Raw genomic sequence first — 56,885 nt, forward strand, 5'->3', positions numbered from 1 at the left:
GCGCCCCCTGCGGGGTCGATCGCAGCCTCGCGGGCTCGGCAGCGGCTACAGGGAGGTGGGTGTTCGCTGGCTGTGGCGAAACTCTCCCGGGGTCATGCCGGTGCGGCTTTTGAAGGTCCGGTGAAAGGAGCGCTGTTCGGTAAAGCCCAGGTACTGGGAAATATCGTGAATCGCCAGATCGCTGTGCAGCAAGTAATGCTCGGCGAGCTCCTGGCGCAGGTCATCGAGAATCTGCTGGTAGCCGGTGCCGGCCTGTTGCAGCTGGCGCTGCAGGGTGCGCACGGAGGTGGCCAGTTGTTTCGCCACCTGCTCCTTGCGCGGCAGGCCTTCCTTGAGCAGCTGGCGCAGGACGTTTTTCACCTGCTGCGGCAGCGGCGCATCGCTTAGCGAGGCCATCAGGCCCAGGGCATGTTCCTCCAGGGTACGCAGCAACTGGGCGTCGGCCTGGCGCAGGGGCAACTGCATGTATTGCGCAGGCGCGATCAGCGCCGAATAGGCTTGGTCGAACAGCACCGGGCTGCCGAAAAATGCCTCGTACTGGGCCAGCTCGGCCCCCGCCGGCAGCGAATGCTCGAACCACACGGCGATGGGGCTCAACCGGGTATCGGCGATCCACTGTGCGTACAGCAGCCACGACGCCAGCACGTTCTCCACCATGTGCCGGCGCGAGGTGGGGCGCTGGTGGCGGCAGCTCCAGGTCAAGTGTATTTGCCCGTCGACCTGCTCGGCGCGGCTGATGCCCATGTCGCCCACCAGCTTCTCGAACGGCATGATCCGGTTCATCGCGTCGCCCAGGGTCGCGCAGTTCATGGTGATGTAGCCCAGCACGTTCCACGAGTTGGGCAGTACGAACCGCGCCGAGTTGAGCCCGAACAACGGGTCTGCCGAATGCTCGCAGAAATAGTCCAGCAAACGCTCATGGGCCTCGCCGGGCAGGCGCAGGCTGTTGTCGCTCAATTGCCCGGCCTGCAAGCCCGCGGCCGCCAGCGCAGGTTCGATGGCGATACCCAGCTGCTCGGCATAGCGCAGGTACTTGAGCAGCGGTGGGACCGAGGTGTAGCCGAGGCTGTGCATGGTGGGTTTCCTGGCGCCGGAACGTGGATGGACGCGCGCGGGAACCGAGTGGGAGGCTGTTCCAGCAGGCGTCGGCGCCCTGAAAGGTAATTTGAAAGCGGGACTAAAGTAAATGCTTCGGGCCCCTTGTCCCCGGCTGACCCAATTGGCTACTCGAACTGGCCTGATACGACCGTGACACCCATGCGCCGCGAACTAGTATGGAGGCCTTGCAAACCAACACTTACAAGCACGACACAAGGGGCACAGGCATGCGACGCTGGAACGGCTGGGGCGAACAAAGCACGGTGGTCGAATTGCCCGCCCAGGGCGCAGGGTTTCTTGCGCAGCGTATCGGCACCGGGCGCCGGCTGGCGGATGCTTCGCTGGAAGCCGCGTTGGCCCGGGTGCCGCCGTCGCGGCTCAGGCCCCATGCGCTGTACAGCATCGAGGCCCCTGACCGGCTGCTGCATGCCCGCGGCCAGAGCCTGCCGGACTGGCTGGCCCTGCGCGAAGGCACGCTGGAGCGCTACCCGGACGGCGTGGCCTTTCCCGACAGCGCCGAGCAGGTTCGCCAGCTGCTGGCCCTGGCCGAACAGCAGGACCTGTGCCTGATCCCCTACGGCGGCGGCACTTCAGTGGCCGGCCACATCAACCCGCCCGTTTCGACGCGGCCGGTACTGACCGTGTCCATGGCGCGGATGAATCGCCTGCTGGAGCTGGACGAAAGCAGCCTGATCGCCACCTTCGGCCCCGGCGCCAGCGGCCCGCAGGTGGAAAGCCAGCTGCGCGCCCGCGGCTATACCCTGGGGCACTTCCCGCAGTCCTGGGAGCTGTCGACCCTGGGCGGCTGGGTCGCCAGCCGCTCCAGCGGCCAGCAGTCCCTGCGCTACGGGCGCATCGAGCAGTTGTTCGCCGGCGGCACCCTGGAAACCTTCGCCGGCCCCTTGCAGATTCCCGCCTTCCCGGCGTCGGCCGCGGGGCCGGATCTGCGCGAGGTGGTGCTGGGCTGCGAGGGCCGCTTCGGGATCATTTCCACGGTCAAGGTGCGGGTCAGCGCGCTGGTCGACGACGAGCGCTTCTATGGCGTGTTCCTGCCGGACTGGCCCAAGGCGCTGCAGGCCATCCGCCAACTGGCCCAGGCCCGGGTGCCGCTGTCCATGCTGCGGCTGTCGAACGCGGTGGAAACCGAGACCCAGCTGGCCCTGGCCGGCCATCCGCGGCAGATCGCCTGGCTGGAAAAATACCTGAAGCTGCGCGGAGCGGGGCAGGGCAAGTGCCTGCTGACCTTCGGCGTGACCGGCAACCGCCAGCAGAACGCCCTGTCCCTGCGCCAGGCCAGGCAGCACCTGAAGGCCTTCGGCGGGGTGTTCACCGGCACCTTGCTGGGCAACAAGTGGGCGCATAACCGCTTTCGTTTTCCCTACCTGCGCGAGAGCCTCTGGCATGCCGGCTATGTGGTCGACACCCTGGAGACCGCCACCGACTGGAGCAATGTCGACAACCTGTTGCAGCGCATCGAGGCCAGCCTGCGCGATTGCCTGGCGGCCGAAGGCGAACAGGTCCATGTCTTCACCCACCTGTCGCATGTCTACGGCGAAGGCTCGAGCATCTATACCAGCTACGTGTTCCGCCCGGCCGTGGATTACCCGGCCACCCTGGCCCGCTGGAAGGCGCTCAAGCATGCAGCCAGCCAGACCATCGTCGAGCACGGCGGCACCATCAGCCACCAGCACGGCGTGGGCAAGGACCACGCGCCCTATCTGGTGCACGAAAAAGGCGAACTGGCGATCGCCGCCCTGCGCAGCCTCAGCCGGCACTTCGACCCTGCCGGGCGTCTCAACCCCGGCACCCTGCTGGAGGAGTAAGGCCCATGAGCACGGATTGGAATGCGCAATGGCGCCAGGCACAGCTGCCGACCCTGGCGGGCCAGAGCTGGGACCTGATCGTGATCGGCGGCGGCATCAGCGGGGCCGGGATCCTGCGTGAGGCGGCGCGGCGCGGCTGGCGCTGCCTGCTGCTGGAACAGCGCGACTTTGCCTGGGGCACTTCCAGCCGCTCCTCGAAAATGGTCCATGGCGGCCTGCGCTACATCGCCAAGGGCCAATGGCGCCTGACCCGCGATTCGGTGCGCGAACGCCAGCGCCTGCTCGACGAAGCGCCCGGGCTGGTGGAGCCCATGAGCTTTCTGATGCCGCACTATCGCGGCGTGTTTCCCGGGCCGCGGGTGTTCGGCGGCCTGCTGGCGGTGTACGACGCCCTGGCCGGGCGGCGCAACCATCGTTTCCATGATGTCGAGCAGATGCGTTACCTGGCGCCCGGCATCAAGGCCGAAGGCTTGCTGGGCGGCTCGTGTTTTCTCGATGCCCTGACCGACGATGCCCGGCTGGTGATGCGGGTGCTGGCCGAGGCGCGGGCCGATGGCGCCCAGGCGTTCAATGGCCTGCGCGTGCAGCAGGTGCTGCGCGAGCACGGGCGAGTGTGCGGGGTGTCGGTCGAGGACGTGGAAAGCGGCCAGTCGCTGACCCTGCGTTGTGCGGTGCTGGCGGTGGCGAGCGGGGCCTGGGCCGGGCGTTTTGCGCCGCCTGGCGAGAACCGCCACTTGCGGCCCCTGCGCGGCAGCCATCTGTTGCTGCCCGGCTGGCGCTTGCCGGTGGCCCAGGCATTCAGCTTCCTGCATGACAGCGACCGGCGCCCGGTGTTCGTGTTTCCCTGGGAAGGCGCCACCGTGGTCGGCACCACCGACCTCGATCACCGCGAAGACCTCGACCAGAGCGCGCGCATCAGTGCCGAGGAGCTGGCCTATCTGCTGGCGGCCTGCGAGCAGCAGTTTCCCGAGGCGCGCATCGGCGCCGCCGATGTGCTGTCGACCTGGTCCGGGGTGCGCCCGGTGGTGGGCAGCGCCGCCGCGGCGGGCAAGCCTTCCAGTGAAACCCGCGAGCATGCGCTGTGGTGCGAGCCGGGCTGCGTGACCCTGGCCGGCGGCAAGCTGACCACCTTTCGTACCCAGGCCCTCGAGGTGTTGCAGGCCTGTGCGGCGATGCTCGGGTGGACCCTGGACGCTGCCGACGCGGCGGTGTTCGCGGCCGTGCCGGCGGTGGAGGTCGCGGGCCTGAGCAGTGGCCAGCTGCGCCGCCTGGCCGGGCGCCATGGGCGCGACCTGCCGCGACTGGCGCAATGGCTGGCGCAGCTGGGATGCGCTTGCGTCGGCAGCAGCGACACCTTGTGGGCCGAGCTGGCGTTTGCCGCCCAAAGCGAGATGGTCCTGCACCTGGACGACCTGCTGCTGCGCCGCACCCGCCTGGGCCTGTTGCTGGCCAACGGCGCGGCGGCCGAACTGCCGGCGATCCGCGCCTTGTGCCAGCCCCTGCTCGGTTGGGACGACGCGCGCTGGGAACAGGAACAACAGCGTTATCACGACCTGTGGCTGCGTTATCACAGCCTGCCCGAGGTCGCCTATTGAAGCCTAGCCAAGAGCCACCCATGAACAACGACAAGCCCTATCTGCTGGCGATCGACAATGGCACCCAGAGCGTGCGGGCCCTGTTGTTCGACCTGCAAGGCAACCTGCTGGGCAAGGGCAAGGTCGAGTTGCAGGCCTACTATTCCAGCCAGCCCGGCTGGGCCGAACAGGACCCCGATTACTACTGGCGCAAACTCGGCGAGGCCTGCCAGCAGTTGTGGCAGCAGACCGGCATCGATCGCCGGCAGATCCGCGGTGTGTCGCTGACGACCCAGCGCGGCACCCTGATCAACGTCGATGCCGACGGCAAACCCTTGCGTCCGGCGATCCTCTGGCTCGACCAGCGCCAGAGCGAAGTCGAGGGCGATATCAAGGGGCTCTGGAGCTGGCTGTTCAAGCTGATCGGGGCCCAGGCCACGGTGGATTACTTTCGCGCCCAGGCCGAGGTCAACTGGATCGCCCGGCACCAGCCCGAGGTCTGGGCGGCCACCGACAAGCTGTTGCTGCTGTCGGGCTTTCTCACCCATCGGCTGACCGGGCGTTTTGTCGACTCGGTCGGCTGTTGCGTGGCCTTTTTGCCCTTCGACTACAAGCGCCTGCGCTGGGCCGCGCCCCGTGACTGGAAATGGCAGGCCCTGGCGGTGCGCCCCGAGCAGCTGCCGAGCCTGCGCAAGCCGGGCGAGGTCTTGGGGCATATCAGCGCCGCGGCCAGCCAGCTGACCGGGATTCCCGAAGGCTTGCCGCTGATTGCCGCGGGGGCCGACAAGGCCTGTGAAGTGCTGGGTTCCGGGGTGCAGGACAGCAGCACTGCCTGCCTGTCCTACGGCACCACGGCGACCATCACCACCACCCGGTCCCGCTACCGGGAAATCATCCCGCTGATCCCGCCTTACCCCTCGGCGATGCCCGACCATTACAACTGCGAAGTGATGATCTATCGCGGCTACTGGATGGTCAGCTGGTTCAAGCAGGAGTTCGGCCTGCGGGAAATGCAGCAGGCCCGCGAGCAGGGGCTGGAGCCGGAGGTGCTGTTCGATGCGTTGGTCAACGCGGTGCCGCCCGGCTCCATGGGGCTGATGCTGCAACCTTACTGGTCGCCCGGAATCCGCGAGCCGGGCGTCGAGGCCAAGGGCGCGATGATCGGCTTTGGCGACGTGCACACCCGGGCGCATATCTACCGGGCGATTCTCGAGGGCCTGGCCTACGCCCTGCGCCAGGGCAAGGAGCGCATCGAGCAGCGCACCCGCACCCCGATTACCTGCTTGCGGGTGGCCGGCGGCGGTTCCCAGAGCGATGCGGCGATGCAACTGACGGCGGACATTTTCGGCCTGCCCGCCGAGCGTCCGCATGTGTACGAAGCCTCCGGGCTCGGCGCGGCGATTGCCTGTGCGGTCGGGCTGGGCCTGTACCCGGATTTCCCCACGGCCATCGTCGGCATGACCCGCGTCGCCGAGGTCTTCCAGCCGCAACCCCAGGCGCAGCAGCTCTATCAACGGCTGTACCGCGAGGTGTATGTGCGCATGTACCGCCAGCTCAGCCCGCTGTACCGCAGCATCCGCGAGATCACCGGTTACCCGGCCTGAACCCGGTCGCACGCCAGCGGTTGTCGCGCCCGGGTTTTGCCGGCGCGCGCCGAACCTGGCGTACGACACACCGATTGCGGCGTCCGACGGTTTGCGCACGGCCGACGACATGCCGTCGGCGTTGCGCTTGCGCGGGACCCGGTAAGGGGCGGCTTCGTCTTGCCTCGGGCTGGCTGGCGCGGCGGTGCAGGGTTCAAGACGCTGCACCGGGTGCCGATACTCAAGAGGCAGGCACGCTTGGGGGAGCGCGAAAGCTCCCCCTGACCCTTTCAGGAACGGAGTCCAAAAAAATGAACACAGCCATTGCATGGCCGGAGGTTTTTCTCGGGGCGTTTGATGCGATCAGCGAGCGCATGGCGCAGGTGCTGGAGCTGAGCGATTGCCGGGAGCACTGGATTCAGGCCGAGCTCAGCCTGTATGCCTGGCAGCACGATTATCCGGATATCTGGACCAGCGGTAAGGCCGGAGGACGTACGAAAGTCGACCTGTACACGGAAGATCTCGACATGGCGGCCGAGGTGAAATGCCTGGGGGATGTGTCTTTTGCCAGGTGCCTGATGGGCAAGGGGATGGCCGAGACCCGATCCGTGTTGCGAGAGGATGGCGATGGCCGGCTCTGGTTTCCTCAAGTCGATCCGGGTGAGTCTCTGGTCTGGTCGGTGTTTGCGGATCTGCGCCGTTTGCAACGGATGGTGGGGGTTCGGAATAAGTTTCTGGTTCTGGTGATTGCCAAGGATTATGTGGCTGAGACGCAGATGGGGGAGACGCTGCGGCGGCTTCGTTTGTCGCAAGAGGAGTGGTCGTTGGAGTTGAAGAATGCCACGGTGCGGATTTGGCGGATCGAGTAGTTCGGGCTCCTGTAGGAGCGACTGGCCGATGCTCGATTGCCTGCGATGGCGGTGGTGGCCTCGCTGCTGATGTTGGACGGGGTACATATCCATTCCTGCGGTAACGGCGGCTTAGGGTTCCGCCCTTACGGCGGGTCACTTTTGGCAAACGCCCGGAATGCCGGCCCAGCCAAAAGTAACCAAAAGGTCTCGCCCCTGGCGTACGGCCTTCGCTTCGCTCAGGTTCCCTCGCTCCGGCGTCCATCAGGGGGCATCGACTCCGGTCGGCTTCGCTTCGACCTCCATACGATGTCCTCGACTGCGTCGAGGGGCGCTGCGCGCCTGTCCCCTGATGAACACCTCCACTCGGCCTCCCGATGGGGCGGGTAGATCAAGATCAAAAGCCAAAGCCAAAGCTGCGCCATGCGCGACCTACCGGTCGGCGCTAAATTTTGTAGCCGCTGCCGAGCCTGCGAGGCTGCGATCGGCCGCGCAGCGGACGCAGGGTCTTGAGACCGCTGGAGGACCTTCGGTCCTATCGCAGCCTGCGGCAGCGGCTACAGGGGTTGTGAGCGTTAGTTCGTGTATGGAGCTGTCTGAGAGTGAGGTTCTTCCCGATAGGGCGGCTGGATCAAGATCAAAAGCTGCGCCATGCGCGACCTGCCGGTCGGCGCTAAACCCTGTAGCCGCTGCCGAGCCCGCGAGGCTGCGATCGGCCGCGCAGCGGACGCAGGGTCTTGAGACCGCTGGAGGACCTTCGGTCCTATCGCAGCCTCGCAGGCTCGGCAGCGGCTACAGACCGGTTATATCGGCGCTTTTTGTAGGAGCGAGCTTGCTCGCGATCAGGTCCCGCAGCTGACAGGTTTGTCGTGTAAGACGCTGTCTGAAAGTGAGGCTCTTCGCTTTCTTTTGTAAGGCTTTTCCGAGAAACTCCGGGCCGCTTGCGTCTGGGAAGGGCGCTGTCTAGCCTCGGGTTCGTCACCGGTTTTTCGGTGATCGGGTTTAGCAGCTCGCTTCCAAGTCACGCAGGTATCGCTGTCAGCTCAACCAACGGTATTCGGTTGCTGTTTGCTGTCATGGCGGCTGTGCGTGGGGCACCTTCGGGTGCGCCGGAATCTTGGACCGGTCTGCTAACCCGCGTACAGCTGCCACCCTCATTCGTTTAGCAGCGGTAGGTGGTGGCTCCATTCCAAGAGGATCCGCCATGAAAAAGCTCGTCCCCGATCCACCCGTTTCCCTTCCGTGCTCGCGTAGAAATCCTGAGCATGATCGTGCCAATGAAAGCATTCTTCAGGCGCTGTGCCGGCCTCGTGGTGATGGTTCGCCGATGGATGCGCTCAAGCCAACCGTGGGCACTGTCGTTGGCCGTGACTCGTTGTTTTGTGTTCGCGAGGGCATCAGCGCCGAGGAGGCGTTGCTTCACGTTTCGATCCTGCTCAAGGCCGCCGAGGAGGTGTCCGATGAGATCACCGAGCGGGCCAGCGGTGTGGAGCGTGGCCTGATCTGGTCGATGATTCACAACGTGGAGATGGCGCGGGGTGTGGTGGATGCGCTGCTCGACGGCAGCCGTCCGCCAACGCAGGCCTGAATCCGGACCCCGAACCTTGGAACCTGGAACCTTGGAACCTTGGAACCTTGGAATCCGGAACCCGAACCCTGTAGCCGCTGCCGAGCCCGCGAGGCTGCGATCGGCCTGGGCGGCATTCCGACGAAGCGGACGCAAGGTCTTGATACCGCTGGAGGACCTTCGGTCCTATCGCAGCCTGCGGCAGCGGCTACAGGGATTTGGGAGGGTGGGCGGCCTGTCGCGAGCGAGGTTGCTCGCGACAGGGCCTTGAGGGTCAGACGCGGAAGTGGCTGACCATCATTTGCAGCTGGTTGCCCAGGCGCGCCAGTTCGACGCTGGAGGCGGCGGTTTCATCGCTGGCGGCGGCGGTCTGTTCCGACACGTCGCGCACGTTGATGATGCTGCGGCTGATTTCCTCGGCCACGGCGCTCTGCTGTTCGGCAGCGGCGGCGATCTGCTGGTTCATCGACTGGATGTTCGACACCGTGCGGGTGATGTTCTCCAGGGAGACACCGGCCTTGCGGGTCAGGTCGACGCTGCTGTCGGTCAGGCTGCGGCTGTTGTTCATCACGTTGGCCACTTGCTGGGTGCCGTTCTGCAGGCCGGCCACCAGGCCTTCGATTTCCTCGGTGGATTTCTGCGTGCGTTGCGCCAGGGCGCGGACTTCGTCGGCGACCACGGCGAAACCGCGACCGGCTTCACCGGCGCGGGCGGCTTCGATGGCGGCATTCAGCGCCAGCAGGTTGGTCTGTTCGGCCACGGCCTTGATCACGTCCATGACGCTGCCGATCTTCTGGCTTTCCTGTTGCAGCACGCTCATGGCGTCGGTGGAACGCACCACTTCGCTGGCCAGGCGTTCGATCTGGGCGATGGCTTCGGCCACCACCTTGTCGCCTTCGCGGGCTTCGCCGTCGGCGGCGGCCGCGGCTTGCGAGGCTTCTTCGGCGTTGCGCGCGACTTCCTGCACGGTGGCGGTCATCTCGTGCATGGCGGTGGCCACCTGGTCGGTCTCGACCTTCTGGCTGTTGACCCCGGCGCTGGTTTCCTCGGTCACCGCCGACAGCTCTTCGGCGGCGCTGGCGATCTGGGTCACGCCGTCGCGGATGCCCGTGATCAGTTCGCGCAGGGTCACGCCCATGCGGCCGATGCCTTGTTGCAGCACGCCGAGTTCGTCGCGGCGGGTGACGCGCACGTCTTGGGTCAGGTCGCCGGACGCGATGCGCTCGACCACGGTCATGGTTTCACGCAGTGGACGGGTGATCTGGCGGGTGATGATCACCGCGGCCAGGATGCCCACCAGCAGCGCCAGCAGGGTGCTGATCAGTTGCAGGCTGCGGGCCTGGACGCTTTCTTCGTCGCGGCGGTCGAGCTGGAACTGGTACAGCTCTTCGCTCTGGCTGACGATCAGGGCACCCTGTTCGGTCATTTCCTTGCGCGCCTGGCCGGCTTCGCTGACCGCGGCCTTGAAGGTCAGCAGGGAGGTGCGGTAGTCATCCAGCGCTGTTTTCAACTGGCGCAGGGCATCGCCCTGGGTGCTGCTGAAATGGCTGTCCAGGCCACCCAGCGCGGCAATCGCCGCGTTGATCTGGGCGGCGGCATTGCGCTCGGCTTCCGCGGTGCTGTTGTAGATGTATTCACGGACTTCGAAACGCGCCAGCAGGAACTCCTCACGGGCCTTGGTGATGGCCTGGAACTGTTCGAAGCGCTGGTCGCTCAGGGGCATTTGCTGAACGCGCGTGGTGATGCTGTTGATCAGGTTGCGCGCCGTTTCCGAGTTGCCGTTCATCACCGCGCGGGCGGCGTTGGCGTTGCGGTAGGCATTGCGCATCTTGTTCAGGGACGCCTGGTAGGCGCTGATGGTGGCGCCCTGTTCCTTGAGCAGCTTGATGTTGGCCGGGTTCTTGAAGCTGTTCTGCAGCTTCTGTTGCTGGGCCGAGAAGTCGTCCAGGGAGGCCTGCACATTCTGCGCGGCGGTTTCGTCGCCGTTGGTCAGCATGTATTGCAGGCGGGTCACGCGCAGCTTGGTCAGCCCGGCGTTCAGTTGGGTGATGTCGCTCATCCAGTTGCTGCGGTCGATCAGACCGCCCAGGCTGGTCCAGCCCGTGATGGCGAGGATGGTAGTCAGGGCCAGGACCAGGCCGAAGCCCAGGCCTAACTTGAGATTGACGCTGATGTTGCCGAACCAGCTATTCATGCAATTCCTCCAGGAACGTTGTGCTGCTTGATCGTGTATCGCTGGAAGATTGTTGTTATTGGTGGCCAGCAAGGATTTGTTCGCAGGTGTGTATCGGCGGCAAGGGCAATAGCTGAAACGATTTCGTCGCATTAGTTTCTTGCACCATTTTGGGGCTTTTCAAGGGCCGGATTTCGCTCCAGAAACCGCCTGGCCGATTGAGCTTTTTTTCACATCCGTTTCACTGGGCGGCCACGCCTCGCTGCCTAAAGTCCGACCCTCGATCGGGTGCCACGCACCCGATTTGTCATGAGCGGCGGTTAGCGTCTGCTGCGCTGCTCAACTCAATGTCTGGTGGTCATATAGGGGCGGCTCGCACGTGGCGTCAGGACTCAGTCTTCCGGTGGCAAAACCCGCGCTCGTCGCGAGCCGTTTTGCCCGTTATCGCAATACCCTGGTGATCGCCCTGGTGGCCTTGCTGGTGCTGCCGCTGGTGTTCTTTGTGCTCAAGCCCGCGGCGGTGCCGGACCTGGCCCACGGCAACCTGGCCGGCGCCAGGGCCTTGAGCGCCGGCTGGGCCAAGGGCCAGATGATTGTGCTGATTCGTCACGTCGAGCGTTGCGACCATTCCAGGGCCGCCTGCCTGAACGTGCCCGACGGCATCACCGACCGTGCCCGTGACGTGGCGGTGGGTGTCGGCGCGCAGTTCGAGCACCTGGGGCTGGACCAGGCCGACATCTACCACAGCCCGCTGACCCGCGCGGTACAGACCTCGGGTTATATGTTCAGCAAGGCCGGCAGTGGCGAAGACTGGCTGTTCGACTGCAAACGCAGCCTGTTGCGCGATGCCCTGGCGCACAAGGTGGCCGGGCGCAACCTGGTGCTGGTGACCCACAGCGAATGCATGGCCGCGCTGGAGAAGGCGCTGAAGCTGCCGTCTTCGACCCTGGGCTACGGCGCCTCGTTGTTCGTCTCCACCGATCCCCTCGACGGGCGTCCACACATGCTTGGCTTCATCGAAGCCAGCGACTGGCGTTCCGTCGCCTTCAATCGCCCCTGACCGTCCCTTGTCCGAGACTCTGCATATGCCGGCGCTTTCCCGTTCCCGCTTTACGGCCTGGAGCTTTTATAAATGGAACCTCGGCCTGCCGCTGCTGTGCGCGGCGCTGGTGTTCCTGATGTTCGACATGACCCGGATCGACATCGCCTTCAGCGACCTGTTCTTCGATCCGCTGAGCCAGACCTTCCCGCTGGATCACTCCCATCTGTTCGAGAAGATCACCCACAAATGGGCGCGGATCATCCCCAACTGGACCGGCGAGCTGGCGCTGATCGGGCTGCTGCTGTCGTTTGTCTGGCCGTTGTTCAAGGGCGCAAGGTTCGGCCGCGGCAAGGCCTTGCTGGAGAGGCTCCGCGTGGCGCCGGTATTGCGTTTTACCGCGCGCCATCGCCGGGACTTTCTGTTTGTGGTGGTGGCCTTCGCCCTGTGCACCGGGGCGATTCACTACCTCAAGGGCCACACCAGTGTGTACTGCCCGGTGGAAACCACCCAGTACGCCGGCAAGATCGAGCACAAGGAGTGGTATGAGAACTTCGAGCTGTTGAAGACCGCCGGTGACGGCCGCTGCTGGCCGGGCGGCCATGCCTCGGGCGGTTTCACCCTGCTGGCGCTGTACTTCGTGGCCCGGCGTTATCGCTGGCGCCACGCCAAGGCGCTGCTGTACGGCTCGCTGCTGCTGGGCTTCGTCTATGGCACCACCCGGGTGCTGCAGGGTTGGCACTACATGTCCCATACCTTCTGGGCGGGAATCGTGGTGTGGCTCACCTGCTTGCTGACGGCGCTGCTGTTTTATGGCCGCGCCCGTCTGGAACAACCGGTGCTGGCGCACAGCGAACCGGGGGCCGAGCAGTCCGCGGTGCCGATCGCGGCGGCGGACCGATAACGCTGCTTCAGTAGCTGACCAAATCGTCGTTGCCAGGCGCCTGGCGGGAGAGGGCCCCGGCGCAGTTTTTGGCGCTTGCCGATGTTTTTTTGCTGACCAGAACTGTTAGGGTGCGCGCCCCCGGAGAAAAGAGTTCCCGGGTTCCTGGTTTATGGAGTCATGCATGAAACACTTGAGCAAAGTTGCCGCCTCGGCGCTGGTTGTCCTGGCCCTGGCTGGCTGCACCGGCACTGCGATGAAAACTCAGCAACTGGATAGTAGCCAGTACACCGTGGTCGGTCACAGCGAAGCAACGGCTACCGGCATCATGCTGTTCGGGGTCATTCCAATCCGGCAGAACAACCGCTTCGTCCGCGCCCAGACCGCCGCCATCCAGGCCAAGGGCGGTGACGCGATGATCAACACCCAGATCCAGGAAAACTGGTTCTGGGCCTGGGTCCTGAGCGGTTACACCACCAAGGTCTCCGGCGATGTGGTCAAGCTGAAAACCGTTCAGTGAGCCATGCCGGCGCCAGCGCGAAAGCCTGGCAACGAGATAAAAAAAGGCACCCATGAGGGTGCCTTTTTTATATGCGCTCACTGTGCCGGTCAGTGGCCGACAAAGTAGTAGGCCTGGCGACTGACCGTGACCTTCTTCAGTACCTTGAGCGGTGGCTTGGGGTCTTCCTCCAGGGCCATGACCGCCACGTTGTTCGGCGAGGTGCCGAGAAACTCATTCAGCTGGGCCTCGGTCTGCACGTCCTTGAGCAGGCTCTGGGTGTAGAACACGCTGGCGCCGGCCGCGCGTTCGTTGGCCTGATACAGCGCCACCTGCTGCCCGGCGGCCTGTAGCGTCTGGATCTCGCTGATCAGCGGCACAAAGGACAGCTTGCGATCGGCGCGTGGCGCGGCCCACTGCGCGGCCACCAGGTAACTGCACACCACCAGCGTCAGCACGCCTATGGCCAGGCCGCAGCGCCGACGCCCCACGACGCTCCAGAACCCATCGCCCGCGGCGCGTTGGCGCAGGCGTTCGTACAGCACTGCCGCGTATTCGGCCGCCAGCACCGCCGCGGCCGGGGTCAGCGACATCAGGTACACGGTGCGCTTGCTCGAAGCCAGGCACAGCAGGGTGAACTGGGCTACGAGCCACAGGCTGAAAAACAGCAGGTAGCGGTTTTTCACCAGGCTTTTGCGAAAGTGCCACAGGCCCAGGTAGACCAGGATGTTCCACGGCAGGAAGGCTTGCGGCAGCTTGGCCAGGTAGTAATAGAAGGGCTCGTAGTGCCCGGCCTCGACAAAGGAGCCATCGAAGCGCCCGACGCTGTTGGTCCACAGCACTTCGCCCAGGGCTTGCAGGCCCCCGCGCTGGTACAGGAAGCACAGCCAGATCAGCAGCGGCACCAGGCCGAGCAGGGTCAGCAGGGCGGGCTTGAGCCAGTGGCCGAGGGCGAAGCGCTTTTCGATCAGGCTGTCGGCCAGCAGCCAGGCGAAGATCACCACCCCCGGCATCGCCAAGCCCAGCACGCCCTTGCTCAGGGTGGCGATGGCGATGCCGAGGGCGAACAGCAGCCAGCCCAGGGTGGCCGGCTGGCCTTCGGCCTGGCGCCGTTGGGTGTGGAAAAACGCCAGCAGCGCCAGGGTTACGCCGAGGCTGAGCAGGGCGTCTTCACCGACCCCGCGCACATTGCCCCAGTAACTGGCCATGGTCGCCAGCATGGCGCCGGCGACCCAGGCCACCGCTGGCGGCCGGCCGAAGCGGCGCAGCATGGCGTACAGCAGCATCACGCTGAACAGCCCGGCGAAGGCCGAGGCCAGGCGCACCGCCCACGGCGTGCCACCGAATACGCGGATGGCGCTGGCGTCGAGCCACAGGCTCAGCGGCGGTTTTTCCAGGAAGGGCTGGCCGAACAGGCGCGGCGTCACCCAGTCATCGTCCAGGTGCATCTGCATGGCGATCCCGGCGACCCGGGCTTCGGTGGAGCCTTGCAACTGGTGGTTGCCCAGGGCGAAGAAGAACAGCAGGGCGGCAAGCAGAAACAACAGCGGTGCGGGTCGCGACATGAGGGGACTGCCGAAGAGATTGCGCCGGGGAGGATCAGGCGGTCCGAGTATACGGAGGCGATTCTTAACAAATCGTGAACGAGGGAGGATTGGGGAGCAGCAGGCTCCTGCCTGTTTTCCCTGCTGAACGGGGTGCCCGCATGGGGGGAACGACCGCAAGCAGGTTGCGGCAATCGTCACTACGCTGGGAGGTGCGCCTGGCGGGTGATTGATCTTTGAAAACGCCCTGGGCGTCTTTCTTTCCTACGGCTGAACAGGTGCCTTGAACATGCGCAAACTGTGGCGAAAGTATCTGGACCTGCTGGATGGCGACCTGAACACGCGGGTCTTCGACAACGTCAAGAACCTGCTGGTCTGCGCCTTGCTGTTCGCCGCCGGGACCAATGCGCTGCACAGCGACCACCACCTGTTTCTGGGCCTGTTCGGCTCCGGCCTGACCGGCTGGGGGCTGATCGGGGTGTCGGCGCTGCTGATGCTGCTCAATGTCAGCGACGGCCTGCGCCGGCTGGCCAGGCTGCCTTATCACCGGCTGCTGCAGGTCGCGTTGTTCCTGGTGTACCTGGTCCTGGCCGTGCGGGTGGTGGAGATCGTTTGGAACTTCCGGGCCGAGTAGCGCCAGTCACATCAGGGCGTCGTTGACCCGCGCGGTGAGCACATGATCCTGCCAGCGCCCGGCGATCTGCAGGTAGGCCCTGGCATAACCTTCGCGCTCGAACCCCAGGCGTTCCAGCAATGCGGCACTGCGCTGGTTGTCGGGGATGTAGTTGGCCATGATCCGGTGCAGCTTCAGCTCCTCGAACATATGGCCGATGGCGGTCTGCAGCGCCTCGTGCATCAACCCCCGGCCCTGATGGGCCGCGGCAAGGGAATAACCCAGGTAACAGGCTTGGAACGCCCCGCGCATGATCCCGGTGAAATTGCACGTGCCGATCATCTGGCCGCTGGCCTTTTCCAGCAGGGCGAAATGCACGGCATTGCCAAAACCATAGGCGACCGCCTGCTGTTCCAGGCGCAGGCGTACCTGTTCGGTGCTGTAGTAGTCGGCGGGACGCAACGGCGACCAGGGCGCCAGGTGTTGCTGGTTGTCCAGGTGATAGGCGCTTTCCAGTTCGGCCTGAGCCGGGCTCAGCACCACCAGGTCGAGGCGGGCGCTGTGGAGTTCAAGGAGGGCCATGAAAGTATCTCGACATAAGGAGGACAAAGGCTTGCTGTCATCGCGACAACACACAAAAACTCTACAAAAAAACGCGTGTCGACCGCCTCGGAAATACCCTATACAGCTAGCACCCCGCAATCGTCCATGGCGTTCGCGGGCGCCCGTACCACCCACCACGCAGGAGATGGACATGTTCAGGTTCCTTACGGTCACTGAATTAGAGCAAACCCCTCGGCATCGTCATGGCGGCTCCGTCAGCGGAGCCATTGCTGCCTGGGAGCTGAAAAATCTGGCTCTCAATACCAAGGGGTTTGTCATATGTCCAAAGAATTACTCGGAGTTTCTGCTGTAGGGCTGATGGTGCTGGGCGAGTTTTGCGCGATCTACAGCGAAGTGGTCGCCGCCCGCCTGGCGCATACGGGCAACACGTCATGGCCGGACCTGGCGTTGCCTGTACTGATCATGTGTTTCGCCGGTATCTGCCTGATTGGCGCCTATTGGCTGGGCTATTTGGCGGTCGGCGATATCTGGATGATCACGGTGGTGTCGGTGACCTCGCTGTTGCTGCTCGAACCGCTGGTGATCTGGTCGGTGTTCCGTGAGTTGCCGGGGCGCGGCACTCTGATCGGTTGTTGCCTGGGCGCGCTGGGCATGCTCTCGGCGGTCTTTCTGTAAATCGTGCAATGACTCGAATACGGCCTGGCGGCGATCCCACCAGGCCGTTTTTTTGTCCGCTGTCGAGGGTTCGATGAATCCTGATAAACGTTCAGCGATCGTTCAGCACTTGTTCCCGCAACATGCTTGCCGTCACGCCCACTGAGTGGCGATCAACCTGGCGGGTAGATGATGAGTCAGCGGCAACGTTTTGGCGTGGAGTCTTCGGCAATTTTCCTGCTGGCCCTGCTGCTGTTCACGTTCGGCATCTGGGACCAGCCGGCGCAAGGCTTCGATGGGCGCTGGATGTTGTTCTTGCAGGAGATGTTCCGCCACGGTGCGAGCCTGTTTCCCACCACCTATGGCGAGCCTTATCCGGACTATCCGGGCACCGCCACCTTGTTCAGCTATGGCTTTGCCCAGCTGTTCGGCGCGCCTAACGAATTGGCCAATATCCTGCCCACGGCGCTGGCCTCGTCCGGGGTGCTGGCGCTGCTGTACCGCCTGCTGGCGCCGTTCGACCGCACCTGGGCGCTGCTGGCGGTGCTGCTTACGGCGCTGACCACCCAGTGGCTGGAGAAGTCGCGCTCGGTATGCCTGGACCAGATGGTCTCGCTGCTGTGCCTGGGCTGTTTTTACCTGCTGCACAGCGGCGAGCAGTTGGGTTCTAAATGGCGCCAGTACGCAATTTTTCCGCTGTTTGTCATCGCCTTCGCCATCCGCGGCCCCCTGGGACTGATCGAGGTCTGCGGCGTGGCCTGTACCTACTGGGCATTGAGTATTTGCCGGGCACCGGGTGACGGCTGGCGACTGTTGAGCAGGGTACTCGTCCATGGGTTGATCGGCCTGATCCTGCTGGCCGCCTGCTGGTGGGCGTTGATGCAACTGGCGCAGTTCAGTGGCGGCGAAGCCTTCGCCCGGAAGGTCTACCAGATGCAGGTGGGCGGGCGCCTCGATGAAAGCGGCGAGCCGCTGTATTTCTACTTTCAGCTCAGCCTCTACCGGTACTTCCCGGTGGTGCCGCTGGCGCTGGCGACGCTGTTCGTCCTGCGTCGGCAATGGTCCACGCGGCACTCCGACGACAAGCTGCAACTGCTGGCGCGCCTGGGTGCCTGTGGATTGATGATCCTGCTCGGCTTGTCGGTGCCGCACTTCAAGCGTGCCTATTACATCCTGCCCATGGTGCCGATGTTCGCGGCGGTCGCGGCTTACGGCCTGCTCCACCCGCGGCGCTGGCTGCTCAGGGTGCGCTGGTTTTATCTCGGCCTGGTGGCGCTGTTGCCGGGGTTGTGCGCCGTGGTGCTGCTGGTCTGCCGGCACAGCTGGCAGAAGCACGGTTATTGGCCGGCGTTGTCATTGCCGCTGATGATGGCGGTGTTTTTCGGCCTGCAGGTGCTGGCGCTGCATGTCTGGCAAACCACTCGCAATGCGCCGGGGCGGCGCCTGGTGCTGCTCAGCCTGTTGGCTCTGGTGGCGCAGTGGTGGCTGCTGGTGAAGGTGATCGAGCCGGCCAAGGACCTGCAATTCGCCACCCGGGGTTTTGTCGGGCAGGTCGAGCAACTGCGTGGGGAGGACCGCGGCACCCTGGTGTTTCTCAACCTGGGCAAAGACACCTGGGCGGTGCGCTACATGATGAACCTGGACCACGATGAGCAGCCGCGGTTTATCGGCAAGGACGACCTGTCGCCACTGGCGTCGCTGCCGCGTCCGGCCTGGGTGATCCTGGCGCGCAAGGATCGGGCATTGCTGACGGGAACTGCGCTGGAACAGGCGACCCCGGTGTTCGAGGGGCGCTTGAATGACAATCCCTGCCTGGTGTTCGAGCTGAAGTGAAGGCCAGGCAGCCCCAGGGCGGGGCTGCCTGAGGGCGGATTATTTATCCGACTTGATGCTGGTCCAGACCCGGGTCCGCACGCGCTCCAGCTTTTGCGGCAGCGGCTGCACCACATAGAGTTTTTTCAGGGCTTCGGGGGTTGGTGTCAGGTCGGTATTGCCGGTGATCTCCTTGTTGATCAGCGCAATCGAATCCTTGTTGGCGTTGGGGTAACCGAGGAAATCACTGATGGGCGCGATGACTTTCGGGTCCAGCAGGGTGTTGAGGAACTCATGGGCCTCGGCGACATTCTTCGCACTCTTGGGAATGGCGAAGGTGTCGAACCAGATCGGCGCGCCTTCCTTGGGCAGGCGCCAGTCCACCACCACGCCGTTGCCGGCCTCTTTGGCGCGATTGCCGAACTGGTAGAAGCTGCCGGAGTAACCGATGGCCACGCAGATGTCGCCGTTGGCGATATCGGTCATGTATTTGGCCGAGTTGAAGTAGGTGACGTAGGGGCGGATCTTCAGCATCAGCTCCTTGGCTTTTTCATAGTCCTGCGGGTTCTGGCTGTTGGGGTCCAGGCCCAGGTAATGCAGGGCCAGCGGCAGGATTTCCGACGGCGAGTCGAGCATGGCCACGCCGCAGGATTTGAGTTTCTCCATGTTCTCCGGCTTGAACACCAGGTCCCAGCTGTCCACCGGCGCGTTGTCGCCCAGCGCGGCCTTGACCTTGGCCGGGTTGAAGCCGATCAGCACCGTGCCGTACATGTAGGGCACGCCGTACTGGTTGCCCGGGTCGTTGCGGTCCAGCAGCTTGAGCAGCTCGGGGTCCTGATGCTTCCAGTTGGGCAGCTTGGACTTGTCGAGCTTCTGGAACACCCCGGCCTTGATCTGGGTGTCGAGGAACTGGTTCGACGGCACCACCAGGTCGTAGCCCGAGTTGCCGGTCAGCAGCTTGGCTTCGAGGGATTCGTTGGTGTCGAAGGTGTCCCAGGTGACCTTGATGCCGCTGTTCTTGGCGAAGTCCTTGGGCACCGACGGCAGGATGTAGTCGGCCCAGTTGTACACCCGCAGCTCGCGCTGCTCGGCCTGTGCCGCGCCGGCCAGCAGCGACAGCCCACAAACGGTGGCACTCAGTATGCGTTTCATAGTGGCCATGAATGGTTTCCCCAGCGTGGTGATGGTTTTTATGTTCTGTACGCGGCAGGCGGTCCTTGAAAGGCAAAGGACAAAGAGGGTCAAGGTTCACAAGGGCGGTTCTGGTGACAGCCTGGGCCATCGAGTCAGTGGTCCGGGTTCGATTCTTGCCGACGGCCCCTGGGATTCACAGCACGGGGTTGGCCAAAAGGGGATCGTAATGGCCATTGATCGTGGCCATGGCAGGCAACGCGCTGGCCCTGGGTTCAGGGAATGAAGCCCGGCAACCGCGCCACCCGCTCGGCCAGGTACTCCATGAGCAAACGCACGCGCAGGGGCCGGTAGCGGCGCTCGGGGTAGATCAGGAACGCCTCGTTGCCTGGCCCGCTCCAGTCGGGCAGGACCCGCACCAGTTGCCCGCTGTCCAGCAGGTCGCTGACCAGCCAGGCCGGGGTGACACAGAGCCCGGCGCCCTGCAACACGCCGTCACGGATGGCCAACGAGCTGTTGCTCCGGTAGCGCCCTTGGGGGGTGACGCTGGCCTTCTCGCCGCGCGGGCCGCTCAGCTCCAGGCGGTCGCCCGCCGCCAGCCAGGCGAAGCGCAGGAAGTTGTGCTCGCCCAGGTCGGCCGGGCTGTTCAAGGGCGGATGCTGGCGCAGGTACTCCGGGGCCGCCACCAGGTAGCGCGGCGACGTGGCGATGCGCCGGGCGATGGCGTTGGGCGGCAGGTCACCGCCCAGGCGCAGGGCCAGGTCGACGTTCTCCTCGGTGAGGTCGACGAAGCGATCGTTGAGGATCAGCTCCACCTCGATGTCCGGGTATTGCGCCATGAACGCCAGCAGCAAGGCATTGAGGTGCAGCACGCCCAGGCTCACCGGCACATTGACCCGCAGCACGCCCTCGGGGCGTTCGGTCAGGCCGCGCACCTCGGCCACCGCTTCGCTGTATTCCTCCAGCACGGCTTTCGCCCGTTCGTAGAAACGCTTGCCCTGTTCGGTGGGCGTCAGCCCGCTGGTACCGCGGATGAGCAGGCGGGTGCCCAACTGCTGTTCCAGGGCCGCCACCAGTTTGCTGACGGTGGGCTGCGTGCTGCCCAGCTCCCGGGCGGCCGACGACAGGCTGCCCAGCTCGACGGCGCGGACGAAGCAATGCATCGCTTTGAGACTGTCCATGGGTATTCGATATCGGAATGGGCTATATGAAGTTATGCCTTCTATCACGGTTATTTCGAATGGAGCAATCTGGCTCGCCTCAGCCTTACGGCCTCAAGGAGCTACCCGGATGAAAGCCCTGCACTCAAGATTTTCCCTGCCGCTGATAGTCACGGCCCTGCTTGCCGCAGGTCCTGCCCTGGCCCAGGACAACTGGCTCACCACCTGGATGGCCAGCCCGCAACCGACCTGGGGCAACGAGTTGCCGCTGCCCACGCGGATTCCCGAGGCCCTGGCCGACAGCACCATCCAGCAGAAGCTGCGCGTCAGCGTCGGTGGCAGTCGGGTGCGGGTGGTGGTTTCCAACGAATACGGCCAGCAGCCGCTGCGGATTGGCGCGGCGCGGGTCGCGGCCATGGAGAAGGGGGAGTCCGTTCGCGCAGGTTCCGGGCACATCCTGAAGTTTGGCGGCGAGGAGCAGGTCAGCATCGCACCAGGCGAAACCCGCACCAGCGACCCGGTGGCGTTGGCGGTGCCGGCCCTTGGTGAGCTGGTTGTCTCGCTGTACCTGCCGCAGCCCACGCCGCTGACCACCTTCCACTGGGACGGCAAGCAAACCGCGTTTATCGCTGCGGGCAACCACGTCGACACTCAGCAGTTAGCGGGTGAGCGGCAAGTGGAAGCGAGGCTGTTTCTCAGCGACATCCTGGTGGACGCCGCGCCCGACAGCCGGGCGCTGGTGGTGCTCGGCGACTCCATTACCGACGGCAACGGCTCGACCCTGGACAGCAACCGCCGCTGGCCCGACTTCCTCGCCCAGCGCCTGGCCGCCGAAAACATCGCCGTGCTCAACGGCGGCATATCCGGCGCGCGCCTGCTCGAACACGGCATGGGCGCCAGCGCGCTGGCGCGTTTCGAGCGCGACGTGTTGAACAAGCCCGGCGTGAAAAGCGTGGTGCTGATGCTGGGAATCAACGACATCAGCTGGCCCGGCACCGCCTTCGCGCCCAACGCACCCTTGCCTGCACTGGACGAGCTGATTGCCGGCTATCGACAACTGATCGACCAGGCGCACCGCCACAACCTGCGCATCATCGGCACCACACTGCTGCCCTTCGAAGGCGCCCTGGAAGGCAGCATCATCGAGCACTACCACAGCCCGCAAAAGGAACAACTGCGCCAGGCGCTCAACCAGTGGATACGCACCAGCCAGGCGTTCGATGCGGTGATCGACTTTGATCAGATGACCCGCGATCCGCGGCAGCCAACCCGGTTGTTGCCGCAGATCGATTCGGGCGATCACCTGCATCCGGGGGATGCGGGGAATAGGGCGATGGCGGAGGGGGTGGAGTTGGAGGTGCTGATTTGAGGGCGATAGATGTGTGTGGGGAGAAACTGGGTGCTGTCTTGATGAAAGCGGGCGGCTTGGAAGCCGCCCTATTTACTTACGTCGAGAGAGCCTCGGCTTGTAAACGTCGCCCGATGATATCCAGCAAATCACAACCGTCGCGTAGGGGGATCACCAACAGCTGCGCCAATTCGTTCACGGTGATGGCGTTGCCTTGCAGAGGGTGGTCTGTCGCCAATTGCTCTAGCAGTTGGGTGGCGCAACGGATGCGATAGGCTGCGTTTTCATGCAACACGTCCAGAGGCGCTTCCGTGTCGATAAGCAAGGCCGGGATCGTACAGTCCAGGCCGGTGATGGGCATGTAACGGACCATGGTGTCTTCTCCATTCAGGCTGCATGAGCAGGCGTTGAATGAGACGGGGCCACCTGTCCGAGAGCCCTGTTTATCAGCAATTCGCTCAGCATGACGAACTGTTGGATTGCCAGTGCTCTGGTGCGCTGTTGGTTTCCCAGTTCGGCGATCAGGTCGTCGGTCATTGCATTGAGCGAGGCAAGATTCTCGCGGGTATGCAGCAACAGCGTTTCCGTATCGATGTTGGGCGCCAGGATAAAGAGTGAATGCGAGATTTCGCTGGGCGTTGCAGGTTCAAACTCGGACGTTGGCTTGCTGATGACGTCCAGTTTTGAATGTTCTGAAAACACAAGACTCGCGAAAAAATCGGAGGTGCTGGGGCAGGGCGGATTTGGCGTGATTTTCTTCATGGTCAAGCTCCTACACTGTCGAAAGAAGCGGCCACTCCCTGCTGTCAAACAGGATTGGGTGGCAGCTGTACGCGGGTTGACAGACCGGAAGTGTAGGAACCCGGCGCATCCGAGAATGCCCCACGCACAGCCGCCATAGAGAACTGCGCGTGCGAAAGCATGCCGTCTTTTGGGGCGGTGCGGAAGGTTACACTTTTTTGGCCTGTCAAAGCCTATCGCTGATATTTGCGACCCTTGAAGGTTATCTCAAGGCTTTTAATTACATCAGTTCATCGAGGGCTTAAAGGCTGTAAGAAGCGTCTGCTTTGTTTGTGCGAAAGTTCTGGTGGGAGTTGCCTTTTCAAGGCTTAAAAGAACTCCATGAAAGATGAGTTGCTCTTGGTTTTTTGAATAAATCCAACGGGTTACTTCGATTAAGAGGAGTCATTTGGCTAACTTTCGGAATTGCATTTTCGGGTTGCTGCAAATCGATCTGAAGTTCATACGCAGACTCCTCACATCATCTTTCCAAGCAGATTTGCTACAGTCGCCGCCCGACGAATTCGATGACAGGGAGTCATGCATGGCAAAGCCAGCCGCACGCATCACCGATCCGACCAACTGCCCAATACCTGGGCACGGCGCCAAGGCAATCGCCTCGGGTTCCTACGATGTGTTCTTCGACGGACTTTCAGCTGCCCGAAAAGGGGATACCTGCACCTGCGGCAGCGCCTTGGCCTCTGCTGTATCGGCAACGGTCTTCATCAATGGCAAAAACGCAGCACTGGTCGACACCCTCGGCACCCACGGTGACGTTGTGATTGCCGGATCGGCTACGGTGATCATCGGCGACTCGCATTCCCCCGCGCCGTTTATCCCTCCCGTGCCCCTTTCCATTCAGAAAACCTACGGGCAGTCGTTCAGTATCACCAACAGTGAAACAGGTAATCCCCTGGCCTTTCGGGACTATGTCGCGACCATCAATGGGGTGGAGACATCAGGCACTACCGATGCCAACGGCATCGCGCACGTTAAGACAACGACACCTGACGCCAATATTTCACTTCACTTCACATCAAATTCAACGCTCCCGCTCGAACGCTTCACGAACTGTCGGAGGAACGCTGATGACCGCCAAGTTTGCGACACAAGCGACTGCACAAGAAATAAAGCCTGGCGAATTCATGTGCCCTATCCCAATTACCGTGAATGACCGGGCCGCTACACGTGAGGCGATCATTAAAAAGGTTCGATCGTTGGGTGTAACCTTTGTCGAGCGCTCATCCTGGGGAGCAGTGAAAGGCAAGCCGGACATGATCATGGATTGGGACTACAGCATGATTGCCCTGCACCACGCCGGGCGCAGCCATAGTTGTACTCCCGGCGCGGAACAGATGCAGGAAATCCAGAAGGGCCATCTGAGCCAAAAATACGATGATATTGGCTACCACTACGGGATTGACTGCACTGGGCAGATATTCGAAGGGCGAGACATCCGCCTGCAAGGCTCAAGCGTTTTGAAATTCAACACTGGCCTGATCGGCATTGTCCTGCTGGAAAACCTGACAACGCCGGAAGAGGGCGGCGACTGGGTCGCTAAAGGCCGCGTAGCCCTTGACCACCTCGGCTACAGCACAACAAACGTGATACCAGCCGTCCAAATTGATACGTTGATGCACTTGATCGAGGCTCTGAAAAGCGTCTTCGTCATCAAGAACTTTGGCGGTCACAGGGAGTACCCTGGACAAGCCTCGGAAGGAAAGATCTGCCCCGGGAATATCGGGATGGAATTGGTCAGAAACATCAGGACCAAAACAAAACTGATGCCCCCACCGGCGCCGAAAGAATGAAAAAACTATTGATCGCAGCGGCAGCGGCATTGGCGTTATGGGCCGTGCTTTATATTGGCTACTACGAAGCACTGGAGGATGGTGACATTGAGACGATTCTATTCATCAAGAAGCATCCGACCTTTCAGATGAAGTTTTACAACATCCACGCCAATGATGGAGAGATCAGGCAAGTCGAACGCCTCGCGGAGGAGGAGCGAAAGTGGATCATCGACTACTGCAGATATCGGCTCGGTATCGATACTGACCTGAAAACCCAGGGCGATGTTGAGATGTGTAGAAAGAAGTAACGTCTCTCAATAGCTAAATATTCGAGCCAAAACCACCAATTCAGGGACAAAAAAGAACTTGCGAAAATCCATTAGTTACTTTTTTCTAGCTTGTTTGGTGGGGCAGGGTGATTTGAATTCGACCAATAAAATATTGATTTATATGTTTGTTGTCAGTTCTTTTTTGGTTGGAGTACCAACTTGGATGCTGTACTTAAGGTGGCCACCCTTTGCACACAATCCAACTAGCATGATTCGTAACCATGCTTGAGTTTGAGTTGTCGCTTAGCTGCAAGTGGCGATAGGTTGGTATCTGTAAAAAACATGGTTGTAGACCCCCTCACATCGGCGTTGTGAGTCTCAGACCAAAGTGAGAGTCCCTCCAAGTGTTGAGGTGCGAAGGGACGCAATTTTGGACTACTATAGTTGACAGGGCTCATTCTTCAGAGTTTTCTTGCGCAGCCCAAACCCATGAGCGCGGACGGCTAATGACGTCCGCGTTCGTTGAGTAATTTGGTGGTTGTGTAGGATGAAGTTTATAAGGTGTAGTTAACTTCTCGAGTAAATGGTGATATTGCGTATAAGTTCCGTGTGGTCGACAGAGCCAATAACATATTCCTCGTCATCAATTTCTGTATAGTTGCCCCAAACATCATCGAGAAGTGATATTAGTGTTTCTGAATAATCTATCGGTGTTGCTCCGATGTTCCATGGAAATGTTTGATTGCTCGAGTTGATCCAGTATCGGACATGTCTTTTTGGGGGTTTTGCATACCGTGAAGGTGAAAAGTGAGGGATGCAAATTAGTTCGGGCTTTAAACTTAGGCCGCTTTCAAATGAATCACTGCTCATTTCGTCGTGGCTTTCGTGTTTTAGCTCTCCGTAATGTATAAGTATTTTGTCGATAGTAGATAAGTATCTCTTAAGTTGGTCGGTGCTGAAGAGTTTCCCTCCTTGTGTCCATACAGGTAAGTCGAGGTTCGGAACTAATGGGTGTAAAGCAAGTAGTTTGTTGAACGATAGGTCCTTCTCTGTAGCCAAAACATCTGAGGCCCATTTTTTCCAAATGCTAATGTCACTAGTGATTACGCCATCATGCCGACTTGCCTCACGATTGTTTGATGTGGTTGCAATAAAGCCCGTAACTCCACTGAGCTCTCCGCACCATAACCCCTGAAAAGTAATTGAAGCGGGTCTAACGGATATGTATCGGGTGCCTATGGCGAGTTTTCCTATTATATTACCTTCTTTATCAGTTAAGGTTGTCAGTGATGAGGAATCACAAGAGGTGCGTTGGTGGATTTCTTTATCGCTGCATTTTTTCCAATCGTTGGCTGTGATGATTTTGTATGGTGTCTCGTCGTTATATTGGCAATATATGTCTATATCGGCCATAGGGAAAATGGTTTTTACTAATCTTTCAAGCTTGAGGTTTGATTTTTTAGTCTCGGTTAGTTTGGTTTCATGGTTGAGATAGTCCATGGAGTCTTCTGTTTTGGGGTTGTTAAGAAGACTTTTTAATACTCCATTTTTTAGTGCTATTTTTATCTCGGTTCCTTGAGTTCTTAGCCTTTCTTTTATACTTGGCTGTGAAACTGTGGGGCGATCAGGGAGCCCATGTTCAAACTGCATTTTCCATTGGGACTCCTCTCCCGCTTTTGGTTCAAATCTTCTTGTTATTATGGATATATTTTCTCCTAGCATGAATACCGAGAAGAAGCCAATTCCAAATTTTCCGACTGATTTGAATTGTGTGCTGGCTAATCCTGGAAGCTCGCTTCGTAAGTGTGCAGATCTCCAAAGTGACGTACCGAAATCGGTGAGTACATTTGTAAGTACGAACTTGCTCATGCCAAGCCCGTTATCTTTAATGGTGATATGGGGAATATCTTCTTCAAAGCTTAGTGTGACGGTGATCTTTCCCTCGTTCTCATCAATGTAGCCCAAATTTCTGAGCGCTCGGATTGAGTCGGCTGAATTTTGTATTAGCTCTCGAATAGCTACATATGGATGTTCGCCATAGAGTGCTGCTCCTCCAAGATTTGCTATGACAAATGGTATGTTACTGATCTTGGGTGATGTGTCGATTGGCTCCCATCCGATTGCTCGGACATGTTTCGAGAAAAGCTCTACAGATCCAGCTCCTGTAACACGTTCCGCTGCAAATTGTGTTCTACCAAACTCTCCCAAAATGCTATGAGCATGACGCAACTCCTTATCCACCATATTAATGGTGTCATATGCAAGCCACCAAGCTCTTTTCTCTGAAGCACTGAAGCTAGAACCAGCAGTAAATTTAAGTTCATTGCTGTTTGTGAGTCGTGGTACGCCCATTTTAGCTTGAAAGCGCCAGTGCTCTTGAGATACTCCCTCTGGTTGTTGCAGTGCAAATAAAAACCATGGGGCGCGTTTCGCATCTAAGTGGGCGGCGTCTGCGGTTCTCAGAATGAAAGCAATTTTAAGCGCGTCGACATCCCAGTTGGTATTTTCTAAGCAAGATGGGGGGGATAAAACCCGCTTTTCGAAGGTTTGAAGTACTTCAGATGTGCTCCAATGATGACTGGCGGCAAGTTCGCCGATCAGATCTCCGTAATATTCCCTGAGTTCGAAGTCTTCAATTATATACATCTGGTCGTCACATCCAGGTATATTCCACCTAAGTTTAGGAAGGATTTTTGCTTGGTCCGCGTGCAAATGACGGAGTGTGAAAAATAAAGCTTGTTTTTCTTCTGGACTGTTCGGGGTGGGATCATTTTGGTCAAAGTTTTGACCGATCAAATCTTTCCACTCTATTGTTTTCTTAATTTCCTCAATGCCTCCAGCAAACGCTTCCTTTGTGTGGGCGGAATCATGAAGGAGAAAGGCCCCTCCTAAAACGTATGCCTCCGCTTCATTTAAAGGGTAGTTAGTTCCTAGTATTTCGTCTGCTAACCTCCATAATGAATCCACATGGCTTATATCATGTACTGTTAGTCCATGCAGTTGAGTGTGGATACTCGCAATTAGGTGTTTGACGTTATTGCGAGCAGCAAGAAAGCTTCCTCGTAATTTGTCGCGCTCTACTTTGTATTCGGTTGAGTTGCTGTTTAGTGTGCGATTATACAGTGCGTAGCCGAGCGGCATTTCTGACATTATCTTATTCCTTGATTCTGTTCGATGCACTTTAATAAAGTGGTGAGTTCTTAGTGTTGTTTGGGTGTTTTTGAAATTCGGTTGAGCAGCTTAAACTCTTGGCTGCAGTACTTTTATCTGAATTCACGCTATCAAAATGCCATGCTCTCGTCCACCATCCGCTTCTGGCATTTTTCGTCATCGCAGTGCTTATGCTTGAGCAATGTCATTTGCCAATATGATCCTCACGCGAAGGTAGAGCTCAGTGAATAACTAAGCTGATAGGTTGCCTACCCTTGACTGCTCTATCGATCGATCAGTAACTCCTGGTTGCTCCCTAATCGCTTTCAGACTAATAGAGTAGTGAGTCGGTAGTAATATCGGGTGGCAGCTTGCATGATCCGGGCTTGTCGTAGGTGCCATTGTTGCGTGACTTTCGAGCCCACTAGAACGCCATTCAGGAACAGCGCCATATCGAAGGGCTTGGTCACGCTCGACCTCCAATGTAGGCCAAAACCACATCGACCCGGTTAGGCGATGGGCTTGAGCAGGCATGAGAGCTACCTCTGACACCGTTTTGGTATTCCAAAAATTAGCATCAGGGATGCCTGGAATACCATTTGGAATACCAAAACGAGTGGAACTCAAAACTCTTCTACGGAAACCAATGGAGCTGAAGCCCTTGATTTCACTGAATTTCAGGCACAAAAAAAGACGTCCGTGGACGTCTTTGATTGATTATTTGGTGGAGCCGGGGGGATTTGAACCCCCGTCCGCCAGTACTCCGCTGTCGGTACTACATGCGTAGCCGTGTCTATTGAGTTAACCCTCAGCGACCCGACGGGCAGGGTGCTTTGGGCGAGTTGTGTAAGTTTTAGCCGCTTCGTCCACAACGTACTGCACGGCGATTCTGTTCTGTATGACAATCATTTCGGGTTTACAGACATCCCCTGATGATTGCTGGACCCGAAGGTACCAGAAGGAAGGCTAGCGCCGCTTACGCAGCGAGAGCGTATTCCCCGTAGGTTTCGTCATTGGCAACTATAGGAAGTTGCAACAGTGGATTTACGAGTTCTGTTACCAACTCGGCATGCACCTAAAGTTTCGCAACCGGCGTCGAATCCTAAACGGCCCCGAACCTGCTGTGCATTACCAGCAGGTTTGTACAGTCTACGCCAAAATGGCCCGCAAGGCCATCCCGAAGGCGGGGCCTGTTAGCCGCCGCCTTCACCCTTGGTGCTGTTCTGGATGGTCTGGATCGCGCGGGTGGTCAGGGCGATGCATTCCTTGGTGCCTTCCTCGGTGTTTTTCGCCTGGGCCGCCTGGGCTTGTTGCACGGTGGCGTCGATGTTGGCCTGCAGGTCCGCGGCCTGGATGGTGGTCCGTGCATCACGGATGGTTTGCAGGTTCACCTGGCACAGGTCTTCCTGGTTCCCGGCGAAGCCGGGGGAAGCCAGGATCGAGGCGGTCACGAACAGGCCTAACAGTACAGAGCGTTTCATATGCGTCTCCTTGAACTGAAGGGCCAGGCGCTGCTGGCCATCAGCACGAACTGCCGGGTTTCGGGAAGCTCCCGTTTTCCGGGGGCTTGATCGGTGGACTGCGCGGGTTCGCCAGGGTTCTATTTTTCTGCCCAGGGGCACGACCACTGAGCATGCGGGCGTAAAAAAGGGGGGAAACGCCTAATGCCGGTGTAGGAGCGAAGCTTGCTCGCGATGGTCGTCAACGGTAGCGCGTATTGACTGGGTAAATGCAGTGCTCTCACGTCCATCGCGAGCAAGCTCGCTCCTACAGTGGGTACATGCCGATCAAGCCGTTCTAGCCTGGGTCACGCGGTCCACCAGGTAGACCAGCCCGTGATAATCGATCCCGCCATGCTGGCTCAGGCCGATTTCACAGGTGCGGCTGGTGGAGATGCCTTCGCTGCAGTACTGCACCGCGTCTTTGAGGCTGCGCAGGGCGTGGGCGTTGAGCTCTGGTGTGGTGAAACCTTTGTCGCCGGCGAAGCCGCAGCAATGGATGCCTTCCGGGATTACCACGTTGTTGCTGCAACGCCGCGCCAGGTCGATCAGCGCCTGGCTTTCGCCCAGGTGTTGGGTGCTGCAGGTGACGTGCACGGCGACCGGCGCTTCCTGAGGGGTGAACTCGAGCTTGTCCATCAGGTGGGTGCGGATGAAGCGCACCGGGTCGTACAGGTCCAGGCGCACGTCACCCAGGTCTTGCACCAGACGCAGGGTGCAGGGGCTGGTGTCGCAGTAGATCGGGTCGAGGCCACCGCGGCTGGCGTGGAGCAGGGCGCCGATCAGTTCCTGGCGCTTGTGCTCGGCCTGTTCCGCATAGTCCTTGGAGGCGAACGGCTGGCCGCAGCACAGGCTTTCGACGTTGTCCGGGATCACCACCTGGTAACCGGCTTTTTCCAGCAGGCCACGGGTTTTGTCGTAGAGCGAGCTTTGCTCTTTGTCCACGGCCGCCGGGCCCATGACTCGCGACACACAGGCCGCCAGGTAGACCACCCGTGGCCGCTGGTCGCTGACGGCCGGGCTGAACCGAATGGCCCGCTCCGGCTGCGGCATGGCGCTGGTCCATTGCGGCACCTGGCCCTTGGATAGTTTGGTCAGCGCCGCCGAAACCCTGGCCAGGCGTGGCGCCCCCAGCAGCATCCGCGCACCGTTGGCCACGTGCAGAGTGAACCGCGCGCCCTGCAGGGTGGTGGCGAAGTGCGAGCCGAGCCAATCGGCCGCCTTGGCGTGCGTGGCGTGCTGGCTGCGCAGCTTTTTCACCAGCTCGCCGGTGTTGATGCCCACCGGGCAGCGCTGGGCGCACAGGCCGGTGGCCGCGCAGGTGTCGATGCCCTGGTATTGATAGGCCGCTTCCAGTTCGGTGGTGTCGATGCCGGCGCGCTTGCGGGCCTGGATATCGCGCCAGATCACAATGCGCTGGCGCGGGCTCAGGGTCAGCCCCTTGGACGGGCACACCGGTTCGCAGAAGCCGCACTCGATGCACTTATCCACAATCTCGTCGGCCGCCGGCAGCGGCTTGAGGTGCTTGAGGTGGATCTGCGGGTCTTCGCTGAGCACCACGTCCGGGTTGAGGATGCCGTTGGGGTCGAGCAGGCGCTTGAGTTGCCACATCAACTGGTAGGCATCGCTGCCCCATTCCAGTTCGACGAAGGGCGCCATGTTGCGCCCGGTGCCGTGCTCGGCCTTCAGCGAGCCGCCGAATTCCACCGCCACCAGTTGCGCCACGTCATCCATGAAAGCCTGGTAGCGCGCCACCTCCTCGGCGCTGTTGAAGCCCTGGGTGAAGACGAAATGCAGGTTGCCCTCCAGCGCATGGCCGAACAGGATCGCCTCGTCGTAGCTGTGTTTGTCGAACAGCGCGATCAGGCGATTGACGCCGATCGCCAGCTGTTCCACCGGGAAGGTCACGTCTTCGATGATCACCGTGGTGCCGGTCTTGCGCACCGCGCCGACGGCGGGAAAGGTGTCCTTGCGGATCGCCCAGAGCCGGGCGTTTTCCTTCGGGTCTTCGGTGAAATCGACCTGTTTTTCCACCGGGAAGGAGGCGAGGGACGCCATGATCTGCGCCAGTTGTTCCTGCAGCAGCGCGGAAGACGCGGCGCGGGACTCGATCAGCAGCGCGCAGGCATTGGCGGACAGTTGCTGGACGAAAGCCGGCATCCCGGGTTTGTCCTGCACCGAACGCAGGCTGCGGCGGTCCAGCAGTTCCACGGCGGACACCGATTGGTTTTTCAGCACGGTTACTGCGTTGCAGCAGGTTTCCACATCCGGGAAGACGATCAGCGCCGAAGCCTTGTGCGGGTGGTCGATCACCGTGTCGTAGGTCACCGCGCTGATAAAGCCCAGGGTGCCTTCGGAGCCCACCAGCAGGTGGCTGAGGATGTCCAGCGGCTCATCGAAATCCACCAGGGCGTTGAGGGACAGGCCGGTGGTGTTTTTCAGGCGATATTTGTGGCGGATCTTCGCCGCCAGTTCACTGTTGGCGCGGGTCTCGCGGCCCAGGCTGGCCAGGCGTTCCAGCAGATCGCCATGGCTGCTGCGGAAGGCCGCGACGCTGGCGGCGTCTTCGGTGTCCAGGCGAGTGCCGTCGGCCAACACCAGGCGCAGGCCGGCCAGGGTGTGGTAGGTGTTTTGCGCAGTACCGCAGCACATGCCGCTGGCATTGTTGGCGACGATGCCGCCGATCTTGCAGGCGTTGATCGAGGCTGGGTCGGGGCCGATCTTGCGTCCGAACGGTGCCAGCCAGGCGTTGGCCTGGGCGCCGATCACCCCCGGTTGCAGGCGGATCTGCTGGCCCTGGTCGCGGATCTCGCGGGCATTCCAGTTATCGCCGAGCACCAGCAGCACCGAATCGCTGATGGCCTGTCCCGACAGGCTGGTGCCGGCGGCGCGGAAGGTCACCGGCACGCGGTCGCGCTGGGCCAGCTTGAGCAGGGCCACCACTTCGTCTTCGGACTCGACGCGGATCACCAGTTGCGGAATCAGCCGATAAAAACTCGCATCGGTGCCGAAGGCCAGGGTGGAGAGCGGATCGTCGAAACGCCGCTCCTGGGGGATCAGTTGTTGGGCATCACGCAGAAAAGCCGCCGGTAGACTCATTGGTCCTCCAGAATCAGCACCACCAGGTCTTTCGGGCCGTGGGCGCCGTAGGCCAGGACCTGCTCGATATCGGCGGTCTTCGACGGGCCGGACACCAGCAGCGCGTTGGTCGGCATGCCCTGGGCCCAGGCGTATTCCTGCTGGACCTGATAGAAGTTGTCGCGGATCTCGCTGGCCTTGAGCAGGGCGAAATGCACCGGTGGCACCAGGCTCATCAGCCGCGGTTCTTCGCGGGTCGGCCAGAGGATCAGGCTGCCGGTGGCGGCGATGGCGCCGAGGGTAGTGGTGAGGCTGGCCGGGGTGTCGTTGAACAGCTCGGCTTTCCATTCCTCGACGGGCCGATCGTAGGCCTTCAACGTCGGCAGTCCGGGATGCTCGGCCCAGTATTGGCTGACGCGCCGGCCGTGGGGCGTGGTCGGGGCGATCAGCAGGCTCGGTAATTGGCGTTCGCCCAGCAGGCGGGCGAGCAGCGCCGGCCAGTCCTGGGCGGTGGTCTGATGAATCTCGGTGTGCACCGCTTCCATCTGCTTGCGCAGCTGCGGGATGCGTTGTTCCGGTGTGTAGGTATAAGGCTCGGTGACCAGTGCCTCATCGAAGTTATCCACAATCGGCGTGGTGCCCGTCAGGCTGCTGCGCAGCTTGCCGAGGATGTTCTGTTTGGCGCTCATCGACGTTCTCCCTGTTTGGCCAGATGCTCGCGGGCCAGGTCGTGCAAGGACCGGGCGGCGGGTTTCGGTGCGCTGTGGTTTTGCGTCCAGGGGCCGACGTTGCTCGGGGTCAGCGCGCGCAGGCGGGTGGCCGCCAGTGTAAACAGGCGATACAGCGTGGGTGAGCTGTTGAGCCTGGCCCAGGCGTTCCAGATAAAACGTTCCTTGCGCGAGTACTTGCTGCCCTGGCCGCGCATCACCTGATGGGGGCTGTCCGGGGCCTTGACGTTCTCTTCGCGCAGGCGGCGCAGCAGGCTCGGGATCGGGATCTTCACCGGACACACTTCGCCGCAGGCGCCACACAGCGAAGACGCGCTCGGATGATCCGGCACCTTGGCCAGGCCGACCATGTGCGGGGTGATGATCTTGCCGATGGGGCCGGGGTAGACCTCGCCGTAGGCGTGGCCGCCGATGCGGGTGTAGACCGGGCAATGGTTCATGCAGGCGCCGCAGCGGATGCAGTTCAGGGTCTGGCGCAATTCGCTGTCGGCGAAGGCCTGGCTGCGACCGTTGTCGAGCAGCACCAGGTGCACTTGCTGCGGGCCATCCAGCTCATGCTCCTTGCGCGGGCCGGAGATCATGTTGACGTAGGTGGTGATCGGCTGGCCCAGCGCCGAGCGGGTCAGCAGCGACAGCAGCGGCACCACGTCGCGCAGGTTCTCGACGACCTTCTCGATACCGGTGACGGCGATGTGCACGGGCGGCACCGTGGTCGACATGCGGCCGTTGCCTTCGTTTTCCACCAGCAGCAGGGTGCCGGTCTCGGCCACGGCGAAGTTGACGCCGGAGACGCCGATGTCCGCTTCGAAGAACTTCTGCCGCAGGACCCTGCGACCGATCTGAATGAGTTGGTCAACGTCCTTGGTGTACTCCACGCCAAGTTTGTCGTGGAACAAGGACGCGACCTGACCGGCGTTCTTGTGGATCGCCGGCATGATTATGTGTGAAGGCTTCTCGTGGTCGAGCTGGACGATGAACTCGCCCATGTCCGACTCAAGGCATTCAATGCCTTGTTCAGCGAGGACATGGTTCATCTCCATCTCTTCGCTGACCATCGATTTGCCCTTGATCACTTGCCGCGCCTCGTGAGCCCGGATGATCGAGAGGACGATGCCATTGGCCTCGTCCACCGTTTCCGCCCAGTGCACTGTCACACCGTTGCGGGTCAGGTTCTGTTCAAGCTGCTCGAGCAGGTCGGGCAGCTTGGATAACGCACGGGCCTTGATCGCATTGCCCAGGGCCCGCAGGTGTTCGCGCTCGTGGGCATCGCTGAACGACGCCGCACGTTTGGCCATGAGGGAATCCATGGCGCTGCGAAAGTTGTTTCGCAGTTGTCGGTCACCCAGGGCCTGGTGGGCCCGGGTGCGAAAATCGTCCGACACGTTGGTCGTCGGAATCAGCTCCGGGGCGCTCATGCGGCACCTCCGGTACGTTGCCAGAGGAAGCTGGCCAGGTGTTGGCCGCGCAGCGCTTCCCGTTGTTTCTCCAACGAGCCGTTGATGTTCATCAAGCAGCCGCAGTCGGCGCTCAGCACCTGGTGGGCGCCGGATTCCTTCAGCGCGCGGGTCTTGTCCGCGACCATCGCGCCGGAGATGTCCGGCATTCGGACGCTGAAAGTCCCGCCAAAGCCACAGCATTCGCTTTCGTGGTCGTGTTCTACCCGCTCCACGTTGCCCAGTTGTGCCAGCAGCTCACGACCGTGCAGGTGGGTATTCATCTCGCGCCGTGCCGAGCAGGAGGTGTGCAGCGCCACCTTGATCGGCTCGCCACTGTCCTTGAGCTGCACCTTGCATACGTGCAACAGGAACTCCGCCAGCTCATAGGTACGTTCGGCCAGGGCCTGCACCTGCTTCAAGGTTTGCGGCTCGTCCTTGAACAAGTCCGCGTAGTGCTCGCGCAGCATGCCCGCGCAGGAACCCGACGGCACCACCACCGGATAGTCGCCGGCGAACAGCGCCAGTTGCGAGCGGGCCACGGTGCGCGCCTGCTCGGTGTAACCCGAGGTGTAGGCCGGTTGTCCGCAGCAGCTTTGCCCTTGCGGGTACTCCACGCGAATGCCTTCGCGCTCGAGCAGGTGAATCGCATCCATCCCGGCTTCGGGATAGAGCAGGTCGACCACGCAGGTGCCGAACAGGTAGACCCGCGACGGTTTCTCGCTGGGGTACTGGCGCGGTTCGGCCAAGGGCGGTGCGACACGGGTCGCGTTAGGCACGGCGTTGTAAAAAAGCTCGCTCATCAGGCGTGTCTCCGGGTGGTCCCGGTTATCCGTCTGCGGCGGCTGCTGAATATAGAGAGACAAGCTTTCAGCAGCCTTGCAGACCGGGTTGTGAGTTGCAGGCGCCGCAAGGGTGCTCCGGCGCCGGTTCTTTCGGTGTCGCGATCAGTGCACCAGCATGCCGGTGAACCAGTAGGCCTGGGCCAGGGTGATCAGGCCGACGATGGTGGCAAAGAATAGGCTGTGCTTGAGGGTGAAGCGGAACAGGTCCGATTCCTTGCCTACCAGGCCGGTGGCGGCGCAGGCCACGGCGATCGATTGTGGCGAGATCATCTTGCCGGTCACGCCGCCGCTGGTGTTGGCCGCTACCAGCAGGGTGTCGTTGACGCCGATCTGGTGCGCGGTGGTGGCTTGCAGCGAGCTGAACAGGGCGTTGGACGAAGTGTCCGAACCGGTCAGGAACACCCCCAGCCAGCCGAGGAACGGCGAGAAGAACGGGAACGCCGCGCCGGTGCCGGCCAGCACCAGGGCCATGGTCGAGGACATGCCGGAGTAGTTGGTGACAAAGGCGAAGGCCAGCACCATACCGATGGACAGGATCGGCCAGCGCAGTTCGTAGAAGGTCTCTTTTAAAGTGGTCAGACCAGTTTTGAAATTGATCTTCAGCACCAGCATCGAGATCAGCGCGGAGAAGAAAATCGCTGTGCCGGTGGCGGAAATCGGGTCGAGCTTGAACACCGCTGGAATCGCGGTCGGAGTGGCGACGATCGGCGCGCTCTTGATCACCAGCTGATCCAGGTGCGGAATCGCGAAGTTGAATACCCAGCTGTACATCGAGCCGCCGGCGGCGAACATCGCCTTGAACGGCTTGAGCGTCCAGATAGTGACCAGCACGGTGAGAATCAGGAATGGCGACCAGGCCTTGAAGATTTCACCAAAGCTGTAGGGCGAAGGCTGGGTGGTACGCGGCTGGCCGAAACCGCCGTTGCGCACGGCCGCGGCGCCGACGCTGGCGGTGGCCGCGGCGAACGAACGCTTGGGTTGCCAGACCTTGAGGAACAGGGTCAGGGAAACCAGGCTGGCCAGGGCCGAGGTGATATCCGGCAGCTCCGGGCCGATGAAGTTCGAGGTGAAGTACTGGGTCACGGCAAAGCTCAGGCCGGCCACCAGCGCCGCGGGCCAGGTCTCTTTGACGCCACGCAGGCCGTCCATCATGAACACCAGCCAGAACGGCACGAATAGCGACAGCAGCGGCAGCTGGCGGCCGGTCATGGCGCCGATCTTGAACGCGTCGATGCCGGTCACCTGGCCAGCCACGATGATCGGAATGCCCAGGGCGCCAAAGGCCACTGGGGCGGTGTTGGCGATCAGGCACAGGCCGGCGGCGTACAGCGGATTGAATCCCAGGCCCACCAGCAGCGCGGCGGTAATGGCGACCGGCGCGCCGAACCCGGCGGCACCTTCGAGAAAGGCCCCGAAGCAGAAACCGATCAGCAGCACCTGCAGGCGCTGGTCGTCGGTGATCGACAGCACGGAGCTGCGGATGACCTCGAACTGGCCGCTCTTGACCGTCAGTTTGTAGAGGAATACGGCGGCGACGATGATCCAGGCTATGGGCCACAGACCGTAGGCAAATCCATAGCCAGCGGCGGCAAGCGCCATGTCGGCGGGCATCTGGAAGGCGAAGATCGCCACCAGAATCGATAGCGCCAGGGTGATGCTGCCGGCGACGTGTCCTTTGAGACGGAACACGGCCAGAGCCAGGAAGAAGAAGACAATCGGGATGACGGCGGCGAGGGCGGACAGGCCGAGGCTGCCGAGCGGGCTGTAAAGCTGTTGCCAGGTTTGCATATGGGGTGGCCCCTAATTGTTGTTGGTCAGGCACTGGTCAGCGTATTTGGTTAATTGGTAAGACCAATTTACAATCGCTGTTGGCTAGGGTAAAAGCCTTGTGAGCGATGTGTCAATTTGCCGCCCTAAAACTTTTGTCGAAGGTGCGGTGCAGATGGCATCTGATCCGCTCGCCAACCTGCGTTCTGATAGGTGCTGGCGGGGCCCCGATAGGCCAGAATAGAGAGCCCGGCGCGCGGTCGGGATCGTGGAGAGTGAGTTATGGGGTTTGATCAGATTCGTCAGCGCCGTTTGTCTGACGATATTGTCGAGCGGCTCGAGGGGATGATCCTTGAGGGCACGTTGAAGTCCGGTGAGCGCCTGCCGGCGGAGCGTGCGTTGGCGGAACAGTTCGGTGTCTCGCGACCGTCGTTGCGCGAGGCGATCCAGAAACTCACGGCCAAGGGCTTGCTGGTCAGTCGCCAGGGTGGCGGCAACTATGTGGTGGAGTCGCTGGGCTCGACCTTCAGCGATCCGCTGCTGCAGTTGTTGGAAAGCAACCCTGAAGCCCAGCGTGACTTGCTGGAGTTTCGCCACACCCTGGAAGCCTCATGTGCCTATTACGCAGCATTGCGTGCCACCGAGGTGGATCGTGAACGGCTCACCGCGGCCTTCGAGGAGTTGCAGGATTGCTATTCCCGGGCCGGCGATGTGAGCCGGGCGGAAGAGGGCGCGGCAGACGCGCAATTCCACCTGGCGATTGCCGAGGCCAGTCACAATGCCGTGTTGCTGCATACCATTCGCGGGCTGTTCGATCTGCTCAAGCGCAACGTGGTGACCAACATTGGCGGTATGTACAAGCAGCGCACCGAAACCCGCGACATGCTGATCAGCCAGCACCGCGAGCTGTACCAGGCGATTATCGAAGGGCGGGCCGAGCAGGCGCGCGAAGTCTCCAGCCGGCACATTCTGTATGTGCAGGAAGTGCTGGAAGAGGTGCGTCAGGAAGTGCAGCGCGTGGCCCGGGCGGAGCGGCGCAAGGGGATTTAGTTGGGAGATTCATCGCTGGCCAGCTCGCTCCTGGTAGGAACGAGCTGGCTCGCGATCATGGCATCAAGGCAGAAGAGCGTTACTCTTCCTTGCCCTTGTTGCGCACCGCGCGATGCAGCTCACGATCGGAGTCGCGCTCGCGTTCGGTATGACGCTTGTCGTATTCCTTCTTGCCCTTGCCGAGTGCAATCTCGCACTTGACCATGTGCTTGCTCCAGTAGAGCGACAGGCACACGCAGGCATAGCCTTTCTGCTGCACGGCCGCGAACAGCTTCTCCAGCTCGCGCTTGTTGAGCAGCAGTTTGCGCGAGCGCACGGGGTCGGCGATCACATGGGTGCTGGCAGTGGTCAGTGGCGTGAAGTGACTGCCCAGCAGCCAGGCTTCGCCGTCCTTGAGCAGCACGTAACTGTCGACCAGTTGTGCCTTGCCCGCACGCAGACTCTTTACTTCCCAGCCGGCCAGGACCATGCCAGCCTCGAACCGATGTTCGATGAAGTAATCGTGACGCGCCTTTTTATTTTGCGCGATGGTCCCTGTTGGGTGTTTCTTCTGTTTAGCCATAGGGGCGGCATTATAGGCAGTTGCACGCGTGTCGGCTACGGTGAAGCTGCGTGCTTGAGCAGGTTGAGTGAATCCCGGACAATGCGCCCTCTTTTTTCTCGGTTGGGCGCGTTTTTGATGTCGACGGACAAGGTTTCTGTCCACGGCGGCTGGGCCAGTCGCTGGGTTTTCATACTCGCTGCGACTGGTTCTGCCGTGGGCCTGGGAAGTATCTGGAAATTCCCATATATGGTCGGCGTCTACGGTGGCGGCGCCTTTGTCCTGGTATTTCTCGCCTGCATCGCGCTGATCGGTGTGCCGGTGATGCTGGCGGAAACCCTGATCGGCCGTCGCGCCCGGCAAAGCCCGGCCAATGCCTTGAAGGCGCTGGCCCTGGAGGCGGGGCATTCGGCCAAGTGGTCCTGGGGCGCGTTCGCCGGAATGATCACCGCCTTGTTGATTCTTTCCTTCTACAGCGTCGTTGGTGGTTGGTCGCTGGACTACATCATCGATATGGGGCGTGGTGATTTCCAGGGCGTGACGGCGGATCAGGTCGGCGCCTATTTCGGAACGGTGATTGCCGACCCCTGGCGGCTGACGCTGTGGCACACGCTGTTCATGCTGTTGTCGGCGGTGGTCATCGCCAGGGGCGTGGTGGCCGGGCTTGAGCGCAGCCTGCGGATCATGATGCCGCTGTTGTTCGTGATGCTGCTGATCCTGCTGGGTTACAGCCTGACCACCGGGCATTTCATGGAAGGCGTGCATTTCATGTTCGACTTCAGCACCGACAAGCTGCTCGACGGCCTGTTGCCGGCCATGGGGCATGCGTTCTTTTCCCTGAGCGTCGGTGTCGGTTCCATCATGATCTACGGCGCTTACATGCCGAAGCATTCGTCCATTTCCGGCACTATTGTCGGCGTGGCGCTGCTGGATACCTTCGTTTCGCTGCTGGCGGGTTTGGCGCTGTTCCCGATCGTGTTTGCCGCGGGGTTGAACCCAAGTGAAGGTCCGGGGCTGATGTTTGTCAGTTTGCCTTTTGCCTTTGGTAATGTGGCGTTCGGCCAGCTGATGGGCGTGGTGTTTTTTGTCCTGGTGGCCATTGCCGCCTGGAGCTCGGCGATCTCGCTGCTGGAGCCGATGGTGGCTTACCTGGTGGAGCGGACTCGAATCCGCCGGGGCTGGGTGACATTCTGGCTGGCGTTTATCTGCTGGTTCGTCGGATTGGGAACGGTGTTCTCCTTCAATATCTGGCAGCAGGCCAAGTTTTTCGTGAACGAAGGCGGGGTTTTCCACCTCTACCAATGGGGAGCGGCGGGTGGTCTGGATTTCTTCGGGGTGATCGATTTCTTCACCTCGCGGATCATGTTGCCCTTGGGTGGCCTCTGCTTTGTGGTGTTCGCGGGTTGGGTGATGGGGCGCGAGGCGGTTCGTGATGAGCTGTCGATTCGCAGCCCGCTGCTTTTTGCCCTGACCCTGTTTTTGATGCGCTATGTGGCGCCCATCGGCATTCTTATAGTGTTTGCCGCCCAGTTGTGGAAATGACGCTGACATGACGACACATATTCAACGCTCGGCCCTGTTGCCTTATCCGGCGCAGTTTTTGTACGACCTGGTCAATGACGTGGCGCGCTACCCGGAGTTTTTACCCTGGTGCTCGTCGGCCGAGGTGCTGGAGAGCAGCGAGGTGCAGATGCGCGCCAGCCTGGCCGTTGCCAAGGGCGGGCTCAGCCAGCATTTCGTGACGCGCAATACTCTGGTGCCGGGCCAGTCGATCGAGATGAACCTGGAAGAAGGGCCGTTCAACCAGTTGCACGGCGTGTGGATTTTCAAGCCGCTGGGTGAGAAGGCCTGCAAGATCAGCCTGGATTTGTCGTTCGACTACGCCGGTCCACTGGTTCGCGCGACCTTGGGGCCTTTGTTTAACCAGGCGGCCAACACCCTGGTCGATGCGTTTTGTCAGCGGGCCAAGCAGTTGCATGCTTGAGCCAATGATCGAAGTCGAGGTGGTGTATGCCGCGGTCGACCGGCAGGTATTGCTCAGTGTTGCGGTGCCAACGGGGACCACTGTTCGTGCGGCAGTGAAAGGCTCCGGGATAGGCGCGCAATTTCCAGAATTGGATCTGGACAGTTGTCCGCTGGGGATCTTTGGCAAAGCGGTTGCGGACCCAGGGAAGCAGCCGGTTCGGGCGGGCGATCGCATCGAAATCTACCGCCCGCTGCTGGCTGACCCTAAAGAGGTCCGACGTCTGCGCGCGGCAAAGGCGGCGCAGGCCCGGGCTCGTACTTCAGAGTCCTGAGCAAATCGACAGGCAACAAAAAGCCCGGACTCGCCGGGCTTTTTTATTCCGCCACAAATTATTGCGGCGAGGTGTCCAGAGGTTCTGGTGTTGGCACCGGAACGGTCTCGACGTTGTCGACGTCCTTCTGGATCTGATCGAGCAGAGAGCCAGGCTTGGCCGGTTTTTCCGGTTTTGGCTGTTCGGCGTTTTCAGTAGGGGCGGTCACGGTGGTGCCACTGTCCTTGCCCAGGATGGCTTCGTCGCGGCTTACGCCAGGCATGAAGTCACCGGAAAGGCTGACCAGTTGGTCGTTACCGTTGAAGATAACGCTGACGCGCTCCTGCTGGCGTTCACCGCCACCGGGTTGCAGGCTGTACAGATAATCCCAGCGATCGGCGTGGAACGTGTCGGTCAACAGAGGGTTGCCCATGATAAACCGTACTTGCCGGCGGGTCATTCCCGGGCGTAACTGGTCTATCATGTCCTGCGTGACGACATTGCCCTGCTGGATGTCGATTTTGTAAACCCCGGGGAATGAACAACCGGCGAGTGCGAGCAGTCCCACGAAGGTGAAACTGGTTAGCAAGAGCTTGGTGTTTTGCATCGGTGGGCGACTTCCACTATCTTGGCTGGGACAACGTAAACCCCGATCATACCCGCATTAAGAGGAGCTGCGAAGCAGCATCCGCGAGAAAGCTGACCATGGTTGAAAATAGCGAACTACGTAAAGCCGGCCTTAAAGTGACTCTGCCACGGGTCAAAATTCTACAAATGCTCGATTCCGCCGAGCAGCGACACATGAGTGCCGAGGATGTTTACAAGGCGCTGATGGAAGCAGGCGAGGATGTCGGTCTGGCCACGGTTTACCGTGTTCTGACCCAGTTTGAAGCAGCAGGCCTTGTGGTGCGCCACAACTTTGATGGCGGTCATGCTGTATTCGAACTGGCTGACGGCGGTCACCACGACCACATGGTCAACGTGGATTCCGGTGAGGTGATCGAATTCTTCGACGAAGAAATCGAGAAGCTTCAGAAGGCGATTGTCGAGAAGCATGGCTTCGAGTTGGTGGATCACAACTTGGTGCTGTACGTACGCACGAAGAAATAAGCATGTCGCGCGGACATAGTCCGCGAAACGATCGAAGGCGACCCAAGGGTCGCCTTCGTGCTTTCTGCTCTTTATTAAAGTGGCAGGGACTCAAGCCTTGGCGGTAACCACCATTTTTTTCGCGTGGGCCAGCGACTCCTTGGTCAGGTCGATGCCGCCCAGCATCCGCGCTACCTCTTCGATTCGCTCGGTCTTGCCCAGTTTGGAAACCGCGGTGTGAGTCGCATCGCTGCCGCGCACCTTGTGCACAAAAAGATGTTGATGGCCCTGGGCTGCCACCTGCGGCAAGTGGGTGACCGTCAATACCTGGCCGCGCTCGCCGAGGCGACGTAGCAGTTGGCCGACGATCTCCGCGGTCGGGCCGCCGATGCCGACGTCCACTTCGTCGAATACCAGGGTCGGGACACGAGAGGTCTGTGCGGTAATCACCTGGATTGCCAGGCTGATCCGCGACAGTTCGCCCCCGGATGCCACTTTGGCCAGGGCCTTGAGCGGCTGGCCGGGGTTGGCGCTGACCAACAGCTCGACCTGCTCGAGGCCGTTGGGCTGCAGTTCATCGCCGCTGTTGGCGTGCAGTTCGATGGTGAAGCGGCCGCCAGGCATGCCCAGGCGCTGGATTTCCTGTTCGACGGCGCTGGCCAGGCTGGTTGCGGCCTGCTGGCGCAGCTCGCTTAGCTCCCTGGCTTTTTCGTGATAGTGCCGGGCAAAGGATTTCAGCTCATCGCCCAGGCGCTCAATGGATTCGTCATTGGCATCCAGAGTTTCGATTTCCTCCAGCAGTTTCTGCTGCATGGCTGCCACCTCGGTGGGCTGGATCCGGTGTTTGCGGGCCAGGGTATAGATGGCGTCCAACCGCTCCTCCAGTTGTTGCAGGCGCGCCGGGTCCGCATCGAAATGGTCGACGAAGCGATTCAGTTCGCCGACGGCCTCTTCGACCTGGATTTGCGCGCTGGCCAGCAGGTTGGTGGCTTCCGCCAGGGCGCCGGAGGTGTTGCCGATGCTCGACAGGCGATTGAGGCTCGCTGTCAGCGCGCTGAGGACGTTGCCCGAATCACTTTCGCTGCAATGCTCGACGACCTGCCGGCAGATGCCCAGCAGGCTTTCGGCATTGGTCAGGTTCTTGTGTTCGAGTTCCAGTTGCTCGAGTTCGTTTTCGCCCAGGGCCAGGTTCTCCAGTTCCTCCAGCTGATAGCTGAGGAGCTGGTGGCGCGCCCGCTGCTCGTCCCCGGAGTTGGACAGGCGCTCCAGTTCCTGGCGGGTCTGGCGCCAGCGCTGGGCTGCCAGCGATACCTGGCGAGCCAGGTCGGTGGCACCGGCGTATTCGTCGAGCAGGCGGCGGTGGGTATCGGTTTTCAGCAGCGACTGGTGCTCATGCTGGCTGTGGATGTCGATCAGCAGTTCGCCGAGGGCCTTGAGGTCGCCTAGCGGGCACGGGGAGCCATTGATGTAGCCGCGGGAACGGCCTTCGGCGGTGATGACCCGGCGCAGGATGCATGGGCTGTCGTTGTCCAGGTCGCGTTCGGCGAGCCAGGTGCGGGCTTCGGGAATGTCTTCCAGGTCGAAGGTGGCGAGAATGTCGGCCTTGTCGGCACCTGGGCGTACTACGCCACTGTCGGCGCGATCACCCAGGGTCAGCCCCAGGGCGTCGAGCATGATCGATTTGCCGGCACCGGTTTCACCCGTGATGACGCTCATCCCGCGATCCAGTTCCAGATCGAGATGTTCAACGATGGCGTAGTTGTGTACGGACAGGTGCACCAGCATAAAGGCCGCTCCCAAGCTTTAGGTCTGGTTATTTATACAGTGTTTTGTTTTCGGCTGACAATGCCCGCCCTTAGCTCGATTCGCTTGCTTGGCGGATTTTTTTATCGTGTGCGGGAATAGTTAGCGACCGGCGTTTGGGGGCGTCCAATGATTTTTGCCGAGGGCACGGCCCTTGAACCTGGAAAATGCGACCCCATATATCGGGGCAGAAGCGTGAGTTGAGCTCGCGGACGATATTGAAAGGAGAATTTTATGGCTGACGAACAGACGCTGGATACGCAAAATCTCGACGCCAATCAGGCCCCCGAGACTTCGGGCGAAGATCTGGCGGCTCGTGTGCAAGTGCTCGAAGAGCAGTTGGCTGGCGCTCAGGATCAGGCACTGCGTGTTGCGGCCGATCTGCAGAACGTCCGCCGCCGTGCCGAGCAGGATGTAGAAAAAGCTCACAAATTCGCCCTCGAGCGTTTTGCTGGCGACCTGCTGCCGGTGATCGACAGTCTCGAGCGCGGTCTTGAGTTGTCCAGCCCGGACGACGAAAGCATTCGCCCGATGCGTGAAGGTATCGAACTGACCCTGAAGATGTTCCAGGACACCCTGAAGCGTTATCAGCTGGAAGCGATCGATCCGCATGGCGAACCGTTCAACGCTGAACAGCACCAGGCGATGGCCATGCAGGAAAGTGCCGACGTCGAGCCGAACAGTGTTCTCAAGGTGTTCCAGAAGGGCTATCAGCTCAACGGTCGCCTGCTGCGCCCGGCCATGGTCGTGGTCAGCAAGGCACCCGCACCGGTTTCGCCTTCGATTGACGAGAAGGCTTGAAATCGCGCGCAGGGCCCCCATTTATAGGTCAAGCGTTTAAGTGCTACCGCAGTCGGCCACCACTGCTGCGGCAACAAAATCTAAAGTTTCGGGAGAGTTAACATGGGCAAAATTATCGGTATCGACCTGGGGACTACCAACTCCTGCGTCTCCATTCTTGAAAACGGCAACGTAAAAGTTATCGAAAACGCTGAAGGCGCGCGTACCACGCCGTCCATCATCGCTTACGCCAACGATGGCGAAATCCTGGTTGGCCAATCGGCCAAGCGTCAGGCCGTGACCAACCCGCACAACACCCTGTACGCGGTGAAGCGTCTGATTGGTCGCCGTTTCGACGAAGAAGTCGTACAGAAAGACATCCAGATGGTCCCTTACAAGATCGTCAAGGCTGACAACAACGACGCCTGGGTTGAAGTGAACGGCCAGAAAATGGCTCCGCCACAGATCTCGGCTGAAATCCTCAAGAAAATGAAGAAGACCGCCGAAGACTATCTCGGCGAGGCTGTGACCGAAGCGGTGATCACCGTTCCGGCCTACTTCAACGACAGCCAGCGCCAGGCGACCAAAGACGCCGGCCGCATCGCGGGCCTGGACGTAAAACGTATCATCAACGAACCGACCGCGGCCGCTCTGGCTTACGGCATGGACAAGGCCAAGGGCGATCACACCGTGATCGTTTATGACCTGGGTGGCGGTACCTTCGACGTATCCGTGATCGAAATCGCTGAAGTCGATGGCGAGCACCAGTTCGAAGTACTGGCAACCAACGGTGACACCTTCCTCGGTGGTGAAGACTTCGACATTCGTCTGATCGACTACCTCGTGGACGAGTTCAAGAAAGAAAGCGGCATGAACCTCAAGGGTGACCCGCTGGCCATGCAGCGCCTGAAAGAAGCCGCTGAAAAAGCCAAGATCGAGCTGTCCTCGAGCCAGCAGACCGACGTCAACCTGCCGTACATCACCGCAGACGCCACCGGTCCTAAGCACCTGAACGTGAAGATCTCCCGCGCCAAGCTGGAATCGCTGGTTGAAGACCTGGTTCAGCGCACCATCGAGCCTTGCCGCATCGCCATGAAGGACGCCGGTATCGACGTCAGCAAGATCGACGACGTGATCCTGGTCGGCGGTCAGACCCGCATGCCGCTGGTGCAGAAGCTGGTGACCGATTTCTTCGGTAAAGAAGCACGCAAGGACGTGAACCCGGACGAAGCCGTTGCCATGGGCGCTGCCATTCAGGGCGCGGTACTGGCCGGTGACGTGAAAGACGTATTGCTGCTGGACGTCAGCCCGCTGACCCTGGGTATCGAAACCATGGGCGGCGTGATGACCGCGCTGATCGAGAAAAACACCACGATTCCTACCAAGAAATCGCAAGTGTTCTCGACTGCCGACGACAACCAGGGCGCAGTGACCATTCACGTGCTGCAGGGCGAGCGTAAGCAAGCCGCGCAGAACAAATCCCTGGGCAAGTTCGACCTGGCCGAGATTCCACCAGCTCCACGTGGCGTGCCGCAAATCGAAGTGACCTTCGACATCGACGCCAACGGCATCCTGCACGTAGGTGCGAAAGACAAGGCGACCGGCAAGACCCAGTCGATCGTGATCAAGGCCAACTCCGGTCTGTCCGAGGAGGAAATTCAGCAGATGGTTCGTGATGCTGAAGTCAACGCCGAAGAAGACCGCAAGTTCGAAGAGCTGGCCAGCGCGCGTAACCAAGGCGATGCCCTGGTTCACTCGACTCGCAAGATGATCGCTGATGCGGGCGACAAAGTGACTGCTGAAGAGAAGGCTGCGATTGAAGCCGCCGTGGTTGCCCTTGAAGCTGCTATCAAAGGCGACGACAAGGCTGCTATCGACGCCAAGGTCGAAGAACTGTCGAAAGTGTCGGCTCCGGTTGCTCAGAAGATGTACGCCGAGCAGGCTCAGCCGGCAGAAGGCGCAGCTTCGCAGGCCGAGTCGGCCGAGAAAGCCGACGACGTCGTCGACGCCGAGTTCGAAGAAGTAAAAGACCACAAGTAAGACTGCTTGTTGGTCGGCCGGTTGACTGCCTTTGTGCGGTGACTGGTAGGATGTCGCCGCGCGGGAGCTTGCTCCCGCGTTGGCGTGTCTGGAGCAAGCGAATTTTTTACGGTGTGCGACTCTTTTCGCGCGCTGGCGGTACGGTCGGAAATGCTCCTGCTTTCCGTTCGGGATTACCGCAGTTGTCGGCCAGTCTGTTGGTCGTCTATCCAAGACCAGGATCGTTGAATTGACGTGAGTTGGGTCCGGGCCTGTATTGGGGCTCAACGAGTTTGGCGAGGCTCAGGAGAGCATTGTCGAACGTCCTCAAGAGTGTGAAGACTTATGGCAAAGCGTGACTATTACGAAGTATTGGGTGTGGAGCGAGGCTCGAGCGAAGCCGACCTGAAAAAGGCTTACCGCCGCCTGGCGATGAAGCACCACCCGGACCGTAATCCCGGCGACAAAGCGTCGGAAGATATGTTCAAGGAGGCCAACGAGGCTTACGAAGTATTGTCTGACTCGAGCAAGCGCGCGGCTTATGACCAATATGGTCATGCCGGTGTCGATCCGAGCATGGGCGGTGGTGGTGCCGGCTTCGGTGGCCAGAACTTCTCCGACATCTTTGGCGATGTCTTCAGTGATTTCTTTGGCGGTGGTCGTGGCGGCTCCCGTGGCGGGGCTCAGCGTGGCAGCGACTTGCGCTACACCCTGGAGCTGAACCTGGAAGAGGCGGTGCGCGGCACCACCGTGAATATCCGTGTTCCGACGCTGGTCAACTGCAAGCCTTGCGACGGCTCGGGCGCCAAGAAAGGCTCCTCGCCTGTTACCTGTCCGACCTGTGGCGGTATCGGTCAGGTGCGCATGCAGCAGGGCTTCTTCTCGGTGCAGCAGACCTGCCCGCGTTGCCATGGCCAGGGCAAGATCATTTCCGACCCGTGCGACTCCTGCCACGGCGAAGGCCGCGTCGAAGAGTACAAGACGCTGTCGGTGAAAGTGCCGGCGGGTGTCGATACCGGCGACCGCATTCGTCTGTCTGGCGAAGGGGAGGCGGGGACCCAGGGCGGCCCTACGGGTGACCTGTATGTGGTGATCAATGTGCGTGAGCACGCGATCTTCCAGCGCGACGGCAAGCACCTGTTCTGTGAAGTGCCTATCAGCTTCGTTGATGCGGCGCTGGGCGGCGAGCTGGAAATCCCGACGCTGGATGGCCGGGTCAAACTGAAGATTCCTGAGGGCACCCAGACCGGCAAGCAGTTCCGTGTGCGTGGCAAGGGTGTGGCGCCGGTGCGTGGCGGCGGTGCTGGCGACTTGATGTGCCGGGTTGCGGTGGAAACGCCGGTGAACCTGAGTCGCCGTCAGCGTGAGCTGCTCGAAGAGCTGCGTGGTTCCCTGGCGGACGACAATACCCATTCGCCGAAAACCACTGGCTGGTTCGAAGGCGTGAAGCGCTTCTTCGGCGATCTATAAGGAGCGAAGCATGCGACGTGTAGCTGTGATGGGCGCCGCAGGGCGCATGGGTAAGAACCTGGTGGAGGCCGTGCAACAGCGTTCGCCGCTCTCCGGGCTTACCGCGGCGATCGTGCGGCCTGGCAGTTCCTTGGTCGGTGCCGATGCTGGCGAGCTGGCATCGCTGGGGCGCATTGGTGTGCCAATGTCCGACAGCCTGGAAAAGGTTGCCGACGAATTCGATGTGTTGATCGATTTCACGCTTCCGGAAGTGATGCTGAAGAACCTGGCATTCTGTCGCAAGGCGGGCAAGGCCATGGTGATCGGTACCACGGGGTTGGGCGCCAAGGAAAAGCAGATGCTGGCCGAGGCCGGCAAGGATATTCCGATCGTGTTCGCCGCCAACTTCAGCGTTGGCGTCAATCTGTCGCTGAAGCTGCTCGACATGGCCGCCCGTGTGCTGGGCGATGATGCGGACATCGAAATCATCGAGGCGCATCACCGGCACAAGATCGACGCGCCTTCGGGGACGGCCTTGCGCATGGGCGAGGTGATTGCCGATGCGCTGGGGCGTGATCTGCAGAAGGTCGCGGTGTATGGCCGTGAAGGCCATACGGGTGCTCGTGAGCGTGAGACCATTGGTTTCGCCACGGTCCGGGGTGGTGATGTGGTGGGTGATCACACGGTGTTGTTCGCTGCTGAGGGCGAGCGTCTGGAGATTACCCACAAGGCTTCCAGCCGCATGACTTTCGCCAAGGGTGCGGTACGTGCTGCGTTGTGGCTGGACGGTCGTCCGGCGGGTCTTTATGACATGCAGGATGTGCTGGATCTGCGTTGAGATGCATCCAAAACAGGGCTAGGCTTCGCGCTTGAGCCCTGTTTTACCCCGCTAAGCGATGCTCTGTCGCATTCCTCTGCCTTTAAGGCTCTTTAGCGGTGGACCAAAAAAGCCTTTTTCTGTAAGCTACAGCTTTAGTGTGTCCACTAAAAGCGCGCAGAATAATTCGGTGAAGAAGCGGGGTGACGTGTCCATACGTCACTCCGCTTTTTTACAACCTGCGATCGCCCTTTCAGGCTTTATTTACGGGAGGTCTTCTTGACTAAGCCAGCCATACTCGCCCTTGCTGATGGCAGCATTTTTCGCGGCGAAGCCATTGGAGCCGACGGTCAAACCGTTGGTGAGGTGGTGTTTAACACCGCAATGACCGGCTATCAGGAAATCCTTACCGATCCTTCCTACGCCCAACAGATCGTTACCCTGACTTACCCGCATATCGGCAATACCGGCACCACGCCGGAAGACGCCGAGTCCGATCGTGTCTGGTCGGCCGGTCTGGTGATTCGCGACCTGCCACTGGTTGCGAGCAACTGGCGTAATACCCTGTCCCTGTCCGACTACCTGAAAGCCAACAACGTTGTGGCGATCGCCGGTATCGACACCCGTCGCCTGACGCGCATCCTGCGCGAGAAAGGCGCGCAGAACGGCTGCATCATGGCCGGCGACAATATCTCCGACGAAGCGGCGATTGCCGCAGCGCGCGGCTTCCCTGGTCTGAAAGGCATGGATCTGGCGAAGGTCGTCAGCACCAAGAAAACCTACGAGTGGCGCTCCAGCGTCTGGAGCCTGAAGACCGACAGTCATCCGACTATCGAGGCTTCCGAGCTGCCGTACCACGTGGTCGCCTACGACTACGGCGTCAAGCTGAACATCCTGCGCATGCTGGTCGAGCGTGGTTGCCGAGTGACCGTAGTGCCTGCGCAAACTCCGGCCAGCGACGTCCTGGCACTCAAGCCTGACGGTGTGTTCCTGTCCAACGGCCCTGGCGACCCCGAGCCTTGCGATTACGCCATCCAGGCGATCAAGGATGTGCTGGAAACCGAGATCCCGGTCTTCGGTATCTGCCTGGGCCACCAACTGCTGGCATTGGCCTCCGGCGCCAAGACGGTGAAGATGGGCCACGGCCACCACGGTGCCAACCACCCGGTCCAGGACCTGGACAGCGGTGTAGTGATGATCACCAGCCAGAACCACGGTTTTGCGGTGGACGAAGCCACCCTGCCAGGCAACGTGCGGGCGATCCACAAATCGCTGTTCGACGGCACCCTGCAAGGCATCGAACGTACCGACAAGAGCGCATTCAGCTTCCAGGGCCACCCTGAAGCGAGCCCGGGCCCGAACGATGTGGCGCCGCTGTTCGATCGTTTCATCAACGAGATGGCCAAGCGACGCTGAGTGCTCGCCCCTGAAGGTGGCCCCGGCATCGGTGGCCCCTTCAGCGCTTCAGAGATTTGATCAAGACGGCTTGCCGACTGACCTGCGGATTTGAGTGACAACCCATGCCAAAACGTACAGACATTAAAAGCATCCTGATTCTCGGCGCTGGCCCGATCGTGATCGGCCAGGCTTGCGAATTCGACTACTCCGGCGCCCAGGCCTGCAAGGCCCTGCGCGAAGAGGGTTACCGGGTCATCCTGGTGAACTCCAACCCGGCGACCATCATGACCGACCCGGCCATGGCCGACGCTACCTACATCGAGCCGATCAAGTGGCAGACCGTTGCCAAGATCATCGAGAAAGAGCGTCCGGACGCTCTGCTGCCGACCATGGGTGGCCAGACTGCGTTGAACTGCGCCCTGGACCTGGAGCGTGAAGGCGTTCTGGAGAAGTTCGGCGTGGAAATGATCGGCGCCAATGCCGACACCATCGACAAGGCCGAAGACCGCTCGCGCTTCGACACCGCGATGAAGGCGATCGGCCTGGAGTGCCCGCGCTCCGGTATCGCCCACAGCATGGACGAGGCCAATGCGGTCCTCGAGAAGCTGGGCTTCCCGTGCATCATCCGCCCGTCTTTCACCATGGGCGGCACCGGTGGCGGTATCGCCTACAACCGTGAAGAGTTCGAAGAAATCTGCGCCCGTGGCCTGGACCTGTCGCCGACCAAGGAACTGCTGATCGACGAATCGCTGATCGGCTGGAAAGAATACGAGATGGAGGTGGTCCGCGATAAGAAGGACAACTGCATCATCGTTTGCTCGATCGAAAACTTCGACCCGATGGGCGTGCACACCGGTGACTCGATCACCGTGGCTCCTGCGCAAACCCTGACCGACAAGGAATACCAGATCCTGCGCAACGCCTCCCTGGCGGTACTGCGTGAGATCGGCGTGGAAACCGGTGGCTCCAACGTCCAGTTCGGCATCTGCCCGAACACTGGCCGCATGGTGGTGATCGAGATGAACCCGCGGGTATCCCGTTCTTCGGCCCTGGCTTCGAAAGCCACCGGCTTCCCGATCGCCAAGGTCGCCGCCAAGCTGGCCGTGGGTTACACCCTGGACGAGCTGTCGAACGACATTACCGGTGGCAAGACCCCGGCGTCCTTCGAGCCGTCCATCGACTACGTCGTGACCAAGCTGCCACGCTTCGCCTTCGAGAAATTCGCCAAGGCCGATGCCCGCCTGACCACTCAGATGAAGTCGGTGGGTGAAGTGATGGCCATCGGCCGGACCTTCCAGGAATCCCTGCAGAAAGCGCTGCGTGGCCTGGAAGTGGGTGTCTGCGGTCTGGATCCGAAGCTCGACTTGAGCAACCCGGAAAGCATGAACGTGCTCAAGCGCGAGCTGACCGTGCCGGGCGCCGAGCGTATCTGGTACGTGGCTGATGCCTTCCGTGCCGGCATGACCGTCGAGCAGATCTTCGGCATGAACATGATCGATCCTTGGTTCCTGGTGCAGATCGAAGACCTGATCAAGGAAGAAGAGAAGGTCAAGACGCTGGGGCTGTCGGCCATCGACCGCGACCTGATGTTCCGCCTCAAGCGCAAAGGCTTCTCCGACCAGCGTCTGGCCAAGCTGCTGGGCGTGACCGAGAAGAACCTGCGTACCCACCGTCATAAGCTGGAAGTGTTCCCGGTCTACAAGCGCGTCGACACCTGCGCGGCCGAGTTCGCCACCGATACTGCCTACCTGTACTCGACTTACGAGGAAGAGTGCGAGGCGGCACCTTCGGGTCGCGACAAGATCATGATCCTGGGTGGCGGTCCGAACCGTATCGGCCAGGGTATCGAGTTCGACTACTGCTGCGTGCACGCCGCATTGGCGCTGCGTGACGATGGTTACGAAACCATCATGGTCAACTGCAACCCGGAAACCGTTTCCACTGACTACGACACCTCGGATCGCCTGTACTTCGAGCCGGTGACCCTGGAAGACGTATTGGAAATCGTCCGCGTCGAGAAGCCAAAAGGCGTGATTGTCCAGTACGGCGGCCAGACTCCTCTGAAACTGGCGCGTGCCCTGGAAGCGGCCGGCGTGCCGATCATCGGTACCAGCCCTGATGCCATCGACCGTGCCGAAGACCGCGAACGCTTCCAACAGATGGTCGAGCGCCTGAACCTGCGTCAGCCGCCAAACGCCACCGTGCGCAGCGAAGACGAAGCGATTCGTGCCGCGGCCAAGATCGGCTACCCGCTGGTGGTGCGTCCGTCTTATGTACTGGGCGGCCGGGCGATGGAAATCGTTTACGAAGAAGAAGAACTCAAGCGCTACCTGCGTGAAGCGGTGCAAGTGTCCAACGACAGCCCGGTGCTGCTGGACCACTTCCTCAACTGCGCCATCGAGATGGATGTGGATGCGGTCTGCGACGGCAAGGATGTGGTGATCGGCGCGATCATGCAGCACATCGAACAGGCTGGCGTGCACTCCGGTGACTCCGCTTGCTCGCTGCCGCCGTACTCGCTGCCTGCGCACATCCAGGACGAGATGCGCGAACAGGTCAAGAAGATGGCCCTGGAGCTGGGCGTGGTCGGCCTGATGAACGTGCAGCTGGCCCTGCAGGGCGAGCAGATCTATGTCATCGAAGTGAACCCGCGTGCTTCCCGTACCGTGCCGTTCGTTTCCAAGTGCATCGGTGTCTCCCTGGCGATGATCGCCGCGCGCGTCATGGCGGGTAAGACCCTGAAAGAGCTGGGCTTCACCAAGGAAATCATTCCTAACTTCTACAGTGTCAAGGAAGCGGTGTTCCCGTTCGCCAAATTCCCGGGTGTCGACCCGATCCTCGGCCCAGAGATGAAGTCGACCGGCGAAGTGATGGGTGTCGGTGACACTTTCGGCGAAGCCTTCGCCAAGGCCCAGATGGGCGCTAGCGAAGTGCTGCCGACTGGTGGTACCGCATTCATCAGCGTACGTGACGACGACAAGCCGCTGGTTGCGGGCGTGGCTCGTGATCTGATCAACTTGGGCTTCGAAGTGGTCGCCACTGCCGGTACTGCCAAGCTGATCGAGGCGGCAGGCCTGAAGGTGCGCCGCGTGAACAAGGTGACTGAAGGTCGTCCGCACGTGGTCGACATGATCAAGAATGACGAAGTCACGCTGATCATCAACACCACCGAAGGTCGTCAGTCGATCGCTGACTCTTATTCCATTCGTCGTAACGCCTTGCAGCACAAGATCTACTGCACCACCACCATTGCTGCGGGCGAGGCCATCTGTGAAGCGCTCAAGTTCGGTCCGGAAAAGACCGTGCGCCGCTTGCAGGATCTACATGCAGGATTGAAGGCATGAATAAATACCCAATGACCGTCCAGGGCTCCAAGGCCCTGGAAGAAGAGTTGACGTTCCTCAGCAAGGTCGAGCGGCCACGCTTGAGCCAGGCCATCGGTGAGGCCCGAGAACTCGGTGATCTCAAGGAAAACGCGGAATACCATGCTGCCCGCGAGGAGCAGGGAATGGTTGAAGCGCGCATCCGGGATATTGAAGGCCGCCTGCAAAACTCGGTTGTCATCGATGTGACGAGCATTCCTCATACAGGCAAGGTGATTTTCGGCACTACCGTCGAAATCGCCAACGTTGAAACTGATGAGAGCGTCACTTACCAGATCGTTGGTGAGGATGAGGCTGACATCAAGCTCGGAAAGATCTCTGTAGGCTCGCCCATTGCCCGTGCCTTGATCGCCAAGGAAGAGGGTGATGTGGTTGCCGTTAAAACGCCTAGCGGCGTGATCGAGTACGAGATTGTCGAAGTCCGCCACATCTGAACGAGGGCGCCTGCTGAATGCAGGCGCCATGCTTTGGCAACTGACTCAGATGTTGTGGGTCGGTGGTGTGTGGTTGTTGCATGTCGGCTTGTTGCCGGTGCTGGGCCAGATTGGCCTGGCGCCGCTGCTGATCGAAGAGATCGGTAATGTGCTGAGTGCGCTGCTGGTTGGTTTTTCGGCGGTATGCATCGTTCTTCAGATGCTGGTATTGGTACGTGCTGAAGGGCTGGCGAGCCTGTGGCGGGATATGCGAGGTCAACTGCTGTTGGTGGCGTTATGTGCGTGCACGATGTATTTCGTGGTGCGCTTCGGGCTGTCGGATGTCGAGCGCTGGCAGTTGTTCAGCTATCTTGTCTTGGCTTTTTCCGGTCTGGTGCTGGTCTTGCAGCCGGTGCCTGGGTGGAGTGGCAGGGCGCGCGAAGCACGCCCTTGACCCCTGTCGACGTCAGTGGAAGCGATGGACGTTGGACAGTTGCTTGTTTACCTTGGCGTTCTTGCGATAAATCAACGCCATTTTGCCGATGACCTGCACCAGATCCGCTTTGCCGGCCTTGCACAGTTCGGCAATGGCTTCCAGGCGGGACTCGCGTTCGAGGATGTTGAGCTTGATCTTGATCAGCTCATGATCGCTCAAGGCGCGTTCAAGTTCGGCCAACACACCTTCGGTCAAACCGTTGTCAGCCACAGTCAATACTGGTTTCAGATGGTGGCCAATGGATTTGTACTGTTTCTTCTGCTCTTGAGTGAGCGGCATAATCTGACCCCTGCGTCTGATCTTGTAAAAAGCGGCGGCCAGTTTACCCGAGCGCGTCCGGGACCGCCCAGTTAATCACGACCCGTTTTATTTTTTGAGGTGGCCCGTGGCCCGTTCCAAGACAAGCCATAACTGGCTGAAAGAGCACTTCAACGACCCATTCGTCAAAATGGCGCAAAAAGATGGGTACCGTTCGCGTGCCAGCTACAAGCTGCTGGAAATCCAGGAAAAGGATCGCCTGATCCGTCCTGGAATGAGTGTTATCGATCTGGGCGCGGCACCAGGGGGCTGGTCGCAGGTGACCAGTCGTCTGATCGGCGGGCAGGGGCGACTGATCGCTTCCGACATTCTGGAAATGGATAGCATCCCTGATGTCACCTTCATTCAGGGCGACTTCACCGAAGATGCAGTGTTGGCTCAAATCCTCGAGGCAGTCGGAAATTCCCAGGTGGACCTTGTGATTTCCGATATGGCCCCCAATATGAGTGGTACGCCTGCCGTAGATATGCCGCGGGCGATGTTTCTGTGCGAGTTGGCACTTGATTTGGCGGGGCGGGTTCTGCGTCCCGGTGGCGACTTCCTGATAAAGATTTTCCAGGGAGAAGGTTTCGACGAATACCACAAGAACGTTCGCAAGATGTTCGACAAGGTGGTGATGCGCAAACCGAGTTCTTCCCGTGATCGTTCTCGCGAGCAGTATCTGCTGGGACGTGGCTTTCGCGGGCGTATCGAGTAAAGGTTGTTTTTGACCGGGTTGATAGTTTTTTCGTATTTCGCCCCAGGGGCTTAAGCGAATATTGTGTAACCTGGGTTTCACAAAGGGTTACAGACAGCGCCTGCCAGAGCTGTAGGTAATGTAGTAAGTTAGGTCGGTGAATATCATGCGAAGCGCGCGCCAGCAGCGGAGCTTGCTTCAGAGGGTAGTTAATTGAACGATATGGCAAAGAATCTGATCCTGTGGTTGATCATCGCGGCTGTCCTGGTGACGGTGATGAACAACTTCTCCAGCCCTAACGAGCCGCAGACCCTCAACTATTCCGACTTTATCCAGCAAGTTAAGGATGGCAAGGTCGAGCGCGTAGCCGTTGATGGTTATGTGATTACCGGCAAGCGCAACGATGGCGATAGCTTCAAGACCATTCGTCCTGCGATTCAGGACAACGGCCTGATCGGTGACCTGGTGGATAACCACGTGGTCGTCGAAGGCAAGCAGCCTGAGCAGCAAAGCATCTGGACCCAACTGCTGGTCGCCAGCTTCCCGATCCTGGTGATCATCGCCGTCTTCATGTTCTTCATGCGGCAGATGCAGGGTGGTGCTGGTGGCAAGGGCGGGCCGATGAGCTTCGGTAAGAGCAAGGCGCGCCTGTTGTCCGAAGATCAAGTGAAAACCACATTGGCGGATGTCGCGGGTTGCGACGAGGCCAAGGAAGAAGTGGGTGAACTGGTTGAGTTTCTCCGCGATCCGGGCAAATTCCAGCGCCTGGGCGGTCGTATTCCTCGCGGCGTGCTGATGGTTGGCCCGCCGGGTACCGGTAAGACCTTGCTGGCCAAGGCCATCGCCGGTGAAGCCAAGGTTCCGTTCTTTACCATTTCCGGTTCCGACTTCGTCGAAATGTTCGTTGGTGTGGGTGCCAGCCGTGTTCGCGATATGTTCGAGCAGGCCAAGAAACATGCCCCTTGCATCATCTTCATCGACGAGATCGATGCCGTTGGTCGCCATCGTGGTGCCGGCATGGGGGGTGGTCATGATGAGCGCGAGCAGACTCTCAACCAGCTGCTGGTAGAGATGGATGGCTTTGAAATGAACGACGGCATCATTGTTATTGCCGCCACCAAC

48 protein-coding genes, 1 other RNA gene and 2 pseudogenes (1 of these 51 cut by a window edge) are annotated in these 56,885 nt (G+C 60.6%); 31 read left to right on the forward strand and 20 right to left on the reverse strand.

Annotation, left to right across the window (positions count from 1 at the left end):
* Positions 1 to 45 precede the first annotated feature (45 nt).
* A complete protein-coding gene (locus BM019_RS28370) occupies positions 46 to 1,074 on the reverse strand; it encodes an AraC family transcriptional regulator GliR (protein WP_092422094.1) in 1,029 nt (342 codons plus the stop codon).
* A gap of 251 nt (positions 1,075 to 1,325) precedes the next feature.
* On the opposite strand from BM019_RS28370, the gene BM019_RS28375 reads away from it, so the two are divergent.
* From BM019_RS28375 to BM019_RS28400, 6 genes and pseudogenes are all read left to right on the forward strand, one after another.
* On the forward strand, positions 1,326 to 2,921 hold the full coding sequence (locus tag BM019_RS28375; RefSeq protein WP_092422097.1) for an FAD-binding oxidoreductase: 1,596 nt from the start codon (positions 1,326 to 1,328) through the stop codon (positions 2,919 to 2,921).
* A gap of 5 nt (positions 2,922 to 2,926) precedes the next feature.
* Positions 2,927 to 4,516: a glycerol-3-phosphate dehydrogenase/oxidase gene (locus tag BM019_RS28380; RefSeq protein WP_092422100.1), complete on the forward strand. Its 1,590-nt coding sequence runs from the start codon at positions 2,927 to 2,929 to the stop codon at positions 4,514 to 4,516.
* Positions 4,517 to 4,536: 20 nt separating this feature from the next.
* Positions 4,537 to 6,099, forward strand: coding sequence for an FGGY-family carbohydrate kinase (locus tag BM019_RS28385; protein ID WP_092422103.1), 1,563 nt, complete (start codon positions 4,537 to 4,539; stop codon positions 6,097 to 6,099).
* A 40-nt stretch (positions 6,100 to 6,139) separates the two neighbouring features.
* Positions 6,140 to 6,208, forward strand: a pseudogene (locus tag BM019_RS31105) (DUF1329 domain-containing protein); the annotation flags it as partial.
* Between the two features lie 181 nt (positions 6,209 to 6,389).
* Entirely contained in the window at positions 6,390 to 6,947 is a 558-nt protein-coding gene (locus BM019_RS28390; protein ID WP_092422106.1) for a hypothetical protein, read from the forward strand.
* Positions 6,948 to 8,130: 1,183 nt separating this feature from the next.
* Positions 8,131 to 8,514, forward strand: a complete 384-nt coding sequence (locus BM019_RS28400; protein ID WP_092422112.1) for a hypothetical protein — start codon at positions 8,131 to 8,133, stop codon at positions 8,512 to 8,514.
* A gap of 253 nt (positions 8,515 to 8,767) precedes the next feature.
* Here BM019_RS28400 and BM019_RS28405 read toward each other — a convergent pair whose 3' ends face one another.
* Positions 8,768 to 10,687 carry a methyl-accepting chemotaxis protein gene (locus BM019_RS28405; protein ID WP_092422116.1) on the reverse strand — a complete coding sequence of 640 codons (1,920 nt, stop codon included), beginning with the start codon at positions 10,685 to 10,687 and terminating at the stop codon, positions 8,768 to 8,770.
* A 382-nt stretch (positions 10,688 to 11,069) separates the two neighbouring features.
* On the opposite strand from BM019_RS28405, the gene BM019_RS28410 reads away from it, so the two are divergent.
* The 3 genes from BM019_RS28410 to BM019_RS28420 all read left to right on the forward strand — a co-directional run bounded on the left by BM019_RS28410 (position 11,070) and on the right by BM019_RS28420 (position 13,108).
* A complete protein-coding gene (locus tag BM019_RS28410) occupies positions 11,070 to 11,726 on the forward strand; it encodes a lipopolysaccharide core heptose(II)-phosphate phosphatase PmrG (protein ID WP_092422120.1) in 657 nt (218 codons plus the stop codon).
* Positions 11,727 to 11,751: 25 nt separating this feature from the next.
* The gene (locus BM019_RS28415; RefSeq protein ID WP_009042082.1) at positions 11,752 to 12,609 is read left to right on the forward strand and encodes a phosphatase PAP2 family protein; all 858 of its coding nucleotides are present in this window, start codon (positions 11,752 to 11,754) and stop codon (positions 12,607 to 12,609) included.
* 163 nt (positions 12,610 to 12,772) lie between these two features.
* A complete protein-coding gene (locus BM019_RS28420) occupies positions 12,773 to 13,108 on the forward strand; it encodes a hypothetical protein (RefSeq protein ID WP_009042083.1) in 336 nt (111 codons plus the stop codon).
* Between the two features lie 89 nt (positions 13,109 to 13,197).
* Here BM019_RS28420 and BM019_RS28425 read toward each other — a convergent pair whose 3' ends face one another.
* Entirely contained in the window at positions 13,198 to 14,652 is a 1,455-nt protein-coding gene (locus BM019_RS28425; RefSeq protein WP_092422123.1) for an ArnT family glycosyltransferase, read from the reverse strand.
* A 268-nt stretch (positions 14,653 to 14,920) separates the two neighbouring features.
* Here BM019_RS28425 and BM019_RS28430 point away from each other — a divergent pair, with 268 nt between their 5' ends.
* Complete coding sequence (locus BM019_RS28430) at positions 14,921 to 15,265, forward strand: hypothetical protein (protein WP_007920795.1); 345 nt, start codon at positions 14,921 to 14,923, stop codon at positions 15,263 to 15,265.
* Positions 15,266 to 15,271: 6 nt separating this feature from the next.
* Here the strand turns inward: BM019_RS28430 and BM019_RS28435 are convergent, their stop codons facing one another.
* A complete protein-coding gene (locus BM019_RS28435; RefSeq protein ID WP_092422126.1) occupies positions 15,272 to 15,826 on the reverse strand; it encodes a GNAT family N-acetyltransferase in 555 nt (184 codons plus the stop codon).
* A 339-nt stretch (positions 15,827 to 16,165) separates the two neighbouring features.
* On the opposite strand from BM019_RS28435, the gene BM019_RS28440 reads away from it, so the two are divergent.
* Positions 16,166 to 16,483 carry a hypothetical protein gene (locus tag BM019_RS28440; protein ID WP_009046893.1) on the forward strand — a complete coding sequence of 106 codons (318 nt, stop codon included), beginning with the start codon at positions 16,166 to 16,168 and terminating at the stop codon, positions 16,481 to 16,483.
* Between the two features lie 171 nt (positions 16,484 to 16,654).
* Positions 16,655 to 18,295: an ArnT family glycosyltransferase gene (locus tag BM019_RS28445; protein ID WP_092422129.1), complete on the forward strand. Its 1,641-nt coding sequence runs from the start codon at positions 16,655 to 16,657 to the stop codon at positions 18,293 to 18,295.
* A 39-nt stretch (positions 18,296 to 18,334) separates the two neighbouring features.
* Here the strand turns inward: BM019_RS28445 and BM019_RS28450 are convergent, their stop codons facing one another.
* Positions 18,335 to 19,435, reverse strand: coding sequence for a polyamine ABC transporter substrate-binding protein (locus tag BM019_RS28450; RefSeq protein WP_007920812.1), 1,101 nt, complete (start codon positions 19,433 to 19,435; stop codon positions 18,335 to 18,337).
* 245 nt (positions 19,436 to 19,680) lie between these two features.
* Positions 19,681 to 20,586, reverse strand: a complete 906-nt coding sequence (locus tag BM019_RS28455) for a LysR family transcriptional regulator (RefSeq protein ID WP_092422131.1) — start codon at positions 20,584 to 20,586, stop codon at positions 19,681 to 19,683.
* Positions 20,587 to 20,695: 109 nt separating this feature from the next.
* Here BM019_RS28455 and BM019_RS28460 point away from each other — a divergent pair, with 109 nt between their 5' ends.
* Entirely contained in the window at positions 20,696 to 21,934 is a 1,239-nt protein-coding gene (locus BM019_RS28460; RefSeq protein WP_092422134.1) for an SGNH/GDSL hydrolase family protein, read from the forward strand.
* A 76-nt stretch (positions 21,935 to 22,010) separates the two neighbouring features.
* Here the strand turns inward: BM019_RS28460 and BM019_RS28465 are convergent, their stop codons facing one another.
* Both BM019_RS28465 and BM019_RS28470 read right to left on the reverse strand, forming a co-directional pair.
* Positions 22,011 to 22,286, reverse strand: a complete 276-nt coding sequence (locus tag BM019_RS28465) for a hypothetical protein (RefSeq protein WP_092422137.1) — start codon at positions 22,284 to 22,286, stop codon at positions 22,011 to 22,013.
* A gap of 14 nt (positions 22,287 to 22,300) precedes the next feature.
* The gene (locus tag BM019_RS28470; protein WP_092422140.1) at positions 22,301 to 22,675 is read right to left on the reverse strand and encodes a DUF6124 family protein; all 375 of its coding nucleotides are present in this window, start codon (positions 22,673 to 22,675) and stop codon (positions 22,301 to 22,303) included.
* 562 nt (positions 22,676 to 23,237) lie between these two features.
* Here BM019_RS28470 and BM019_RS28475 point away from each other — a divergent pair.
* The 3 genes and pseudogenes from BM019_RS28475 to BM019_RS28485 all read left to right on the forward strand — a co-directional run bounded on the left by BM019_RS28475 (position 23,238) and on the right by BM019_RS28485 (position 24,794).
* A pseudogene (locus BM019_RS28475) lies at positions 23,238 to 23,782 on the forward strand (PAAR domain-containing protein).
* Entirely contained in the window at positions 23,782 to 24,504 is a 723-nt protein-coding gene (locus BM019_RS28480; protein ID WP_092422143.1) for an N-acetylmuramoyl-L-alanine amidase, read from the forward strand. The pseudogene BM019_RS28475 and the gene BM019_RS28480 overlap by 1 nt, the downstream one beginning before the upstream one ends.
* Positions 24,501 to 24,794, forward strand: a complete 294-nt coding sequence (locus BM019_RS28485; protein ID WP_092422146.1) for a hypothetical protein — start codon at positions 24,501 to 24,503, stop codon at positions 24,792 to 24,794. Before BM019_RS28480 ends, BM019_RS28485 begins: the two co-directional genes overlap by 4 nt.
* Before the next feature lie 528 nt (positions 24,795 to 25,322).
* Here BM019_RS28485 and BM019_RS28490 read toward each other — a convergent pair.
* The 8 genes from BM019_RS28490 to BM019_RS28525 form a co-directional block, all read right to left on the reverse strand.
* The gene (locus tag BM019_RS28490; RefSeq protein ID WP_092422149.1) at positions 25,323 to 27,905 is read right to left on the reverse strand and encodes an HD domain-containing protein; all 2,583 of its coding nucleotides are present in this window, start codon (positions 27,903 to 27,905) and stop codon (positions 25,323 to 25,325) included.
* A gap of 722 nt (positions 27,906 to 28,627) precedes the next feature.
* Positions 28,628 to 29,019: a transfer-messenger RNA gene (gene ssrA, locus BM019_RS28495) on the reverse strand.
* A 79-nt stretch (positions 29,020 to 29,098) separates the two neighbouring features.
* Entirely contained in the window at positions 29,099 to 29,386 is a 288-nt protein-coding gene (locus tag BM019_RS28500; RefSeq protein WP_092422152.1) for a hypothetical protein, read from the reverse strand.
* Between the two features lie 306 nt (positions 29,387 to 29,692).
* Positions 29,693 to 32,503 carry an FAD-binding and (Fe-S)-binding domain-containing protein gene (locus BM019_RS28505; RefSeq protein WP_092422155.1) on the reverse strand — a complete coding sequence of 937 codons (2,811 nt, stop codon included), beginning with the start codon at positions 32,501 to 32,503 and terminating at the stop codon, positions 29,693 to 29,695.
* Entirely contained in the window at positions 32,500 to 33,171 is a 672-nt protein-coding gene (locus tag BM019_RS28510) for a LutC/YkgG family protein (protein ID WP_092422159.1), read from the reverse strand. The genes BM019_RS28505 and BM019_RS28510 overlap by 4 nt, the downstream gene beginning before the upstream one ends.
* Positions 33,168 to 34,625 carry a LutB/LldF family L-lactate oxidation iron-sulfur protein gene (locus BM019_RS28515; protein WP_092422162.1) on the reverse strand — a complete coding sequence of 486 codons (1,458 nt, stop codon included), beginning with the start codon at positions 34,623 to 34,625 and terminating at the stop codon, positions 33,168 to 33,170. The genes BM019_RS28510 and BM019_RS28515 overlap by 4 nt, the downstream gene beginning before the upstream one ends.
* On the reverse strand, positions 34,622 to 35,446 hold the full coding sequence (locus tag BM019_RS28520) for a (Fe-S)-binding protein (RefSeq protein ID WP_092422165.1): 825 nt from the start codon (positions 35,444 to 35,446) through the stop codon (positions 34,622 to 34,624). Before BM019_RS28520 ends, BM019_RS28515 begins: the two co-directional genes overlap by 4 nt.
* Before the next feature lie 144 nt (positions 35,447 to 35,590).
* Positions 35,591 to 37,276: a lactate permease LctP family transporter gene (locus tag BM019_RS28525; RefSeq protein ID WP_007920833.1), complete on the reverse strand. Its 1,686-nt coding sequence runs from the start codon at positions 37,274 to 37,276 to the stop codon at positions 35,591 to 35,593.
* A 261-nt stretch (positions 37,277 to 37,537) separates the two neighbouring features.
* Here BM019_RS28525 and BM019_RS28530 point away from each other — a divergent pair, with 261 nt between their 5' ends.
* A complete protein-coding gene (locus tag BM019_RS28530; RefSeq protein WP_092422168.1) occupies positions 37,538 to 38,305 on the forward strand; it encodes an FCD domain-containing protein in 768 nt (255 codons plus the stop codon).
* A gap of 79 nt (positions 38,306 to 38,384) precedes the next feature.
* On the opposite strand, the gene smpB is transcribed toward BM019_RS28530, so the two are convergent.
* Positions 38,385 to 38,867 (reverse strand): SsrA-binding protein SmpB, encoded by a 483-nt coding sequence (gene smpB, locus BM019_RS28535; RefSeq protein WP_009042112.1) that lies wholly within the window; start codon positions 38,865 to 38,867, stop codon positions 38,385 to 38,387.
* Positions 38,868 to 38,984: 117 nt separating this feature from the next.
* Here smpB and BM019_RS28540 point away from each other — a divergent pair, with 117 nt between their 5' ends.
* The 3 genes from BM019_RS28540 to BM019_RS28550 are packed head-to-tail and all read left to right on the forward strand — an operon-like array spanning position 38,985 to position 41,143.
* Positions 38,985 to 40,388: a sodium-dependent transporter gene (locus BM019_RS28540; protein WP_092422171.1), complete on the forward strand. Its 1,404-nt coding sequence runs from the start codon at positions 38,985 to 38,987 to the stop codon at positions 40,386 to 40,388.
* A 7-nt stretch (positions 40,389 to 40,395) separates the two neighbouring features.
* A complete protein-coding gene (locus tag BM019_RS28545; protein WP_007920838.1) occupies positions 40,396 to 40,830 on the forward strand; it encodes a type II toxin-antitoxin system RatA family toxin in 435 nt (144 codons plus the stop codon).
* Positions 40,823 to 41,143: an RnfH family protein gene (locus BM019_RS28550; protein WP_175510756.1), complete on the forward strand. Its 321-nt coding sequence runs from the start codon at positions 40,823 to 40,825 to the stop codon at positions 41,141 to 41,143. The genes BM019_RS28545 and BM019_RS28550 overlap by 8 nt, the downstream gene beginning before the upstream one ends.
* A 58-nt stretch (positions 41,144 to 41,201) precedes the next feature.
* Here BM019_RS28550 and BM019_RS28555 read toward each other — a convergent pair whose 3' ends face one another.
* On the reverse strand, positions 41,202 to 41,729 hold the full coding sequence (locus BM019_RS28555) for an outer membrane protein assembly factor BamE (RefSeq protein WP_007920839.1): 528 nt from the start codon (positions 41,727 to 41,729) through the stop codon (positions 41,202 to 41,204).
* Positions 41,730 to 41,827: 98 nt separating this feature from the next.
* On the opposite strand from BM019_RS28555, the gene fur reads away from it, so the two are divergent.
* Positions 41,828 to 42,232: a ferric iron uptake transcriptional regulator gene (gene fur / locus BM019_RS28560; protein ID WP_007920840.1), complete on the forward strand. Its 405-nt coding sequence runs from the start codon at positions 41,828 to 41,830 to the stop codon at positions 42,230 to 42,232.
* Positions 42,233 to 42,322: 90 nt separating this feature from the next.
* On the opposite strand, the gene recN is transcribed toward fur, so the two are convergent.
* Complete coding sequence (gene recN / locus BM019_RS28565; RefSeq protein ID WP_092422177.1) at positions 42,323 to 43,996, reverse strand: DNA repair protein RecN; 1,674 nt, start codon at positions 43,994 to 43,996, stop codon at positions 42,323 to 42,325.
* A gap of 252 nt (positions 43,997 to 44,248) precedes the next feature.
* Between recN and grpE the strand changes: the two genes are divergently transcribed.
* From grpE to BM019_RS28605, 8 genes are all read left to right on the forward strand, one after another.
* Positions 44,249 to 44,815 carry a nucleotide exchange factor GrpE gene (gene grpE / locus BM019_RS28570; protein WP_009042116.1) on the forward strand — a complete coding sequence of 189 codons (567 nt, stop codon included), beginning with the start codon at positions 44,249 to 44,251 and terminating at the stop codon, positions 44,813 to 44,815.
* Between the two features lie 102 nt (positions 44,816 to 44,917).
* Positions 44,918 to 46,834, forward strand: a complete 1,917-nt coding sequence (gene dnaK, locus BM019_RS28575) for a molecular chaperone DnaK (protein ID WP_009042117.1) — start codon at positions 44,918 to 44,920, stop codon at positions 46,832 to 46,834.
* Positions 46,835 to 47,158: 324 nt separating this feature from the next.
* Positions 47,159 to 48,283, forward strand: coding sequence for a molecular chaperone DnaJ (gene dnaJ, locus BM019_RS28580; RefSeq protein WP_009042118.1), 1,125 nt, complete (start codon positions 47,159 to 47,161; stop codon positions 48,281 to 48,283).
* Between the two features lie 10 nt (positions 48,284 to 48,293).
* Positions 48,294 to 49,100, forward strand: a complete 807-nt coding sequence (gene dapB / locus BM019_RS28585) for a 4-hydroxy-tetrahydrodipicolinate reductase (protein ID WP_092422180.1) — start codon at positions 48,294 to 48,296, stop codon at positions 49,098 to 49,100.
* 258 nt (positions 49,101 to 49,358) lie between these two features.
* The gene (gene carA, locus BM019_RS28590) at positions 49,359 to 50,495 is read left to right on the forward strand and encodes a glutamine-hydrolyzing carbamoyl-phosphate synthase small subunit (protein ID WP_085529804.1); all 1,137 of its coding nucleotides are present in this window, start codon (positions 49,359 to 49,361) and stop codon (positions 50,493 to 50,495) included.
* Between the two features lie 104 nt (positions 50,496 to 50,599).
* A complete protein-coding gene (gene carB, locus BM019_RS28595; RefSeq protein WP_007920860.1) occupies positions 50,600 to 53,821 on the forward strand; it encodes a carbamoyl-phosphate synthase large subunit in 3,222 nt (1,073 codons plus the stop codon).
* Positions 53,818 to 54,294, forward strand: a complete 477-nt coding sequence (greA, locus tag BM019_RS28600) for a transcription elongation factor GreA (RefSeq protein WP_009042122.1) — start codon at positions 53,818 to 53,820, stop codon at positions 54,292 to 54,294. Before carB ends, greA begins: the two co-directional genes overlap by 4 nt.
* A gap of 28 nt (positions 54,295 to 54,322) precedes the next feature.
* Positions 54,323 to 54,727 carry a hypothetical protein gene (locus BM019_RS28605; RefSeq protein WP_062823700.1) on the forward strand — a complete coding sequence of 135 codons (405 nt, stop codon included), beginning with the start codon at positions 54,323 to 54,325 and terminating at the stop codon, positions 54,725 to 54,727.
* Between the two features lie 12 nt (positions 54,728 to 54,739).
* Here BM019_RS28605 and BM019_RS28610 read toward each other — a convergent pair whose 3' ends face one another.
* Positions 54,740 to 55,048 (reverse strand): YhbY family RNA-binding protein, encoded by a 309-nt coding sequence (locus BM019_RS28610; RefSeq protein WP_007920867.1) that lies wholly within the window; start codon positions 55,046 to 55,048, stop codon positions 54,740 to 54,742.
* 106 nt (positions 55,049 to 55,154) lie between these two features.
* On the opposite strand from BM019_RS28610, the gene rlmE reads away from it, so the two are divergent.
* Positions 55,155 to 55,784: a 23S rRNA (uridine(2552)-2'-O)-methyltransferase RlmE gene (gene rlmE / locus BM019_RS28615; RefSeq protein ID WP_007920869.1), complete on the forward strand. Its 630-nt coding sequence runs from the start codon at positions 55,155 to 55,157 to the stop codon at positions 55,782 to 55,784.
* Positions 55,785 to 55,985: 201 nt separating this feature from the next.
* On the forward strand, positions 55,986 to 56,885 hold the beginning of the coding sequence (ftsH, locus tag BM019_RS28620; RefSeq protein WP_009046930.1) for an ATP-dependent zinc metalloprotease FtsH. 1,005 nt of this gene lie beyond the right edge of the window; 900 of the gene's 1,905 nt are visible here — the first part of the coding sequence; the start codon lies at positions 55,986 to 55,988; its stop codon lies off the right edge, out of view.

The sequence above is a fragment of the Pseudomonas sp. NFPP07 genome, from assembly GCF_900115645.1.
In the GTDB taxonomy this organism is placed as follows: Bacteria; Pseudomonadota; Gammaproteobacteria; order Pseudomonadales; family Pseudomonadaceae; genus Aquipseudomonas; species Aquipseudomonas chlororaphis.

Bases quoted from the DNA above. Each gene is read 5' to 3' on its own strand.
- BM019_RS28370 (WP_092422094.1), bottom strand. From the start codon at position 1,074: ATGCACAGCCTCGGCTACACCTCGGTCCCACCGCTGCTCAAGTACCTG.
- BM019_RS28375 (WP_092422097.1), top strand. From the start codon at position 1,326: ATGCGACGCTGGAACGGCTGGGGCGAACAAAGCACGGTGGTCGAATTG.
- BM019_RS28380 (WP_092422100.1), top strand. From the start codon at position 2,927: ATGAGCACGGATTGGAATGCGCAATGGCGCCAGGCACAGCTGCCGACC.
- BM019_RS28385 (WP_092422103.1), top strand. From the start codon at position 4,537: ATGAACAACGACAAGCCCTATCTGCTGGCGATCGACAATGGCACCCAG.
- BM019_RS28390 (WP_092422106.1), top strand. From the start codon at position 6,390: ATGAACACAGCCATTGCATGGCCGGAGGTTTTTCTCGGGGCGTTTGAT.
- BM019_RS28400 (WP_092422112.1), top strand. From the start codon at position 8,131: ATGAAAAAGCTCGTCCCCGATCCACCCGTTTCCCTTCCGTGCTCGCGT.
- BM019_RS28405 (WP_092422116.1), bottom strand. From the start codon at position 10,687: ATGAATAGCTGGTTCGGCAACATCAGCGTCAATCTCAAGTTAGGCCTG.
- BM019_RS28415 (WP_009042082.1), top strand. From the start codon at position 11,752: ATGCCGGCGCTTTCCCGTTCCCGCTTTACGGCCTGGAGCTTTTATAAA.
- BM019_RS28420 (WP_009042083.1), top strand. From the start codon at position 12,773: ATGAAACACTTGAGCAAAGTTGCCGCCTCGGCGCTGGTTGTCCTGGCC.
- BM019_RS28425 (WP_092422123.1), bottom strand. From the start codon at position 14,652: ATGTCGCGACCCGCACCGCTGTTGTTTCTGCTTGCCGCCCTGCTGTTC.
- BM019_RS28430 (WP_007920795.1), top strand. From the start codon at position 14,921: ATGCGCAAACTGTGGCGAAAGTATCTGGACCTGCTGGATGGCGACCTG.
- BM019_RS28435 (WP_092422126.1), bottom strand. From the start codon at position 15,826: ATGGCCCTCCTTGAACTCCACAGCGCCCGCCTCGACCTGGTGGTGCTG.
- BM019_RS28440 (WP_009046893.1), top strand. From the start codon at position 16,166: ATGGTGCTGGGCGAGTTTTGCGCGATCTACAGCGAAGTGGTCGCCGCC.
- BM019_RS28445 (WP_092422129.1), top strand. From the start codon at position 16,655: ATGAGTCAGCGGCAACGTTTTGGCGTGGAGTCTTCGGCAATTTTCCTG.
- BM019_RS28450 (WP_007920812.1), bottom strand. From the start codon at position 19,435: ATGGCCACTATGAAACGCATACTGAGTGCCACCGTTTGTGGGCTGTCG.
- BM019_RS28455 (WP_092422131.1), bottom strand. From the start codon at position 20,586: ATGGACAGTCTCAAAGCGATGCATTGCTTCGTCCGCGCCGTCGAGCTG.
- BM019_RS28460 (WP_092422134.1), top strand. From the start codon at position 20,696: ATGAAAGCCCTGCACTCAAGATTTTCCCTGCCGCTGATAGTCACGGCC.
- BM019_RS28465 (WP_092422137.1), bottom strand. From the start codon at position 22,286: ATGGTCCGTTACATGCCCATCACCGGCCTGGACTGTACGATCCCGGCC.
- BM019_RS28470 (WP_092422140.1), bottom strand. From the start codon at position 22,675: ATGAAGAAAATCACGCCAAATCCGCCCTGCCCCAGCACCTCCGATTTT.
- BM019_RS28480 (WP_092422143.1), top strand. From the start codon at position 23,782: ATGACCGCCAAGTTTGCGACACAAGCGACTGCACAAGAAATAAAGCCT.
- BM019_RS28485 (WP_092422146.1), top strand. From the start codon at position 24,501: ATGAAAAAACTATTGATCGCAGCGGCAGCGGCATTGGCGTTATGGGCC.
- BM019_RS28490 (WP_092422149.1), bottom strand. From the start codon at position 27,905: ATGTCAGAAATGCCGCTCGGCTACGCACTGTATAATCGCACACTAAAC.
- BM019_RS28500 (WP_092422152.1), bottom strand. From the start codon at position 29,386: ATGAAACGCTCTGTACTGTTAGGCCTGTTCGTGACCGCCTCGATCCTG.
- BM019_RS28505 (WP_092422155.1), bottom strand. From the start codon at position 32,503: ATGAGTCTACCGGCGGCTTTTCTGCGTGATGCCCAACAACTGATCCCC.
- BM019_RS28510 (WP_092422159.1), bottom strand. From the start codon at position 33,171: ATGAGCGCCAAACAGAACATCCTCGGCAAGCTGCGCAGCAGCCTGACG.
- BM019_RS28515 (WP_092422162.1), bottom strand. From the start codon at position 34,625: ATGAGCGCCCCGGAGCTGATTCCGACGACCAACGTGTCGGACGATTTT.
- BM019_RS28520 (WP_092422165.1), bottom strand. From the start codon at position 35,446: ATGAGCGAGCTTTTTTACAACGCCGTGCCTAACGCGACCCGTGTCGCA.
- BM019_RS28525 (WP_007920833.1), bottom strand. From the start codon at position 37,276: ATGCAAACCTGGCAACAGCTTTACAGCCCGCTCGGCAGCCTCGGCCTG.
- BM019_RS28530 (WP_092422168.1), top strand. From the start codon at position 37,538: ATGGGGTTTGATCAGATTCGTCAGCGCCGTTTGTCTGACGATATTGTC.
- smpB (WP_009042112.1), bottom strand. From the start codon at position 38,867: ATGGCTAAACAGAAGAAACACCCAACAGGGACCATCGCGCAAAATAAA.
- BM019_RS28540 (WP_092422171.1), top strand. From the start codon at position 38,985: ATGTCGACGGACAAGGTTTCTGTCCACGGCGGCTGGGCCAGTCGCTGG.
- BM019_RS28545 (WP_007920838.1), top strand. From the start codon at position 40,396: ATGACGACACATATTCAACGCTCGGCCCTGTTGCCTTATCCGGCGCAG.
- BM019_RS28550 (WP_175510756.1), top strand. From the start codon at position 40,823: ATGCTTGAGCCAATGATCGAAGTCGAGGTGGTGTATGCCGCGGTCGAC.
- BM019_RS28555 (WP_007920839.1), bottom strand. From the start codon at position 41,729: ATGCAAAACACCAAGCTCTTGCTAACCAGTTTCACCTTCGTGGGACTG.
- fur (WP_007920840.1), top strand. From the start codon at position 41,828: ATGGTTGAAAATAGCGAACTACGTAAAGCCGGCCTTAAAGTGACTCTG.
- recN (WP_092422177.1), bottom strand. From the start codon at position 43,996: ATGCTGGTGCACCTGTCCGTACACAACTACGCCATCGTTGAACATCTC.
- grpE (WP_009042116.1), top strand. From the start codon at position 44,249: ATGGCTGACGAACAGACGCTGGATACGCAAAATCTCGACGCCAATCAG.
- dnaK (WP_009042117.1), top strand. From the start codon at position 44,918: ATGGGCAAAATTATCGGTATCGACCTGGGGACTACCAACTCCTGCGTC.
- dnaJ (WP_009042118.1), top strand. From the start codon at position 47,159: ATGGCAAAGCGTGACTATTACGAAGTATTGGGTGTGGAGCGAGGCTCG.
- dapB (WP_092422180.1), top strand. From the start codon at position 48,294: ATGCGACGTGTAGCTGTGATGGGCGCCGCAGGGCGCATGGGTAAGAAC.
- carB (WP_007920860.1), top strand. From the start codon at position 50,600: ATGCCAAAACGTACAGACATTAAAAGCATCCTGATTCTCGGCGCTGGC.
- greA (WP_009042122.1), top strand. From the start codon at position 53,818: ATGAATAAATACCCAATGACCGTCCAGGGCTCCAAGGCCCTGGAAGAA.
- BM019_RS28605 (WP_062823700.1), top strand. From the start codon at position 54,323: ATGCTTTGGCAACTGACTCAGATGTTGTGGGTCGGTGGTGTGTGGTTG.
- BM019_RS28610 (WP_007920867.1), bottom strand. From the start codon at position 55,048: ATGCCGCTCACTCAAGAGCAGAAGAAACAGTACAAATCCATTGGCCAC.